A 43,238-nucleotide genomic window follows, 5' to 3' on the forward strand; every position below is an offset into this window, starting at 1 on the left:
ATCCTCTACCGTGAGGCCCTGGGCTAGCTGCGGTTGCCAGGCTCCCTGGTGTCGCTGAAGTCGGAGCAGCTCGCCGCGACCATCCTGAGCCACCAGGGAGAGCGTGTCGGTCGCTTGGCAAAACGACAGCGAGTGGTGTTGGCCTTTGAACTCCCAGGTTTCAGAATCAGTTTGCTTGAACAGGTCATCCCACTCGACTAGCGTCAGAATACCGCTCACCTCCTGCACCAGGCGTTCAGCCCACATCATCTGCTCGGCGTTGGCCCGCTCCCGTTGCTCCCGCTGCTGGCGTCGTCGTTCAAGGCAGCAATCTCGATGAGCAAGGCGAGCGATCGCTCCTGCCCATCGAGATTGCTGCTCACCCGCTGATTTAACGCGTTCAACTGTGTCACCAAGGCTGATAAGAGTGCCTGCAATTGTCTGGAGCTGTCGCTGCTGCTGCCAGGCTCTAGCCCCTTGAGCAATGCGTTCAAGGTCTGCTGGAGATGGCTGTGTTCGGTGGTCATCTGCCTCAGCACCGGCTCCGATTGGGCCTGGTGGCGCACCAAGGCCTCGATCTGAGAGCGCAGCTGGGCGTTGTCCTGCTGGAGCCCCGCGATCTGCTGCTGGAGTGGTAGCAAAGCCTGCTGCAACGCGCTCACCAGCGCCTCGGCCAAGATCCCTGGCGGCATCTCGATTGCCCACTGCTGAGGGGGCGGTGGCGGGGGTACTTTCCGAGGTCTGGCCATGGGTGTTCACCAAATTAAAGAGCGGGACATAGTCGCTGACGTTCTCCTTGGCTGAGGATCGCTGCGCCTGGCGCAGCAGCTCATCTGGGTCGGCGGTGTAAAGCGAAAGCTGGTACTTGGCCCGCGACACGGCCACATAGAATGACTCCTGGCTGGTGGTGGCATCCATCAGCACCATCACCCGGTCGGCGGTTTTGCCCTGGGCGCTGTAGGTGGTGCTCACCAGGCTGTAATCGACATACTGCAAGCCGTTTAGATCCACCGAGTCATGGCGGCCATCGGGATAGTAGATCTCGGCCTGCCCTTGGGCATCGATGGCGGACAGGGTAAAGGCCTGCCCGTTACGGATATTTTGCGCTCGGTCGTTGCGTGTCCAGCGCAGGCGATCGCCCACGGCAACGGGGATCGCCTGGCGGGTATAGACCGTCTTGCTGGGGCAGGCCGTTGGGTCAATTTCAACGGTTTGACCGGCTTCATCGGCCAGGGTGAGTCGGTTGCGGCGGGAATCGACCTGGATGACTTGGTACGGCTGTTGCTTCACCAGGCCCTGGCGTTTGTAGGACTGGTTCAGGATGACAATGTCGCCGCTGGCGTAGTGGGCGGCGTAGCCTGCCTGGGCCTGGGTCATGTCTTTGCGCCGCAAGGAGGCCAGGGTAAAGCCGTCGGAGCCTAACTGGTCTTGGGCCTGGAGCCCTGTGCGAATCAGGGCGGTGAGGGCCAGGCGTTCTTGGTTGGTTCCGGCGAGCAGCAGGGTTTGGTCGCGCTCTGTCTCGCCCTGGGCCAGATAGTCGGTGGCCACCTGCTGGAGGCGGGCCTCCGGCGATTGGATCGTTTGAATCGCGCCCGCTTCGACCAGGGTTTGAAAGGCGGCTTCTGTCTGGTCAGTGGCTAGCAGGTTAACGGCCTGTTTCAGGGCCGCTGTCTTTTGTCGTCGGGACTCATCGAGAAAGGCAGTTTGAATGCCTCCGGCCTGCAAGCTCTTAAACGGGTTGCCTGCCTCCACTGCCGAGAGCTGGCGGGTATCGCCCACTAGAATGACGCGAGCCTGCTGCTGTACAGCTAGGCTCAGAAGCCCGTAGGCATCTTTGGCGGAGAGTAGCCCAGCCTCGTCAATCACCCAGATTGCTCGTTGTTCAGGTGCTGAATCGGGAGCGTACAGCAGGCTGGCCACGGTGTCGGTTGGTATCCCGGCTTCTTTGCCCAGCACGTTGGCCGCTTCGGCGCTGGGGGCAAACCCTCGCACTGAAAAGCCCTGGGCTTCTGCGCTCTGCTTAAAGGCCTGCAACACAAAGGTCTTGCCGCTGCCCGGCATGCCCTGCCAGGCCAACATCTGATCGCTGCTGGTCAGGGCCAGGGTGAGCGCTCGCTGCTGACCGATGCTCAAGGTTGGCCACTGCGGCAACTGCTCCTGAAGTTCGGCTTCGCTCAGAATTGGTGCCCACTGGTGCTGCCCCTGGTGCATCAGCTCAATGGTGTCTCGCTCTCGGTGCAGCGCTGCGGTGGTGGTGTATTTGTCTTTCACCCCGTCCACTGACAGCAGTTCGCCCTGGGTTGAGATCGCCTGGTGCAAGAGCGCAAAGGGCATTTCACCCAGGGCATGTTCTAGGGCGAAGCGTTCTACTTTTCCTCGACGGAAGACTGACTCTCGCTCCGAGGCATGGGCGGTACCTGCGCGAGCCATCTGGTCTGCCTGATAGCGGGCGGCAGTGGAAAGATCTCGCTCCTGATAGGGCACCTCGGGCAGGGTCAGGTTTTGGTCGCCAATCTGCTGCTGCCAGGCTGCCATCAGCACCTCGCGGGGCACGGCCTGTTTGCGTTTTCGGGTGCGCAGGGTCGCCTGTTTTTTCTGGCTGGCATGGAGCGGACTGCCCTGCGTTTCGTCCAGGTTTTGCTGCCACTGCTGGAGATAATCTTTAATTTGGCGGGTGCGAGTTGAGAAGGTGCCGAGCAACGTTTGGCTGTAGTCATGCAGCTCAAATTGCCCTTTGCCCTGGGGGGCAATCTCGTAGCCCAGCTGCCGCAATTGGTAGGCTAACTCGTTCTGATAAATTTCTCCTAGCAGGATCTGATTGGCCACAATTTCTTCATTACTGAGGCTGCGCCAGGCTCCATCGTCTGGCAGCTGGGTAGTGTTCATCACCACGCAATGACTGTGCAGCTGCGGGTCGAGTTCACGGCTACTGTCGTGTTGAAACACCGCCGCGACGATGTTGCCGGTCACCACTCGCTGCCGTCCTTCGGGGGTGCTGATGCGGGTCTGGGCAAAGCGCTTTTGCAAGACCTCTAGGGCGGTATCGACGGCCTGGTTATGGGCGGCGATCACTCGCGTATCCCCTTGCACCAATCCGGCTATGGAAACACTCTTGGGGGCTGAAAAAGTGTAGTCGGTGGCGGCCCGGTGACGGGTAGGATCGATGGCGCGGGCATGAAGGCTTTCACCGTTGGGGGCGGTGCCGTGGAGCAGGGCTTTGAAGTCTTCTGGCTCAACTTTGCCTTGGAGTCCAAGGGTGTTTGCACCCTGGCCATACCACCGAGCGGTTGAGTGGCCCGCGTCGGTGCCTGCGGTGTAGTAGTCGTCTTTTTCGTAGTAGGTTTCACCCTGGGCGGCGGAGACCGAGCACATCGATAACATGGAGCGTCTAATCGCTAAACCAATGGGTTGGATAGTAGCCCTCGAATATCTCCCCCATATTGCAAATCGATTGTTTGGGGTAAAGAATTGTGAGGCAGTCCCTGAACCAAAGCATGGGGGCTGAAATCGCTAAACCGATTGCCCTGTGGGGTTTAGGAGGGTTTTGCCCCGCCAGGGATGGCGTAGTGTCTGAACGGTTCGGATGCGTAGCCCTCCCAGGGCGTAGCCACCCTCGCGGCTGGGGCTACTGCGCCATCTAACGCTCGGTGTCGCCCCATAACGCCCAGGGAGGCAGAGGCAGGGAGTCCTGGCGGGGAAAAGCGGTCAATGGCGGTAAGTGGCGTCACCGAGCTAGTTACAACCCCCAATTTCACGTACCAATTCACTCTCAATTCACTTTTCTAGTTCACCCTCGATTCACCAATCTAGTTCACTTTCGATTCACTCTGAGTTCACCTTCCCGATTAACTCTCAGTAAACCTTCCCGATTCACTCTGAGTTCACCCTCCCGATTAACTCTCAGTAAACCTTCCCGATTCACTCCCAGTAAACCTTCCCGATTCACTCTGAGTTCACCTTCCTGATTAACTCCCAGTAAACCTTCCCGATTCACTCTGAGTTCACCTTCCCGATTAACTCTCAGTAAACCTTCCTGATTAACTCCCAGTAAACCTTCCTGATCAACTCTCAGTAAACTTTCCTGATCAACCTGCGTAGACTTTTTCAATCAACTCTCAGTAGACTTTTTCGATCAACTCTCAGTAGACTTTCCTAATCAACTCTCAGTAGACTTTCCTGATCAACTGCCAGTAAACCTTCCTGATCAACTGCCAGTAAACCTTCCTGATCAACTGCCAGTAGACTTTTTCGATCAACCTGAGTAGACTTTCCCAGATTTCCTGGCTACCCCTGACCCTAGCGATCGCCTCAACGTAGCTACACCCACCACAGTCGTGGCGGCTACGAGAGAATTCCCAAGTCAGCCAGAGACGAAAATTCAGCCCCTTAACATTCTCAAGAAGGGCATCAGATTCTCAATACGGGTGCCTGGTTTTGCCTAGATTCTCTGAAACCCTTGCTATCCCGACAAACTAGACTTGCTGAAATTAAAAAAAGAGCAAGTCAAAATACCTGGGTTAAATTGGATTCAAAGTAGGGGGTATCAAGATGCCGAAGCGCGATCGCACATTGAATATCCCCGCCGTCGGCGATGCCTATCTGACCTTCTCATTACGCGGCGGCTGTAGCTCGCATTCTGTCCAAGACTGTTAATAGGGAATCTATCTGGCCAGGGTTAAAGATACCGTCGGGGCCTTGGGAGTTGATATCGATGAAGGGGGATTCATAGAGATCACCGACCTCAATACTGCCTTGCTGGGTCAGCCGGTCAATGATCAAGTTGATGAACTCAATTTGGTTAGCTGAAGCGGTAGTACCAGCAAGAAACTCGCCAAAGGCTTGCTTAGCGGCTTCTTGGTCGAGGCCGACGAGGGAACGAATAAATAAGCCTAGCCCCTGGCTTTCTGCTTTAGCGCGTTCCAGGTGCTCTGGCGTGGCCACACCGGACTCTAGCAGCATACGCTCTAGCTCACTGAGGTCGGTGGGGGTGAGCGGCTCGTTGAAGCGCAGTCTGTGGATGGTGATGTGATTTTTATGATCGCGCAGGAAGTATCTAGCTTTTTCGCGGAAGCGCTCAAAGTCGTCGCCAGCGTTGCTAAAGACTTCCATCTCAATGATGGTTTCGTCACCGAGCTCGTCGGTGAAGTCGGTGTAGATTGGTTGCCGCTCTACTTTCTCAATCAGCCGAACCAGCGATCGCAGCTTTCGCCGTACCCGCTCCAGCATGGGGATGGTGACATCCTGCCACCACAGATCAGTCTGAACCTCCTCAATCAGCTCCATCTGCTCGCCTACCATGGGGACGTTATCGTATTTGGCCAGGGCGGCGGCGATCGCACGTACCTTCAAGCTCAGCGCTACGAATTTTGGATCGGCCTTCAATCGAGCCAGTTGTAAGCCCAGCAGCAGCAGGTCAAACCGCTTGGCTTCTTCGTTTTCGGTGGGCAGTTCGGACGGGAGTCCGGCGATGTCGTTGGCGAGTTCTTGGATCTGTTCGGGTTGTAGAGTGTCCCACGCTTTGGGATCGGCGTAGGTTTCTACCCGTTGGCGCTGGGGGCGAACGATGAAGTTATCCAGGTTCATGGCAGCAACTTCACTGTGGAGCTGGGAGGCGATCGCCCGTCTCATCTCCCCTTCAGTAGTTGGGTCGAGCCGGGTATCGCCGTAGCTGCCGGGTTGCTCCCCCACACCTGCACCAGATGGGATGCGCTGATCGAGTTCGCTGAGCAGTTCTAGGCGTTTGGTAAAGAGGCTTTTGCGAAGGGATTTGCTGGGAGCACCGTCGGTGGGTTCTGGGTTTTGGCGAAAGAATTCCAGGTTTTGGCAGTAGTCGAATAAGTAGAAAAATTCTTTGTCTTGGCCGGGGCCAAATAGCTCAGGCTTGAGGCGAGTACCGCGCCCCAGCATTTGCCAGAATTTGGTTTTGGAGCGCACCAGCTTGAACAGGACCAGGTTGACGACTTCCGGCACGTCGATGCCGGTGTCGAGCATATCGACGGAAATGGCGATGTGGGGAGATTGGTCTTTTTGGGAGAACTTGTTGATCAGATCTTGAGCGTACTCGGTTTTATAGGTGACGATGCGGGCAAATTCGCCGTTGTAGTGAGGGTAGTTGGCGTTAAAGCGCTCGTAGATAAACTTGGCGTGGTCATTGTTTTTGGCAAAGATGATGGTCTTGCCTAGGCGATCGCCCCCTTCGACCTTAAGGCCACGGGTCATCAGGTGGGCTAGCACTTTGTCTACGGTGTCGGTGTTAAACAGCCACTCGTTAACGGCCCTGGGGTCAACGCTGTCGGGAATATCGCCGTCTTCATTCCATTCCAGCTCGTCCCAGCGTTCTTTTTCTTCCTCTGACAGCTCATCGTAGTGGATGCCCTGGCGCTGGAACTTGAGGGGCACAGAGACCGCTTTTGGTGGCACCAGGAAGCGATCGCGCACGGCATCTTCTAGGGTGTACACGTCGGTGGGCACGCGGGTTTCAAGATCAAACAGCTTGTAGGTGTTGAAGTCGATTTCTTCTCTGGGGGTGGCGGTGAGCCCGACCAAGAAGGAATCGAAGTAGTCAAAAATGGCGCGGTACTTTTGGTAGACCGATCGGTGGGCTTCGTCGATGATCACCAGGTCAAAGTGGCCGACGCCAAACTTACGCTGGCCATCGCCCACGTTGTTGATTAGCCCCATCATGGTGGGGTAGGTGGAGACGTAGACACGGCCTTCGGCGTTCTTTTCAGTGACCAAGTTGACGGGGCTAGAGGCGGGCAGAAATTCCTTAAATGCGTTGGCGGCTTGGTTCACCAGCGCCACACGATCGGCTAGAAACAGCACGCGCTTGGCCCAGTTGCAGCGCATGAGTAGCTCGCAGAGGGCGACCACGGTGCGCGTTTTACCGGCCCCGGTGGCCATGACCAGCAGGGCTTTACGCTCGTTGTGCTGCTCAAAGGATTCGCAAATGCGACGGATAGCTCGGGTCTGGTAGTAGCGACCGGCAATGTTGTGGTCAATTTCGGCGGTGAGGAGCGATCGCTTGGTGCTGCGCCGCTGGACAATCAGCTCCAGTTCGGTCTTTTTGAGAAAGCCCTGCACTTGGCGGGGGGAGTAACTGGTGTCGTCCCACATCCAGTGCTCATAGCCGTTGGTGTAGAAGATGACGGGGCGTTGCCCAAATTGCTGCTCTAGGCAATCGGCGTAGAGTTGAGCCTGCTGTTGCCCCACTTGGGGGTCTCGTTTGGTTCGTTTGGCTTCTATCAGGCCTAGGGGTTTGCCGTCGTTGCCCCAGAGCACGTAATCAACAAAGCCGTTGCCAGTAGTGTTGGGCATGCCGCAAACCGGATATTCCCGATCGCGCCCTTGATCCAGCGGCCAGCCAGATTCTTTGAGCAGCAGGTCAATAAAGTAGTCGCGGGTTTCGGCTTCGGTGTAGTCGTGGGTATCAGGTTGTGTAGCGTTTTCAGCTTTGGCCTGGGCAACCGCAGCTTGAAGCGCTTCGATTTCGGCTTGGAGGGTGGTGTTGGCGGTGTTGGCTTTGGCGAGTTGCTCATCTTTGGCGGCGAGCTGATCGGCTAGTTGTTGCAGCTGGGCCACGGTTTGGGGTGGCACTGGGGAGGTTTTGGGCAGCTGGTTAGGGTTAAAGGTAGCCTTGGGCGCGGGTTTATCGCTGGGTTTAAGGCCGTAGTTGCGCCCGAGCCAGTAGCAAAAGTGGAAGAGTTCTCTGAGGGATGCGATCGCATCTTCGACGCGAATGGCGCGGTTGCTGTGGACGGCGTGGTTGCCGTTGCGGCGAATGATGTCGAGCTTGGTGATGAGGGTCGGGCCGACGAGGCTTTTGAAGCTGGGCTCAAACAGGTAGGCGCTGAGGTCGGTTTTGTAGGGTTCGCGCAGGCTGCGATCGCACTCAAACAGCCAGGTGACGGCGAGCTCTAGGGCACGGCGGCTGTAGAAGCACGCGGCACGGGGGTCGGGGTAGACAAAGCCCTCGGCCTTAGCGGCGGCTTCGTAGAGTTGAGGCCACTCGGTTTGGAGAAATTGGAAGTGAATGCTCATGGGTGATCTTTGGCCTCAATATCTGCCGCTAGGCAGAGCGTTCCCTAAACGTAGCAAGGCTTTTCAAGATTGGGCAGACGGGGCTTGAGCTACCCTTACTCTCTTCACGAAAGATCCCTGTTCTCCCCAGTAAATTGGCACAGAACGTTGGGTGAACCTAGGGATTTTGGCGGTAGCTCTGAAGATCGCTGTCGAGGGACCAGATAAACACTTCGCTCATGGGAAAGCGGGCACAGGCTTTTTCAAATTCCTGAATGATGGTGAGATCGCCGAAGCTGGTGCCTTCGGGTTTGTCGGGGGCTTTGTTGCGTCCGGCGTAGTCGGGAAATGTGTCAATCCACGACAGAATTTCATCGGTCACTGGAAACACCACGGGTCGCCAGGGGGCGGCTCCTGAGAATGCGCCCTTAATCGCCAGGACAAACCGCTGAGCCGTTTCACGCCGAAGGTTACCATCGCCATTTTGGGCAATGTGGTTGCCGGTTTCTAAGATGGTGGCCATGGGCAGCAAAAAGCTACATCCAGCCTCCGCGAACGTCACAAAATCCTTGGTGATCTCTGGTCTGGATTCGTTGCAGTAGGGGACATCCAGCAGATTCAGGAAGATGCTGGTATCGATCAAACAAACGCTGCTCATGCGGGTTGGCTCTGGAGGCTAGCCAGCCAATCCATGGCCCGTTGCTTGCGCTCTTGGGGAGTGATGGGCGACTTGATGAACCGATCGACCACCCCAGTGGTGACTAACTGCCCCAGCGGCCCTTGGGATACTAGCCCAGGGAAGTCATCTATCTCGCCCAGTTTGACCAGACAGCTACTGCCGTCCTGGGGGTCGCGATAGCAAAAGACGACATCGCCAAGGGCGGCATCGGGGAGGGCATCCATGAGGGCTGGGTTGTGGGTCGAGAGCAGCACCCGCAGGTTGCGCCGCTCAGCGATCGCCCGAATGCTGGTCAAGAGATGCTCGGCCCGGCTGGGGTGCACACCGTTATCAATCTCTTCTATCACCACCAAACTGCCTTCGGTGGCTGAGAGCATGGCTGCCGCAATAGCTAGCACCCGCAGCGTTCCATCGGAGAGAAGTGCCGCCTCACAGTAGCGCTCTGTTGCCCCGAAGGATTCTTGCAACTGCACCATGACTTCGCCCCGAGGCCCGGTTAAAAAGTCGATGCCGGTGATGGCCTGCTCTGGCAGGCTTTGAATGAAATCTAAAATGGCTTGCTGGTTAGCTTTTGCTTCGTTCCAAAGCCGATAGAGCACGCTGGAGAGGTTAGTACCATCGCCCTGCAACCGTTTTTCGGTGGTGAAGCTGTATTCCCGCATTCTGGCAGGGACTGGGTCAAGAAACAGCACGTTCTCTAGCACCCTCTGGTAGTCGCGCACGGTGGCTGGAATTACCTGTTGCGACTGCTGGTGTTTAGCGTTGAAGGTGGCAGGGCTATCAAGCTGTACGAAGATCGCCATTTGATCGCTGCAAGTAATGTGGGGCCTTCGCCCTTGAGCAAATTTGTAGTAGGACACACTGACATCAGTGCCTACTCCTTGGGATGGAAGTTCTAGTTGGTAGAGCTTGGCTTGACTGGTCGTGTTGGTGATGGACTCGCTACTAATGTGTAGGTCGCCATCTCGGAGGGTAAGCGCCATGGAGAGATAATTCCATTCGCTGGCTTGCAGGGAGCAGCCGACGGAAAAGCTGGATTCGCCCCGGTGGCAGAGGTCTTCGACTCGCCCCCGCACAATGCGATCGGCGTCGTTGACGGTGTGTTGAATGCTGGTGAGTTTTTGGCCCTGGGCTAGCCAGGAGAGAAACCGCAGCCCTTCTAGGGCGTTGCTTTTGCCGGAGGCGTTTGCGCCAATGAGCACGGTGAGGGGGCCGAGGGGAAGCCGCCCGGTGCGATAGCTCTTAAAGTTTTCGAGGGTAAATTCGGACAGGATGGCACTCATAGTCTTATCTTCCTCGAAGGGAGGTAACGCTACAGAGCTCCTCTAGCACAGAGCACAATTGGATGAGAGGCTTTACTGTCATACATCCTCTGCATTAATTCCAATTATATCTGTTAGATTTTGCTCGGTTAAAAAATAGCTTGATGCTGCAAAGAGCAGAATAGGCACAATTATAGAGTCCCTCAAGTCAAGAGGTCTCAGCTTGGAAGAGGGATCGCCGCCATGACGAATTCCAGGGTAATCACAGCAAAAATGATAAATGTTAATTACGGCCTCTTGAAGTTTTTCATGGGGCCAACAACTAATCTTATTACAAAGAGCTCCTAATGTAGATGCTTTTTCTCGCTCTGGATGTGAGATTCCCAACCCCTCAACTAGGTTACATGCCTTACCTATGCAGGTTTTCATGTCAACTTCTCGTTGCGATCTACTCAACGCATTAAATGAATGTTCAAAATCTTTTACTAGCTCTAATAGGTGAATATCGTTTTCTGAAGCTCTTAAAAGTTCTGAGAACAGTGCTGAAAACACTCCAGGTAGATGAGGCTGAAGCCTAAAAGGTGAGAGTTGCAGCTTGTACCGTAGGTTGTGACAGGCGATAAACTCATCAAGGCGCTGACTGTAATCACTGCATAGTTCTTCACTATACTCAGCAAATATATCACTCGCATTTTGGAAAAACACCACCAGCGCTGGGTCGCCTGCAAGCTTCTGCGGGCATAGCTCTTGGATAAACGTTCTGGCTAATAAAGGATCATTAGCAGTATTTAGAAAAACTCTCTCCCGAAAAGCCTTTCTGGAAAAGACTCTGAGTCCTTCTCTGGCCAATTCCTCGTTATCATGATCTTGGATATAGGCGTTCCTGAGATCAGAATTCCTTAGCAGGGGTTCATATATATCATCACTTTCTAAAAGGGATTTCAGAGCTCGTTCATCTATATTTTCAGCAAATATTGCGGATATTTCTTTGTAGTGTAGTCGTTCTAAAAGAGCTTTTTCTAGCTCTTCAAATAGGGACGTATAAACGTCATCAGAGAAGATCTCTAGTTGTTCAAGAGGTTCCCAAAGCTCAAACCATGTATACTTCCACGCATCAATAAGACGACCGCGCATTCTTATAGCTCTCCTCGAAAGGCGCGGTGCTGGAGGGAGGCAAAGAGAGCATCGAGTTGGTCAAGAGATTCGCGGTGAGTGATTTTGAGCTGTTCGATTACCTCAACCCGCTTGGCAAATTCTTGTTGCAGAGGCAAAGGAGGCATTGGAAATGGAAATTCCTTCATCTTTCCTAGCTGAAGATCTTTCACGGCATTCCCTTTAGCAGCACTCTGCGCAAGAGATTGAATTCGGCCTTCTCTAAAGTAATAAAGCGCATACTTCTTATCTACGAGATTCTGTCTAAAACTGATTCTGGCTGCATTTTGCGTTACGGCAAAAGAACGCTTTTCACTTACCAGTGCGCAGTGCCCGATTGAACCTGTTTTTGAAAACAAAATGTCGCCCTCAACAGGCTTAGCTTTATCAGAAAGATTGTTGAAATCGTGCAAAGAAATTTTTGCTGCTGTTTCAAAATCTATAGTCCCACTTCTGATCTCTTTCGCAGAAATCAGTGGAATACCATCTTGTACGTACTTGGGGCGTACTGTTAGACCATAAGTTATTAAATCCAGGACATCACCAAGAGTCTTAAAGATCCATTGCTTTGGATTATTTACTGGATCTCCGAACATTTCGATGAAGATAGATTGCACGATCGCATCCAATTCCCACAATGCCTGTCGCCGCAACTCCCGCAGTTCATCAGCCTTATCCAAAATTGCCGCAATACGCTTTTGTTCTGCGATCGATGGCAAATAAATTTCTAAGGATTCTAAAAATACTTTTGGAACTCGGCGCTGGCCTGCACTGCCTGTCATCCTGCGCTCACCTTGACGGCGAATATAGTTTTGCCGAAGGAAATGAAGAAGATATCGCCCGTCAATTTGATCGGCTTTGGGACGAACAACATGGAATTCTGTTGATCCAAAGCCATGCCGAAATTCGATACGAGCTTGTGCAATTTTCCCGTTTTCAAAGCAGGGAGTTATCTTAGCTACTAAGATGTCCCCATCTTGAAAGTAACTAAAGCCACTCTTTACCGATGAAAGAGTGCGAGACTCTGCCACTTGCACCTGTGGTGGATCTGCTAGCACTGATGCCATTGGTACAAAAGCTACTTGTTGATTCTCATCAGCCAACTTATCTAGTGTTGGGTTGATAAGGGTTATCTCAGCTAATTTGACCTTGGTCATTTTCCCTCCAGCATCTCCTTCAATTCCAGCATCCCCTTCTGAATCTTCGTTTCAATTTCAGCCAGAGTTACCAAAATCTCCTTCGGCGGTACATGCTCCACTTCCTCATGCACCACTTCCTTATAGCGGTTTAGGCTCAAGTCATAACCCGCCTCAGAAATCTCCGCCTTCGGCACACAAAAACTCTGCGCCGTCCGAGGCCGCTCCCGCTCATGGCCATCCCGCTCCTGCCAACGGGCCAAAATATCCGGCAAATTATTCTTAGCGTGTTCCTCATCTACCAGAGGCATTTTCGGAGCTACACCTAGCTTTTCCTCCGACAGCAGCGGCTGCCGCTTGTCGTCCAGGCTCCAGCCATCCGCCTCAACCTCATAAAACCAAACCTGATCTGTCCCACCCGACTCAGTTTTGGTAAACAGCAAAATTGCCGTCGAAACCCCCGCATAGGGCTTAAACACCCCACCCGGCAGCTTAATCACCGCATCCAGCTTTTGGTTTTCAACTAAGATTTTCCGCAGCTCTTTGTGCGCTTTTGATGAGCCAAACATCACCCCATCCGGCACAATCACCGCCGCCCGTCCCCCCGTCTTCAGCAGCCGCAAAAACAGCGCCAAAAACAGCAGCTCCGTCTTTTTTGTCTTAACGATCTGCTGTAGGTCTTTGGCCGTATTCTCGTAATCTAACGACCCCGCAAACGGCGGATTCGCCAGCACCAGGGTGTACTTTCCTTCCTCCCCCGAATGGTCTTGAGCCAGCGAGTCGCGGTACACCACATTTGGGTTTTCAACCCCGTGCAGCAGCATATTCATACTGCCAATCCGCAGCATCGTGCCGTCAAAATCAAACCCGTGGAACATGCCGTGGTGGAAGTGTTCCTTCAGCTTGGGGTCTTGAAAGATTTCTCGGTGGTGCTCCCGCAGATACTCCCCCGCCGCCACCAAAAAGCCACAGGTGCCACTCGCCGGGTCACAAATCACATCCTTCGGCGTGGGCTGGGTCAGCTCCACCATCAGCTGAATGATGTGGCGCGGCGTGCGAAACTGCCCATTCTGCCCCGCACTGGCAATCTTCCCCAGCATGTACTCATAGAGATCACCCTTGGTATCGCGGTCGTCCATCGGCACATGGTCGAGCAAGTCCACCACCTTCGCCAGCAACGCCGGAGTCGGTATCGTAAAGCGAGCATCCCGCATGTGCTGGGCGTAGGTAGAGCCATCCCCATAGCTGCTCAAAAACTCCGTCCGCAAAAACGGAAACACATGCTCACCCACCACCTCATACATCTCCCGCGCTTCCATATGCTTAAAGCGCGACCACCGCAACTCGTCGTAAGGCCGTCCCTTCGCGTCATTCCCCGCCGGGAAAACCTGCCGCTCCATCGGCTGCTTCGTCCGGTTTGCCTTGTTTTCCTCCAGGGTGTGCAGCTCATCGAGCCGCCGCAAAAACAGCAGGTAGGTAATCTGCTCAATCACCTCCAGCGGGTTCGAGATGCCCCCCGACCAAAAGGCATCCCAGATGGTGTTAATTTGCGATCGAATCTCGCCGGTGAGCATAGGTGTTTCCTTACAGTGGCCTGACTAGGCTAGCGTCCTGAGGTGTTGTCGGCATGGCCGCCGCCTTAATTCAGCGCCATTCCGTTATGTCTATCGGTTCTACATCGGTCAGTTATCTCATCGCCCCTCAAACCCAGCTAATCTGCTCAAACCGGGCCGGGTTGAGCCGGGTATAGCGCACCGTGTGCTCAATGCTCCGATGCCCCAGCCACTCCTGAATCAGCCGAGTATCGAGCCCCTGGTTAGCCAAGTGGTAGCCGCAGGCATGACGCAGCATGTGGGCATGGGCCGGTAGCGGCAACTCCGCCAATTCACCGCACCGCTCCACAATCCGTGCGATCGCCGCCCGAGTAATCGGGCCACCGCGCTCATTGGGGAACAGGTAAGGGCTATCGGGGTAGGCTGCCCGCAGAGCCACCAGCGCCGCCACCTCATCCGCCTGCAACGGATGGTTACCCGGCTCACTGCCCTTGAGCCGGTGAATCACCACCCGCCGCTCCGCCAGCATAACTGCATCCCAGCGCATTTTGGCCGCCTCAGTGGCCCGCAGACCATGGCGAAACATAATCAGCAGCAGCGCCGAGTCGCGAACGCGATGCCGCCCCCGCCCCTGGGCCACCTCGATCAACCGAGTCACCTCATCGAGGGTCAAATACTCGCGACTGCGATAGTCACTGTTCAGCCCCCGGCGCACCGGCAAATTTTCGTTCTCAGGCCGACGCTGGTACCGCTTCATCAGGGTTCTGCACTAACTGTTCGCATAATACCCCAATTGCGAACAGTCACTGCACCCCAAACCCGCATTCTGCCGTTAACCGAGGCTAGCCACTCAAAAGATGCAGTGCTATTGAGAATGATGCCGCCTTATTGCTAGTGCCTAAGGCGGAGTGATCCGAGGCGATCGCACTGTGGGGACGTAGTCATAAATGCGAAAGCGATCGCGGAGGCGCGATCGCTTCTACATAGCTCACTAGCAGAACAGGCCAGCGCTGGGTTAGGTGCATCGCAAAAAGGTGTTTACCTCTAAGTTCTACATGCTGTGATAGATCGTTCGGAGATGAGAGATAGCTCTTTCCTTCCGCTTGCGTAAGGCAGTGATCGAGAGAGTGCCGTACCCTCTTTCTACCCAAATCTTTTGAATTTCGTCCCAGGAGAGGTCCTGAACCGTTTTAAATGAGAGCAGTAATTGCTCCTCGGAGGAGAGCTCTTGAAAAGCTTTGCGAATTTTGAGCATCTCATCTGTCAAAAACTCCTCATTAATTTCCTCTGTAGGTGCTAGCAGCTCCAAAAGAGATTCATCAGCGCTGGTGTTTCGGCTATGCTTTCTGCTCAGCTCTCGTATGTACCTCAAAGATACAGATCGAATCCAAGCATAGTGGTTGGTAATTTCCCGACCCTGGAGAATCTTATCAACCGTCCTAGTGTATACCTCCTGCAATATGGCAACCTCGTCATATAGTTGATGGAGCCTGTATTGATACAGCCTCCCACGGATAAAAGGGAAAATCGAACGTGCTGACGAACTTTCCTTGCTGACAATCTCCTCAAATGTCTCGTTGAATTTGGCGAACTGACGTGCAATATGCTCATCAGTGAACTTCCTCGATAGTTCAGCAGCTTCAGCATCCATAACAATGGGGGCCTCCATGGGATTACTGCCAGGCTCTATGTTAGAAGGACAGATCTCAGCGTTGGTATCTAAGCTCTGATCTTGAGAAGATATGTCTTGCCCTTCCATGAACTCTTGCTCGGAGTTTATCTTTACCTCGTGATTATGTGGTTGATTGTGTTGGGTCATGGTAGTGCGTAGGACATAAAGGTGCTTGGGTGAGAGACAGTGTGGACTTGCGCGCTCGTTGAAAATCAATGATTGGGCTTAGTATTTGTGACATAGCCTAAGTACGAACCCGAACGGTGGCTCTTGGAATATCTCTGCAACCTAAAAGGCCCTAAAACCAAATCTTTTAGAGGAAAGTAGTTTAAATCACATAATTTTGGGATACACAGATCTAGTTTACTTGAACTACTTTTTGCGGTAAATCTAGGAAAGCTCTGATTTATTCAGGGAAGTTTTGGAAAAACCTGTCACATATCCGGTTCTGCAACATTGTCTATTGAGTGTGACGCAAGTAGTCTTCCGAGAGCTACCCTTGCTAACCTCCTACTGCTGTGATTAACTACCTACCAAGGAATATGAGGATGCCTAGTAATCTTCTGGAATCCATACTAGATGCCACAACTGAAGCGGTCAGCCAGATGGCAATAGACTATGGGCAGCTTATTTCATTGCCAGAACTCACAGAAGCTCAAGAAGATCGACTTCAAGAAATATTGGATCATGCTTGTAATGATGGAGCACTCAGCTTTTGGATCAGTGAGATAGATCATGTCATAGGGCATCAGATGGGATTACTTAATCCTGACTGCCGGAAGGACTATGAAAACAAAAAAGCTCTCCTGAAAGAATACTTCACGGAATTGATGGAGAGTAGTTCTTCTGGAAAAAGTCCTGAAGAAATAAGATCTTTTCTTATGCGCTATTCGAAAAGCAGGAGTAACCCTGACTTCCCTGATTTACTATCATCTCAAGAAAGGCCTAATAAATTTGACCACAGCGATCAACCTCGATCAAGTCGAAGCGTTTATTGAATGCGCCCAAACCATCGAGTAATTCAGTCGGTTTAATTGTCCTAAATAGGATCTGACTGCATTTTCCCTCTGACTGCTAGCTGTGAATTGGTTAGCAGGGCATTGTAGTCCAATTTCTGCTGGGATAGCGGGAGGTGAAAGAATAACTAAAGGTCTTCTGGACGAGTAACTTAGAGTGTATCGTTGTGGGTTGAATAAAGAGAAGGAAGACTATAAGAAAAATCACTAGACTTCCTTCTCTTTTTATCCACGAAACGAGATATTTGCTTAAATCATAATGATCAAGGCAAGAAGCGTCAGCACGAAACTCAGAAACATAGAGTAAATAGTCACAAGAGCAATATCTTCATTCTCTTGTTGGCCAATTTTCTCTAGACTAATGAGCAGACTTTGGAAAAGTTTGATCATAGTTACGTCCAATTAAAGTAAATGATAGCCGGTTGAGATTTGCAAAATCTTGATCGGCTTCATTTGTCTATGAAAAATTATTCAAAAAGGTGACATAAGTAATCTGATGTGGTAAGTCACATCAAATGCAACAGAATCATTGTTATGTAGAGCGGTCAATAAGAGGGGGTTTTGAAATGGTTAGTAATTTAGATAAAGGATATTTAGGTAATGAGTTATATCCTTTTAATCGGCTAAGTCTAGCAAAAGTCGATGTGTCTATAGAACCTATCGGTGGAGGTAGAGTTTGCTATCAAGGGTCTGTGTGGCCTGCTCAATCCACTCGTAACCTGACAATCGAGAAAGACAAATTTGTCCTAGTTACTGGGACTTCTGGAATCACATTATTGGTTGAGCCTTATAGCTAAAGGGAATTACCTATGCCAAGAGCACCGCCGTGCTAGTTAGCCTTCTTATTTTGGAATTCTGACTTATGCCAAGAGCACCACCGTCTTGCTCAAATTTTAAATAAAACAAAACCTGTGGCATCTCTATGGATCCACAGGTTTTGTTTTACTAAAAAGTGTATTAAAAAACACTGTTGGCTGACATGGGCATTAAGAAAAATTACTTTTTTGACGTCAAAACGCCATGCTTTACCTCATGTAGATATGGATTTGTCTTACAATTTTATACAGGTGCATCTCCGAGATGACACTCCATAGGTCATATGATCAGTACTGAATAGGTAGCTGCTAGGGCATGCGTATTCAAGGGGTGTCAGTCAACGATCACGCAGTAGTCCAAGTGGGCCGTACTCTACCGTACTGCTCACTTTTTTTGCTCTGTTGGCAAACCCCAGCAGTTGCTACATTGTTGTCTAGTACGCCTCCATTTTCAAGTGGTTACAGCATGTTTATTAAATAAACACTGACACTTGAAGAGTGAATTATGAGCCATCTCTATACTAACGATAGTATGAGGGATATGGTATTACCCTCTAGGGTCAGAAAGTAAAATAATCAATCACCTTTCAAGCGGGCGAAATCTGTTCTAGAAGCGATTGAATTCTCTCGGTAAATTCAGATAGGCGATCGCCCCAGCCCGCGATCGCACTACCGCCCCACCCTCAGCTAGAACAATTATTCCAGCGAAAATCTCAGGGCATGCCAGCCTAGAGGGCGCTACCTGTCTCAGGGCAGCTGCGGAGGAATTGGGTATAGACCACGGCGTAGCCCTCCTGAACCATCTGGAGGTTAACGTTCTGGCCATTGGCGTAGACCTCGACGATCGTGCGCCCATAGCGATCGCGGTCGGCCTCTCTAAACTAAATCGTTGAGTTTCTGGGAGAGTTAATCCTTATCGTGTCGCCATCGCCCACAGAAACGACTGTGACAGAGGGAAAACTGACGTTAGCTATTGTGGTGGCAACTGCGCCGGTGCCGGTGGCCTGGGGCACCTCGACGGCGGTGGAGCAGGCCGCTAAGGTAGCCAGGGCCAGAGGTGAGAGCAGTTGCCAGCGTCTAGACAGATGGTGCTACCTACTTGGTCTATTTCCTTAAGAGTGCCTTAATTGACCCGGTAAGTTGCGATCGCAAAAGACTGACCTCGGGCGATCGCATCCCTCCCCCAGAAAGAGACGCCTGATCTAAATAAAGAATGCTTGAGTAAGTGAGTAATCACTTGAGTAAGTACTTACTCAAGTGATTGAGTAAGTGTTGCAGTAGTTGAGCGGGTAGCCTATCCTTGCGGTACTCACGGGTAGAAAGCCATGATTATTAGCCTCACCCAGTACAAGGGCGGTGTGGGCAAGACGACCAGTGCTATCTGTCTGGCCACCCTGCTCAGCAACGATGCTAAGACCCTATTGATTGATTCAGATCCCAACCGCAGCGCCACTCTCTGGGCGCGTAAGGGGTTGTTGCCCTTTGATGTTTGTAGCGACTCAGAAGCCCCCAAGCGGTTGATGAGTGGTCAGTATAAGCACACCGTCATTGATACCCCGGCCCGGCCCGCTGCCGACGACGTCAAGGCGATCGCGCAAGGGGCCGATATTCTCATCCTGCCGACGACCCCTGACCCCCTGAGCCTATCGGCCCTGGTGCAGATTGCCACAGAGCTGCCGAAGGGAACTAACTATCGCTGTCTGGTTACGCTGTCGCCACCGGCCCCCCAGACGGATGGAGCTGATGCGATCGCAGCATTGCAGCGCCATGGGCTACCTGTCTTTGATCGCCCTATCCGTCGCTATAAGGCATATATCAAGGCGGCTGATGCTGGGGTGGTGGTGAAGCAAGCGCCTGGTGGTGGGGTGGCCTGGCGCGACTGGGAAGAAGTCTGGAAGGAGTTGGGTAATGGCTGAAAAGTGGGATGACATTTTTAGTGCTGCCAAGAAGCAACCGGCTGAGGAAGAGCCTACGGTAGCGGCTCCTCCACCGAAGGCTAAAGCGCCAACCCCTCAGCCTCAGACCTCAGCCTCGCCCTGGGCTGATCTGGAGCCAGCGGCCAAGGAACCGACTGTTCGGCTGAATGTGGACATCCCGATCAGCCTCAATGATTTGCTGGCCGCAAAGGCCCGCAAGCTGCGAAAGCCCAAGACTGAGCTGGTTCGGAGCTTACTTGAGTGGGCACTTGAGGATTCAGTTGAGTAGGAACTTGAGTGATTGAGTGAGTTGTTGAGTAAGTAATTGAGTGAATGGTGAAGCCCTGGGCTATGGGGAAATGCTTGGGGCAGGAGTGGTGGAACTGGACTAGAGCAGCTCACTATCCAGGGCCGATTGGGACAATCCAGTTCAAGGAATCGCCCCAACAGGTAAATCATCTTCTTTTGTGAGAATAAACTCCTGGCCTGCCTCGACAATCACCACGTAGGCACCAAATTCATTCCAACCCTGAATGCAGTGCAGCAGGGTAGCCCCACTGTGCCGATCTGGGTCAACAATGTGCCCATACTTGTCGTGGGGAATCGTCAAAACCTTGAATGAGATGGCCCCCTTCAGGGCAGCATCAGTTGACTCAATCAGTGGCAAGCCATGCCCATCAACGGAGTGGACATCAAGGGTGACGATCGCGCTCCCAAGTATTTCTATTGCGCTCTTTTCCTGACTCTTTGGCTTAACTGAGATTCTAATCACTGGGTTCCTCTCTCAATTTTTTGGTTTTGTCCCGAAACCTTTGCACCGTTACTATCGCCCCCCTTCATGACTCATGCCATGGGAAAATGCTTGGCAAATTTAGCCTGTGTAGCCTGAATAGCGATGTCATGGTCCTGCTGGATATCATCGAGGTCAAGTAGTCCCACCATTTTCTCGCAGTAGGCGATCGCCTCCAGGCCCACCAACTCCGGCACATAGTTTCGAGCAATTTTGTTTAGTAGCCATAGCGGCCCCGTAAGTCTTCTCTGATTCATAGCACAGGGGGATAATTTGACCGACACGATAGTCAGTCAGAGTAACCCAGTTTCTGGCTACACCCATCCCCCAGCGATCGCACAGACCCACCGCTCAAGCTGCTATCACTGGAGATCAGGCGGCTATGGCCAGTGCAGCCTGCCAAAGGTCGGCGTAAACCGGCTTAATTGCCTGCCGCAGCTGGTGGAAAGCAGTAGCCCCTGCTTGCCTGGCCGCTGTAATTAGGTCAGCGAGGTCAAGAATATCCGGAGAAACTCCCAATTGGTCTGGGGGGGCGGTTACAGATTTGTTAAATTGTTCCTCTAACAAATCTGTAACGCGGCTAGATGCCTTGGTCTGCAAAGCGTCCAGCGCTGTGGCCCTGGCCTCGACCAGCGCTTGCCACAGCGGCGGAGCAGTGACGGTGTAGGACCATTGCCGCTTGCGACCCACCTTGCGATAGGTTGAGCGGGTCAAGGTCAGGCCAAACTTGCGCAGAATTTTATGGGCAACCGCCTGGTCGCTGTGGTCGTCGGTAGCGACGATCCGTAGGTAGCGGTAGAGGTCGTCACCGACGGCCCGCGCCATCGCCCCGAGCCGTCGGATGAGAGGACATCCTGGTGAGGTGTGACCGCTGGCTAGGATCTGCTCACACAGGGGCCGCATCGGGGCCAGAATCGCCAGCTTGGCTCCGTAGTCGGGGAGTAGGCTAATTGAGCGCAGGCGCTGGGCTAGGATAACCGCCACCTCATCGGCTGCTTTGCCCTGGAGGATGTCAGCAGCACCACACTCTGCCCAGAGAGCAGCGCCGGGGCCGATGGGGCCGTGGGTCTGTTCGCCGTTTTCGTAATGCCGGGGGGCAAACCAGGCCTGATACCAGATTTCTGAGTTATCCCAGTCGATGCCGGGGAATTTCTCCAGGGTGCTGAGTTTGCGCAGGATGCCGCGATCGCGGTAGGTCGCCTCGGCATCGTCGCGCTTGGCCTTGGCCCACTCGGGGGTGTGTAGTGTGGGATCAATGGCCAGGCCCGCATGGAACTGAGCCCGCTGCTGGGCCAGGGTTTCCCGGTAGGTGGCGCGGATGGCTTGGGTGACCTCATCGGGGGCTAATTCCCACGGGATAACGGTATGACCGGCCCGCTCTAGCATGAGAGTCAAGGCCTGGCCGGGGATGACTTTTTGAGCCCAGGCCCGTTCCCACCGCGCCGCTAGATAGTCGTCGATCGCGGCTTGCTCTGGGCAAGTGGAAGCTGGTGCAAACCCGTGAGCCGCCCATTGACTCAGCTCATGGTTAATCTCAGCCAGAGCGCTGGCCTTTTGGGGCTTTTCCCACCGGCTGGGGGTGATAAAGGCAGGCACCCACACATAGCGAGGGCAGGGTCGCCGGTAGCGGCCCAGCATTTGATAAATCACCTCTACCGGGAAACCGGGGGCGTAACCGTAGATGGCATCGAACCAGTAGCGCTCAATGGATAGACCGGTTTGAGCGGATTGGGTGGTGATGAGCAGCTGCACCTGTTGCCGTTCTAGCTCGGAGTCGGGGTCACTGAAAAAGGGATCAAAGGCCCCCGCCTCGTTAGTCTCTCCGGTGATCAGCATTCCCTCAATGCCGTTGTCTTTGGCCCAGAGTGCCCAGGCCGTTGCCTCGTCGAGGGAGGTGGAAACCAACCACACCCGCTCACCCCGTCTAAGCTGGGCCATCATCTGGCCAAACATCTGGTCGGGGCTACCGCCGGTGGCCAAGTGCACATCCCAGGGGGCGATCGCCCCCTGGTGGCGAATGACGGCCAGGCGCTTACCGGATACCCGCTCAACAAAATCTAGAGTGGGTTGGTCTAAGCCAGATTCTGCAATGTGCAGCTCCTTAGAGCCCCGCATCTGGTTAATGAGTTGCCCCATAGTGTCGGCGTAGCGCCCCTTGAGGGTACCCCCGGTGCAGGCCTCGGTTAGGGTGGCCATGACCTCATCGACGACAACAACAGTGCTCTGGGGGATGTGCTGGCCCGCCCGTGGGAGGGAGTTGGGGCACAGCACCAGGCCGCCCTTATCTCGGGCCATTGCGCCGAGGGCCTGGTTACTGTCTTTGTCGGTGGCAAATTCATGAATGTGGACCAGCTCGTGCTTTTCAGCCGCTTGCTGCCCTAGGGAGTTACGGGGCTCTAGCTCAATGGTGAAGCCGCCCGCTGCCCGAGTCGGTGCCACGATGTCGTGCCCGATGGCGGTGGTTTTGCCCGCTCCTAGGCCGGCGTCGATGGCGTACCCGTCGATGCCGGGGGGCAGCGGGGGTAGCTCGGGCAGGAAGCCGCCGGAGGTTTCGCGGTGGGCCTGGGGCAGGGGCTGGTTGAGAATGGCGATCGCCCGCGCAACGGTCTGTTGCCGCCGCAAGACTTTGATGTCTTTGGCGCGTTGCCGCTTGATCTTAGCGGGGGTGGCCAGGGCTTGAAATTCGTCCCAGGGGAACAGTATCGCCGCCTGGTACTGTGCTGGGGTGATTTCGTCTACGTCGCCGTGCGCTTTCTCCCACTGTCCCCACCAGCGCACCGATAGGGGAATGCTCCAGGACTCCAGCAGCGCCGCCAGGCGGCTGTAGGCTCCCATCACATGGGGGTTAGCGATCGCCCCGCTGTCGGCATTGAGCACCACTTGCTGGCAACCCAGGGCATCGAGCGCCGCCCTGAGTTGCTGGGGGCTTGATGCCCAATGGCCACCCGCTGCCCCAATCCAGACCCCGCCGTGGCGGGCTGCTGATAGTGCAGGCTTAAAAAACCCCTCGCCCAGGTTGACCACGCCCGCCGCTGGTGAACCGTAGACACCGAGGGGCAGCTCACCATTGGGTAGTTGTACCGGGGACTGGTCGGCATGGCTGGCCCAGAAATAGCCGCCCTGGGGATTTTTGATCTGAGCCCCAATGATCTCACCGCTGGCGTTGGGAATGGCGATCGCCCAACCTTGTACCCGAGGCCAGAGCTGCCCCGCCACGATGCCGGGTAACCCTGCCGCATTTTCTGGTGCTGTGGCCCCGCCTTGCCAGCTAAACAGCAGGGAAGCAATGTTTGCTATCTCTGCCTCGGTGATGTGGGGTCGTTGGGCCAGGGCTGCCCGGTGTTCGGGCTGTAGCCCGGCCCAGTCTATTAGCGCCCGGTAGCCCTTGTTGCGGGCCGCTGGATCCAGGGTGGCGATCGGGGCTTTGGGGGGGATGACGGTGACTCGCAGGGGGCGATCGGCTGATTCACCCTCCCCCCAGGCCCACACCCCAAACCCGTGGGCATCGTCCTTGAGGTAGCGCCACTGGCCGCCGGGGTTGGCCTCGGTGTGGCGACAGAAAACAAAGCCGGTGGACAGGGATTCGCGGCAATCTCGCCGAGCCCCTTCACAGATGGGGCAGCTGCCCCTGAGTGACTTGAAGCTCACAGGGCCACCTCCTCTGCTTGGGTGGCTAGCGGCTGAGCGGCGATGCGCGATCGCCGCCTGACTAGGGCAGCGACCTGGGACGACGCTGGGCCAGAGTAATGAGAGATAGAACTGGAAGGGGTTCGATTTTTAAAGCTTTGGTTTATACCGAAAAGGTTGCTCATGGTTAGACTTGCGGGTCTTAGTCCGCGCCAGCCCGAGCGGTCGCTCACCTGTTCCTCTCTGTTGCCCGCCAGCGCAGGGAGGATGAAAACCAAGCCTCGGTTCCCGGAATGTTCGGGGGTAGGGGCTTAGCTTAGGGATATTGGAGGTAAGCCGCTGCTTGAAGTGGCGCGGGTTTACATTGGTTTGGGAAAAAAATGCTGGGGCTTTCTGCCTCTGGAGGCCAGACCAACCCAACCTAGCCCTGCGGACAGGGTGGTTCTTTGGGCTAAGGGTATTAAGACTGGCGATCGCAAGCAAAAGCATGGAAAACCCCAGGAATTCAGCTTGTTCAGTTCTCCGGGCGCAAGAAAACGGACGCACTATTGCGTCGCTGATCTGTATCAGCTATCCTGTAGGGGAATTTGATTTAGACAAACGAATCCCGTCACGTCCCCATGGCGTGTTCTGGACTGGAGCAAGGCGATAGCAACTTCTTGGCGGGAGAGCTATCGTTTTTGCTTTTTAAAGGGTTCGCTCAGACGGACTCACATAAAAATCACCTCCTGGATTGAGCTAGTTTACAGGATCAATCCAGAGGATGGATCGTTCGGTAATGCCCACGGTTCAGCGCCTAGATCCCGCAATTGCTGCTCTAGTCGGGCCTCTCGCTCCGTTCTGAGGTCTGGCTCCGCCAGGGCATCAACGGCGGCGGCCAGGTCTGCCTGTAAACGTTGGGTTAGCAGAGCATTGCGATCGCTCTCGCTACGCTCCACACCAAAGGCTGCATCAAATCGGCGTTCTAGGGACTCAAGGCCCAGTGCAGCCAGTAGGTTATACGCCTGCTTATTGCCCCGGCTGCACTGATACAGCCAGAAGGCCCAAACTACGTCCAGGGGAACCGCATTGATCCGGGTACCTCCGGTGGCCTGCTGCGAAGATTCGACCTCATTGTCTCAAAACTTTGATCCGTGCTTTCCCCACCCCGCAAGGCTTTGAATGCCTTTGAACGCAAAAAGTTTGATGCGTTCTGAGGGGTGGTGCCGATGCACTCCGCCACCTGGGCTTGGCTCATACAGTAGCTGCCATCAGGCATCTGAAAAGCATCGACCTGCGAGGAGCCGATCGCAACCGTGGCGCGTTTGGCTTTGTCGCCGGTGGTCATGTGTTGCTCCCGTCAAAGCCCGGGCGCTTGCGGGCCTCAAGCGTCACGATCGCCGCTGCCAGGTTTGCAACGGTGCGCACCTCTTGGTCTGCCCACTTCTCAAGAATGGCGTAGACGTCATCTTCTACCGATATTGTTAGCCGCTTAGTCATGCTGGGTGGTTCATTTTGCATGAATTGTAGATCCTCATTTCGGCTTTGACTCATTTATGCTAATGCCTTAAGCGCTTTCTTATGTTAATAGCATAAAATTATGCTATTACTGTAACAGGCGAGTGGAACGTATTGAAACGCAACCGTTCCACCCATCCGCCCAAAGTATTGATTTCAAGCCCTTTAGAACTGACACCTGGAGGTGTAACCAAGTGGAACGTCAGCCGTTATCGATTCGCAAGTTTGCTGAGGTCTGTGGGGTATCCCACACCGAAATCGGTCGCAAGATGACCGCCCTGGGTATTTCAGGCACGCCCCAGGGCAAGGGATTACCCACGCTGCTCAGTCCAGTCGAGCAAGACAAAATTGCCGCTGTGCTGTTTATCCCTGCCGAACCACCTGCTGCGCCTGCGCAGCATGTCGATGTATTAGGCAGCGGCCTCTCGGTCTACACGCCACCGCCGTTGGCTACCCGAGGCGTCAACAGCGAACTCAGCCGCCATCTACAACAGCAGCAGCTCACCCAGGCGCTGGGGGTGTTTAAGGGCAACCAGGCCAGTTTCAGAAACGCTCTGCTAGGGATGGCGGCTGAGTCGGGTCGCCAGTTGGGCCACGAGATGGCCGTTACCGAGATGAACACCGCCCTGGCCACCCACGCGCAACTGCAACAAACCGTGGGAAAGGAGCTGGGCGTCGTTGCGGATACGCCCGATACCGCTGCTGCTGGTTAGGGGTTTTAGCCCTGATAACCGCCGTTTTCATCCTGTTAACGCCGTAACTCTGGTCATAACGCCATGGAAGCCAAATTCACTCCCCCTGCCGTCCCCCTCGAATACCGTCGCGAGGTCGTTGGCGGTGCATCGCCTATCCAAAACATCTACCTAACTCCCGTTCCCTGGTGGCAAAACCGCCGTTACTGGGCTGCTGGTGGCATTGCGGTTGCCGCCCTCTCCGGCATTGCCTTCGCCTTTGCGCAGTCTGGTCGTACCGGGGACGAGGGCACCTATCAAAGCGAACTGCCCGCCCCTAACTATGAGAACGTACTGGCTGCGGCCCAAGACCGGCTCTCGGGCAACTACGAAGACAGCCGTTTGGTGTTGGCCGACGTCGGTCGGTCGGTGCTCAACAATGAGGCTTATCGCTACCGCCAGCAGGCGGAGCAGGACGTTCTAAAGCCCACTGACCCCTGCTACCAGCAGCAGCTCATCTGCCCCCTCAACCGCTACCAGCGCGATGCCCAGGTGATGTTGGACGCCGCCAAGGGCGATCGCGATTGGCGACAGGCGAATGCGGCGCTCTTCAGAGTCGAGGCCGTGGAGGTGGCCCGCTCGATGGCGGCGCTGCCTCAAGACCCACCGACCAACTTGGCTGTGGTGGCGATCGAAAACCTAGTGCAGTACCACGACCGACAACACTCTTTGTCTGAAGAGGTGCAGGCCCATGAAGTTAGAGACTAACCATCTGCTCTATGGCTCCATTGGAGCCGCTGCTCTGGGGCTGTTCTGTGGCCTGCAACGGCCTGCCAGCAACCTTACTCCTGCTGACCTGGAGGCCTTCGCCAATGGGGCTCAGATTCGCTACGAGAAAACCTATCCCTATCTGCCTGCGGCGATTGCCTTTGGAGCTGTGGCCGTCGGTTGTGGGGTGGCCTGGGCGCTGGGTGGGGAGCAGCCTAAGGTAGCGATCGCAGGCCCCCAGTTCGCACCAGAACCCCAGAGCTGGAACGGGCAGGTACCTTTCGCTGGAGCGACCGAGTCCTTTCGGGTGGGCAACCCTGCCGCTATTCTCGCCGCTCGTATGCGGCCTACCTTAATCTCGGCTAACCCTCGGGTCGGCAAAGGGCTCACGGTGGCCCACGCCTACCGCCAAGCCCAGGTGAAGCAGGGCGCGGTGGTGTGGGTGATTCAGCCCAAGTACCACCCCAAGGAGCATGGCTACTGGAAGCAGGCTGACAACGTGCTGGGCTTCATGGCTGATTCTCTGGAATCTAAGGAAGACATCGACGACATCTGCGAGCAGATGCAGAAATTCATCTTTGCCTGGCGGCAGCTGCCCCAGCGGCCCAAGGTGCTGATCATCGACGAGCTGGCGATGATGAAAACGGCGTTCAAGACCTGGTACGACGGGTTCCTCAAGTCGCAGCTCACGATGGAGCTGTCGTCAGGGGAGACGGACGACCGGGCGCTGTGGGCCATTACTCAGTCGTCACTGGTGGGCGATATCGGGGTCAGCGGTGGGATGCGGGCAACGTTTGATTTACTCACCATCCAGACCCCCAGCAGCCAGAGCCATCTGGAGAGCCTGCGGAAGTCCGACACCAGCATTCCGCCGATCGAGGATGAGGTGATTTTTGAGCAATCGTTCTCGCCCAAGCAGGCTGTTTTTTACCACTCAGAGATCAAGGAATGGCTGCCAATGGTGGCCTATGAGGTGCCCGAACTAAGTTCGGCCTCGATAACCGGTAGCATAACTCGCGGTAACCACGGCACAGCAACGGATACAGCCGAATCGGTTATTAGCCGAACCGAGTTTCAAAAGGCCTCCCAGGGGCCAGATCTGCCCCTGATCATCGCGGTAACCAACGCCTTGGCCCAGGGGATGTCCCGCTCCAAGGTGATCAAGGAGGTGTTGGGCTACCAGGGGCACAAGTACCAGGAGGGCTCTGACTTGTTTGACCGTATCAAATCCATCATTGAGGAAAATTCCTAATGGCTAGCTCTAAGAACAATCAACTCGCTAACAGCAACAATGGCCCTGAGATCATCGACGGGCAAATCATCGACATCACGCCTCAGCTCAGCTCACCGGGGCGGGGCAGCGGTGTCCAGCTCGCGCCACGCAACGCCATGCGCTCTAACGTGCAGGATGGCGGCTGGTTTGATGCCACCAGCGGTAAGCGCAAGCCGATCTTTGTCATCACCCCTAGCACGGATCCCTGGAGCATTTTTCCGGTGATTCGCAGCGGCCTAAGCTGTTTGCGGAACCACCCGTTACAGACGATGGGTGGAGCTTTTATCAGCGTGTGGGGCGGGCTGTTTGTACTCTCGGCGGGGCTGAATGTGTTGCAAGGTTCAGCCGTCAAAGCTGGGGGCGACATCTGGAATCCGGTCGTGGCGGGGACTAACTTTGGGGCGATGTTGGTGGTGCCGACGCAGAGCATCACGGGCAGCGCCCACAAGGTTTTGACCGGGGAAGAGCGGGTGGGGCAGCCGATTGAAACACGTCCCTACACCCGCGCGGTGAAGGTTGGGGAGTAGCGATGCTGTTCTGGCGAATCAGAACCCGGTACCTGCTGGCCCTGGCGGTGTTGTTCGTCGGGGCCGCGTTTTTAGACCTCAAGCAGCCGGGGCGGGGGCAGTTCTACAACCCGGTCTATGGGGTGAGGTCGTGGTTCAACGCCCATCAGCCTGCGGCGTGGCAGTTGGTGACTAGGGTGCAGGGCAACGATGCTCGTCTACAAGCCTGTGTGGCGGTGGCCCCTGACCCAGTTGCCCTCGATGCCACCAAGGCGGAGCTGCGCAGGGCGTTGGTGGGGGAGTCAGAGGCGATCGCCCTGGAGTGGTTGGGGCAGCCTGCCTGCGCTTTGGGCAACGGGGTCTACCGCTGGGCCTTAGACAACGGCCTGGCCCTCGATATGACGGTGACGGAGGGGGAGGTGACCCACAGTGAGCTCAACCGTTAAGGACTACAAGCCCCACTGGTCGGAGCTGCCCCCCACCTGGCGCTACGTGATTGGCACGGCGATGCAGGCGGGCGAGCTGGTGCTCAAGCTGGGCTGCGTGGGGGCGATCGCTATCTCGACCTGGGTGATGGTCGATCAGGAGACGAATGAATCCTGGGGGGCAAGGTTCAGGAAGGTCAGCGCTGTGGCCGAGGCGGTGGCTGGGTTCTACGACGATGACTTTAAGGCCCTGATCAGCAAGGGTGATGTGATCGCGGGCTACACCGTCAACTCAGGCTTTGGCCTGCGGATGCACCCCATCCACAATGAGATGCGGATGCACTCGGGTATTGACCTGCCGACGCCGGAGGGGGTGTCGGTTCATGCCATTGGCTATGCGGGGGATCGGGTGTCGGTGCGCTGCTGGAGCGACCCCAAGGGCTATGGCACGGTGGCGGATATGACCAGTTCGGCGTTCCCTGAGATCACCTTCAGGGCGGCTCACCTGTCCCACTGCAAGGGGGGTGAGCACCGAGCCGGGGCAGTGGTGGCGAAGACGGGTAACACCGGAGGCAGCACGGGCGCTCACTTGCATTGGGAGCAGATCCAAGGGGGCGTAGCTCAGGCTCCGCAGAAGGGTTACTTGGTCTGGGCATTGAATGGTCGCAAGCCCAATGAGCGACTGGGGGATACGATTGCGCTCTACCAGGCGATCGTTGCTAAGGAGTCGGGCGGTGACCACACCGCCGTCAACCCTGACACCGGGGCGTTGGGCCTGGGGCAGGTGATGCCGCAGAATCTCAATTGCTCCTGGGACGGCAAGCCCAAGAGCAACTGCGGCTGGGATTACGATGTGCTGGGCCGCGATGTGTCGCCCCAAGAGTTTTTGCAGAACCCTGAGATTCAGCAGCAGATCGTGGGGGCCAAGCTGGAGAGTGCTCTCCAGCGGCAGATTCAGGCGGGACACGATATGAATACGGCGGTGAAGCGGGTGGCGGCGGAGTGGTACTCGGGCAATCCTGAGCTGGCCCACGATACGCGACCCCAGGCGGGCTATGAGTCTATCAAGAACTATGCCGACACTGCGGCGGAGAAGTTTCACCGGCTAAGGCAGCAGAACTTGGAAAAGTAGGCCCTTGGCAGTGGGGACGATAGCAGGGGTAAGCTGTCTAGCGTAAATAGAATTTCACCTCTGCCCCTGGCGATTGCTGGGGGCATTTTGTTGGCTATTGCCGCCGCCACCCATCCCTCACAACCCATCAAAGGAGCCTTGGCCCGTGGGGCAGTGGCAGAGGGGCTATTGCGATAGCCTGTCTCCGAAAATCGCTAAAACGCTTGGTGGGCAGAGTTTAGGCGCAAGCCAGAACGACTAATTGCTGTATTGGCAACCCTTCAACGGAATAATGGAGGTTTCAGCCTCTTAAAACAACGAAAACAGGCCATCTACTACTCAGTTTTCAATGAAAGTCAGTCCCTTGTGAGTCCAGGGGTGTACTACCTAGATCCCTTGTCATATCAGGGAGTAAGCGGTAATTGGTCCGAAATAGCAGCTTCGCTAGTTTAAGGCCATTCACCAGCGCCGCGCGATCAACTTGAAATTCACGAACAGACACCGCTGCGCGGAGTCCGGTGCAATCGTTAGTTAGCCCGCTGTTTTCGGGGGATCCGGCGACTGACCTCGACCAACTTGAAGTTTAAGAAGCGAAAGTGCTCGGTTCGGAGCACCGGCTATCGGGGCTGGCACCTCGCCGACACGAATCGCACCCATTCGCTTTTCGTTGGCTTTTCGTTGCCTGAAGCCTTTGTGCAACAAGCATTACAGAAAGTGTCCTACTTTAACAAGCCACTAAGTAGCCAAGCTGACTGCCTGACAGAAGTGGGTGAAAGGCTTGAAATCTGGTCACGCGAGGGAAAAGGGTGAGGTGACATGAGACGCTGAAATTTGCGTCATTCAGGGTCTGTACCATGTCAGCCACCACCTGTCTCTATGATCAAGTGTTGCCACTACTGCGTCAATATAGCCATCGCCGTGATCTGCGACACCTCAAAGCCTTGGCCTGGATGGTAACCGCACTGGTGTGCAGCGGTAAGTTGAGCCTGCCGGAATGGGAATCGTATGTGCCCAGTCGCGCCCGCCAGGCGCAAAGCACCGAGCGACGGTGGCAGCGTTTTATCAGGAATCGACGAGTACGCGTGAAAAGCGTGTACGTACCCTTGGTGCTGGCCGCCATCCATCAGTGGAAAGGGCGGCGACTCTACTTGGCGCTCGATACCACCGTCTTGTGGAATCGTTACTGCATGATTCACCTATCGGTAACCTGTTGCGGACGCGCGGTGCCGCTACTATGGCGGGTTTTGGAGCATTCAAGTGCCACCGTCAGCACGGACCGATATCTCCCGCTGCTACGCTTAGCCCATCGGCTGTTACAGTCCTATCCCGATGTGATGTTGCTAGCCGACCGAGGGTTTGCCAACCATGACCTGCTGGCCTGGCTGAGCCAGAGCACCTGGCACTATTGCGTGCGGTTACCCAGTGACGTGGTGGTGCATGGCCCCCGCCGTCATCCCCTTGAGGTGGGCTATCTGTGGCCCCCCAAGGGCGAAGCCCGATTCTATGACGGGGTTGGCCTATGGACGGATGGTCGCTGGCGCTGCAACCTTGTTCTGGCCAATGTCAAAGGCGTCAAGGAGCCCTGGGCCGTCATCACCGATGAGCCGCCATCCCTCAATACCCTGTGGCAATATGCCCTGCGGTTTCGGGTCGAAGAACTCTTCCTCGATTCAAAATCCGGGGTCTTTCAGTTGGAAGCCTCCGGCATCCGCTCAGCCCAGGCCCTCGAACGCCTCTACCTCGTTGCGGCCATCGCCATCCTTTATGGCACCACCCAGGGCATGGCCGTTCAACTTGATGGCCTCCGTACTCAGGTTGACCCCCATTGGACACGGGGCATTAGCTATCTCAAAATCGGGCTTCGCTGGCTCAAAGGAGTTGTCAACAAAGAGCGTTCGTTGCTCAAACCCATCGCCCTATTTACCGTTGACCCGGAACCCTGCTTTCCCTCTAAGAAAGCTGAAGCCCGGTACTATGACCGCATCTGGTTCTCTAGAATCCAGTCCTTGCACTGTCAGCTACCACCCTGGGAGGCCGCCTAAAGATGTGTCAGGCAGTCAGGTAGCCAAGTTTAATTAATTGTAAAAAGGGAGTCTGGGGGCTGCGCCCCCAGACATGGGGTTTCATCCCCTCCACCCCCACCCTCATCTTCTATTTGATCGCTCCCACCTACTTACCCTATTTCCAGGACGCTTCAAAGTTTGAATTCAAAAGCACTTACATAAAAATCAAAACACTCTCTATATTAAACAATCTATTGAATAAGGATTTAGGCTAATTTCCTCTGGTTACAGCAACTCTTCATAGTACCTATTTGGGGAGACTATAATCCTCGTTCACATCGTTATTTACTACAAGTAAAAGTAAGCCAAGAACTAAAAAGGGTATTAAAGACAACCATGCTAGCCTTTGGTTATCTGTCGTGAATGAGATCCAGCCAAAAACGAGTGGTCCCATAGTAGCTGCAATTTTGCTTGAAAAGCTACTAAAACCAAAAAATTCACCTAGCTTGTTCATAGGAGTTATATTTGATAAAATTGCCCTACCTATAGCCTGGGTAGATCCTATAACTAAACCCAGCAAGAAAAATACAATATATAGAGATATAAGATTCTTGCTGCTTGCGATCAACAGGATAATTCCTATCCACATTAAAGTTGAGATAATGAGTGCTTTCTTCAAATTCAACTTATCGGCAAGATAACCACTCAGCCAAGTTGCGGGAAAAGCAATAAGCTGAATAGTCAAAGTGGCTATCAATATCTCTTTTGAATTAAACCCAAATGTAGTAGAAAGGTAATTAGCAGTAAAGTATATCGTGGTCATAATCGCTTCAGTGATACAGTAAAAGGCTAATATGAATCGGAATATATGTTTATATTCATGCCACGATCGAAGAGTTTTATTTAATGTTGAGAAAGAGTTTTGGGTGATCTCTTTCCAATCCATTAAATTAAAGGGGGGACTGAGCTTCACCGATGGAAGCAGCAATATGGATGGCAGGGAAAATACTAAATAAAATAGACCTGTAATTAGAAATCCAATCCTAAAACCCAGAGAATCAGCAGGTGATGGATCCTGCGAAAATAGTGAAAATGTTATTATGAGGCTTGCTATCCCTCCCAAGTACCCTAATCCCCATGCAAAACCAGAAATTCTTCCAATTGTAGAACTTTTAGCAATAATAGGTAGATAAGAATCGTATACGAAAAGAACTAAATTATAAGATAAATTTGCTAGAAAGAAGATAAGAATACTAAGAAAAGGAAATTTGTTTGGGACGATTGCCAACGAACAAGTCAACAATACAGTGGCATAGGTAAGTGTAACAAAAATTCTTTTCCTTGATAAGAAGCCATCAGAAATAACACCTAAGAATGGCGATAAAACGGCTGATAAAATGATAGATAAAGAAATAGAAATAGCCCAAGTTAGATCAGCTAAATGAAGATATTCTGCGAATAGAACTTTTTTGAAATAGAGCTGGTAACCTACACCCGTTATAAGAAGAGCGTAGCTTGAGTTAGCAAAATCATAAAATGACCAGGCTAAAACAGTGTACTTTTTATTAGTTAGAGACATTTCTCACTTCTCTCTTAAAATGGTTATTTGAATTTTAAAAGCTTGCTACTATACTTTCTGCAATTTCACTTGCGCCAGAGCTTAGTTTTTTCCAATTTGTTTCACTTTGGAAGCTAAGTTTTTCGAGGGAATTTATTAATTCACCATCAGTGAATTGGGGCATGCAACGACCTAATTGTTGTGTTTGTTCCCAACCTGATTTCCCTACACTATGTGCAATGCCTGTGTGCCTTGTGTAGATGGTCATATTAGCCTGGTCACAGTCAGTAGGAATGATTAATTGAGGTGTTTGAGATGCTGCAAAGGTTCCTACAGTTCCGATTCCACCATGTGAAATAACTGCACGAACTCGCCCTGCCAAAGAAAAGCTACTGATAAATGGCTGTACATCTACTTGATCTGGAACCTTCTCTAATTTGTTAGTTCCACAGCTAACAACCAAGCGAGGAAAAAACTGACGAGCTAAGTGAACAATTTTGGTCAAATCTGTACAGCTTCCTGACCCGAAAGTGATATGACAAGCCTCACGAAGATCCCTTTCCTCCCCTCTAAAAGGCTCCCCAAGAGAAGCATTAATAAAATTAACCAATTGAATATTATCTGCGGGCTGAATGAACAAATTTGGTTGAGGAACAAAAATACGTTCTGTTTCTAAGTATTCTTGATAAGTTGAGTACGGTAAGTTAAGGCTCTTGCTTAAATGACGACGTATAGAATCAACGCAACCGCTTACGAAAAGCTGTTGCGTTGATTCTATAATTTTCGTTTCCGACTCTGTAAACCCTTTGATAGGAATAAGAGGGCTTAAGTAAGGACCATGCATTACTGAAAGATGAGGAATTCCTATCTTAAGGGCTACCTGAGCAGTAAAAATACCAGGCATCCCAATGATTAGATTAGGACGATGGGTTTCTAGTAATTCTAATAAGTTTTTGTTAGACAATAAAATCGCCTTTAAAGTCTCTGATGTTGGATTATTGGGCTCGAAAGAATTGTGAGAAAAATTCCAGCTCAATACATGAAGATTAAAGTTTTCCTTAAGTAGAGAAATAGCTCTGTCAGATGCTGCAAATGAAACTTCAATCCCACGTTTCTCTAATTCCTTAGCAATCGAAATTCCTCGAACCAGATGTCCTAGGGTTTCGCCAATATGAGCGACGATCAAAATCTTCATTTGCTGCTCTCTTTTAAAATGATTTGATTATTAACTTCTTTAGCAAGAGTAATTAGCTGAGACTTGATATTTTTTCCACTTTCCAGCATTCTACATCTAATTTTTTCTGCTTCTATTAGATACCCCTTTGCTTCATTCTTCATGTCTTGGTTGAGATACAGTGATTCTAAGGCTTTGTTAGCTGCCAAAACATGTTCATAGTGTTTCTGTTTTTTTGCATACTCTAGGCAGGCGTTAAAATTTTCAAAAGCTTGAATATAGTTCCTTTCTTTCTGATAACATTTACCAACACAGATCAATGTTACACATTCTACATGTTTATCTCTAGCTTTTTTGGACACTTCTAATAATGAGCCAATATTAGAAATGCCAGAGTAATCTTTCGACAGCAATAAATCTAATTCAATTAGACCTACTGTGGAGAAAAGTTGGTAACGCTTATCATCATTATTCTTAGCAACTTTATAGGACTGTTCATAGGCTTCTCTAGCCTTAGTAAAATCTTCAAGCTTTGCATACTGACGGGCTTGATTGTATAAAATTATTCCTTCTTTAATAATGTCAGCATTCTCTTTGCCAAGAGGGGCTAGTGCAGCTGTATAAAAAAGAAGCGCTTCGCTAAATAACTCTAGCTGTTCACACAGTCGTCCTAAATACTGGAGAGATCTAAATTGAGTATCATTATAAAAATTTTTTCTTGAAATATTAAGGGCTTTCACAAGGTTTTTAAATGAATTCTCGTAATCTATTAAATGCTGTTCTATACAACCAATTGTAAAAATGGTCTGTGCTTCGTGTTCTTTATCTTCATGGGACTTATGAGAAAGTTTTTCTAAGTTCCAAAGCTGAAGTTGTTTGATAACAGGGTAATTAACTCCTTGGGAATAGTAGTAAATAGATATTGCTCGGTTAAGATTGAAACCCTTATTGCTAAATTTGTTTAGGTCACCAAAGTTCTTCTCAAGTTCAGTGACAATGTAATCAATTTGAGATAGCTTATTCAATCTCTCTAGTTTTGGAAGTAGGTCGGTTAAGATATCGACTGCTTCTTTCTCAGCCTGTGCTTGACATGCATAGAAAAAAGCTTTGATATAAAGCTCCAGCTCATTGGTAGCTTTCCATAATGAAATAAAGTACAAGCAAGCTTTTGAACTTTCCTCACGATATTTTTCTTCATTGACCTTTAAAGAACGTCTAGCTTCCTGTTCAATGAACGGATGTATCTCATAAAAGATTTGATCATTGACAGTATAGAAACTGATAAGGTTTTTGCTTCTAAGGGATAAGATAATTCCTTCTTTCAAATCATCCCGCATAGAATCCATCATAGTTTTCATTTGACTATGAGTGACTGGAAATATCTGAGTTGCGCGCAAAGATAGTCTTTGTAAAATAGTTTTTTCACCATCATTAATCAATCCAAAAATACTAGAAAGGCGGTTTTCAATGTCTTTTTCGGACATTTCCAAAATTGAGTCGCCAATTCCAAGATTTAGTAAATCACTTAGGAATGCCTTAATGGGCTGATGCTTATGAGCTATCACTCCTGCTAGTAAACGAATAGAAAGAGGATGACCTTTAGTAGCTGAGTACAGTAACTTTGATGCAGGCAAAAGCTCTGTATGTAGTGACTCTTTGTGTTCCTTATCTTCAGCTAGAAGAGACTCTAAAAGTGCAATTGTTTCAGATTCTCTTAAGCCTTCCTTTAAGTTAATCTCCTCAAAGAGCCCAAACGGAATATCTTTTATCTCAACTCGGCTTATTAATACAATCTTGCTGCAATGCTCTAACTCCGAGAATTTTCTAAAGAAATTTGAGTAGTTTGTATCAATGAATCTACCTAAATTCGGCTGAGACTCCTCGATCATATTTTCAACATTGTCCAGCACCAAAAATGTAGGATGCTTAATTAAGTGATCTAGAAGATAGTTTAAGGAGTTTCTGTTTATTTGCTTTATTCCTTGTGAATCAACTGCATCATTTAATAGTTCTTTAGACAAGGATTCAGTTAATAATTCACATGCATTTACACCTTCAGAGCGAGATTCTAAAATCTTCCATAGATATCCTTCAAACCTTGATTTGTCTTGCAAGGTTTTTTGTACGAAATGACTTACGTATGCTGATTTCCCTACACCAGGAATTCCAGTGACAACAATTACTTTTATATTGGATCTAAGAACAAGTTCTTCGAGCCTCTTAAGTTGTTTTTTTCGACTTCTATCTATCCATCCTTGTGTAGTAGGTATCCCCCTTCTAAAAAAACTTAATGTCTTTTCCACTACTTTCTCAGAAGGGATTACTTGTGGCTTTTCTTCAATAGTAGAATCATTTTTCAAGTAGATGTTTTTCAAATCAAGAAGTTGAGCACGTCTGTCCGTTTTTCTTTTAGTTTTGGCCTCAATACCAAATTTATTAGCAATATTACTAACTTGTCGCCTGACGTTAATCTCCGTCGTGCGCCTAATCTCAGCTATCTCTGCATCTTTCTTATCTTCCCAAAGTAATTCGAGCACCTCTTTCTCAGTTTTGGTAAGGCCCTTGCTCTTAGATATTTCTGTAAGGTTCATGATGCTCTCCTAAGCATGCTCAAAAATCACAAAACTGGCTAAAATGTGATTCACAAAACTGCCAGTAATTAGTATAGCTCACATAAATACTATATGTGAATTTCCCTGTAACCGTCCCTCAGGCAGCCTTTTAGGCTAAAGAAATAGGCTCATGGCTGACTGCCTGACCTGGTTGACTGACAAAACTAATCAGCGGCATAGCAGTACGTGTGTATTTTGAACTCGATTCGATAGGTGCGTTGGTCATGCTGTTTCCGAGACGCCATAGCGGGTTCAAGATCGCGGTTATGGATGAAACGGACCTGACGAATGAGTTGCCACCCGTGCTCTAAGGCTGCTTTCACCCAATCACACCTAATGCGAAAATAGCTATTGCCGTGAAACTAATGGGGGTCAAACCAGTGACGTTTGCCAGCCGCGACTACCTCGACCCCTTGGGCGGTGGCATACAGGGTGGCGATCGCCAAGAGGAATCAGAACCGGGAGAGGGCGCAGACAGTTGGAATCTCCGATTTCTGGAGTTTCCAACCGTTGGATTGGTCGTCGAGAAATGCCTCCTTGATATCAGACCGTAAGTCGTATTCCTCGAAGGTGTGCAGGCTGGTCGGTTCATCACTGACGATGGCCCAAAACTCAACATTGACGTCGTTGCGGCCAAAAGCCACATGCACCGGGCCATACTACTCGCCTTTATGGATCTTAACGGTGTGCCAGCAGGGCACCTCCCCCTGCTGAAGGTGAATGTCCTTCAATTGGCACCACCCGTGACCTGATCTTGACTCAAGAAAGTGGACAGGTAATTTAAGCTGCCTGACCTTACCCAGAATCAGGGCTTTCTCCAGATTGGTACCAGCCGCGATACCTCCGAGTTTGCCTGTGATTCGGTGCATCACTGGTGGACTCACCATGGGCGGCAGCAGTATCCCCGCGCCACGGCCTTATTACTGTTGTGCGATTGTGGGGCAGCAATAGTGCTCGCTACTCTATTTTTAAGCAAGACCTGCACGTTCTCGCTACGGCCTTGGGTATCGAGATTCGCCTCGCCCACTATCTGCCCTACACCTCCAAGTATAAGCCGATTGAACATCAGCCGTTTCCCCAGGTGTCATGGGGCTGCCGAGGCATCATTTTTGACGCCCTGGAGACGGTGCGAGACGTCATGGCCAAAGCAGCCACCAAAACCGGGTTAACCGTTGTCACCACCATCATTGACAAAGTCTATCAAAAGGGGCAAACCGCGACTGACGAGTTCAAGCAGGAGATGCCCATTCGCTTTAACGAGTACCTACAGCAATGGAACTACATCGCACAGCCTCAACCCACCTAATTTTGGAAGTTATTAAATTCTCATTCCCTACTCATCTGATAGCCCAAGTGCCCCTGTGGGTGACCTTGCCGCTAGCGACCTGCCAGCGACTAGTCTCAAAGCTCTGTACTGCGTGACTTGAGTTCCTTTATCACCCGTTAAGGTAGCAGGCTTGAGAAGCTTTATTTTCACAGCTACCTTTCGTCCCTCCTTACTTTTCGCCTTCAGAGCAATAATTGAGAAGCCAAGATCAGTGGCATAACTTGCCAGAAGCGCTACCGAAACAGTAGCCTTCGATACAAAATCTGTCGATAGCGCCTCTCTTTCAAAGGCTTTGACATGGCAAGAAACCGAAGACACAGCTGCATGGAGCTGTTGGACACAGAATGTCTAGGCTTATGAAATCAGCCATTTTTGTGAAAAAAAGAAGCCGGTTTGTGAATTATATGTGATTATTGACATTTTTTTTGGGTTCTTGTAAGCTTTAAAGCAATCACATGTACGAGCTTATTCTTTGATGCTCAGATAGTTTATGCACTGTTTAATCAGAAATTCTGAAGGTTTTCAGATTTTTCCATTTTCTTTATGTGAACTTTAAGGGCTGTGAATCATGAGAGCTTTTCCTTGAGGTATAAGCTATGTCCGAACTTGAGCCGGTGTCTGTGCTGCTACGTATCTATGCCATTTTGAGCAATACTTGGCGAGGCAGTGGAAATGGGGAGTTAATCATTTCTAGTGAATTAGCCAGTAATGATAGTCAACTTAGACAAATAAAAGTTACTTTGAGGGGATGGGAAGATGAGTGTTTTTTTCTAAGACCTAATGAAATTTCTCCGTTATCAGAAGAATTTTTAGTTGCTTTGTCTCCCTCTGGGGCAAAAGAAGTGATTTTGCGAATTAAAGCCTCATTACTTGCAACTTGGCGCTCACCAGGATCTGGCTATGGTAGTTTTCCGATTAAAAGTAGAAAGTCAATTAAAAGAAGTAGAAAAGGAGAGATTATAGTAGATTTAGGTATTCAGAACTGCTATCGTTTCTCTGTAAATCCAGCTTTGCTACCTGAATGGAATTAGGTTCATCAAATTTCTAGTCTCGTATTAGAGATAGAAAAATAAGATTTTAGATTGAATATTGTAGCTCTACGTTGAGGGTGGAAATCCACTTCCGGCAGGTGAGATGAAGTTAACTTCATACACCTGCCTTTGTTTTTTAAAAAGGAAATAAGATTATGTTGGCTAACAAAGATCAGGACAATAAGACACAGAAACAAGTTGAATACAGCTTTGAGGAACGTAACAAAAGCCAGGCTTTTTGTCAAAATTTACCCTTAAAACCATATGAGTCAGAGCTATACAGTTCGAATTTGATAATTGCTTTCAATGCTACGAAATTTTTTTTCCTGTTTCTTGTAGGGCTTTGTAGTTCCTGTGTTGTTGCAGCATCTCTTCAGTCTTTTCACATCATGAGCATCCTCGTTCAGTTTTCTTCAATTTGTATAGTGCCCTTGACGGTATTGACGCTATGTGTAATTACAACTGTTGCAATTTTAGAATCCTTAAAATAGGAGCAACAAGTTGTTGAGTAGCTATATATACTTTGAAAATCAAAGATTCTCTTGAAACAAAATATCACTATGCAGTTGCAATCAGACAGGTTGTTCCAGTTGGCTCGTGGTCCGCCTATAAATGTCAGAAGTTTGATGGATTGAAATGTATCAGCACACTCAAATTCATCAAACGAATTATGTTCTCAATTCAGGAAGAATGACTTTCAACACAAATCAATAATTCCTATAAGGAGACAACATGGACTTTCTGTTTCGTACCATTTCGCGTTTTGTGGCAATGGCCGGTATCGGTGGTATTGCGCAAAGCGTGGCTACTGATCTGCTAGCCCGTCTAGCAGATCAGGAACTCACAGACAAGGAGTTCAAGAGCCTGCAAAATGATGCTCAGAAGCGTGGTTATACCCTGGATCGCGTCTAGTTGATACATTGGTCAAGCTTTTGGAGTAGCAGCTCTAAGGCTTGACCTTACTTAACTTGGACAGTTTTACCCTACCTAGTCAAGCTTTTAGAGTAGCAGCTCTAAGGCTTGTTTCACTTAACTTAGAAGAAGGAATCGTTATGAAAGAGCGAATCGTTCAGAAGTATACTCAAATACGAGGGGTACAGTGGGTTGAGAATATTTACGTTCAAACGGGTTCAGCTTCGGGTATTCTCGTAGGCGGACAGATTTCTACGAATGTTATTCGTACTCCCAGCAAGCCTGGTGAATATAGTGTTTGGGGAATTCACTTGGCTACGGATGATCAGCTCACCTTTATCTCTAAAGCTGATGACTCTCCAATAGTTGTGAGAATGGTGGATTGTCGAGATGGTTCGCCTACACTTCACAATTATTTAGAGGTATCTTGCCAACCAGACTCTAGTAAGCGACTAATTATTCCACGTGGAGTAGCTCATTTGCCGACAAACCTTAATGGGCTAATCACATTGAATACTCCTCGAATCTACTGGGATTGGGCTAAACGATTGGTTCATCCAGACTTAGATGTGATCAATGTGGAGTGCAACCGCTCACTAGACAAGTTTCCCACTTATAAAATTTGTCGTTATTCTGTTCCAGATTGGATGTATCCTGCAGCACTTAAAGCTTTCAAGTCTCGCTATCGACCTGAATACGAAGCACCATTTATTTTTGATCGACATGGTCAACTTTATATCTTGCGACGACGAACTGAGGTAGCTGAATTGTAGAGTGTTCACTATCGGTGGAAGTGCAAATGGATTTGAAGCAGGATTAGTACAGATGCAAACAATCAAAATGTCCATGCCAAACGATTTTCAATTCGCACCAACAGTTTTAAGCCACGGTTGGTGTGAACTTCCACCGTTCTACTACAACGAATCTAATCGTACTCTTGAGCGATTAGAATGCTTGAATGATGGCAACGTTGTCAATCTGCTGATTCGCCAGGAACAGGCAGATAATACCTTGAAAATCACAATTTTAGGGCTTGATAAGCCATTAACTCATCAACAGCATGGCGAGGTTACGAGCATTATTTGTCGATGTTTTAATCTGGATCAAGACTTAAAAGATTTCTACAATTTTTTACAAGGAAAAGAAAGATATCGCTGGATATCAACGATAGGAGCTGGACGCCTCCTAGTTGCCCCAACGGTATGGGAAAACTTAGTGAAGACACTACTCACTACTAACACTACTTGGAATGTTACTGTCCAGATGTGTCATCGTCTAGTTAAATTAGGAACTTCTGATAATTCAGGTAAATATTGCTTTCCTACAGCTCAACAAATCGCTAGGTTCACCCTAGACGAATTAACGGAGCAAATCCGTGCCGGGTACAGAAGTGCCTATTTACATCAATTAGCTACTGCCATTCATGAAGGAACATTAGATGTTGAGACGTGGGTTGATGAAATGATGAGTGAGAACCTGTACTATAAGGTTAAGTCATTAAAGGGATTTGGTGACTATGCAGCAGGTAGTATGCTTAAGCTTCTTGGACGGTTTGAGCGAATTGGAATTGATACAGCCTGCCGAGAAGTATTTAGAGTGCAGCTTAATAATGGAATTAAAGCATCAGACCCTGAAATTCAAGCTTACTACGAGCCATTTGGGAAATGGCGTGGACTCGTTATGTGGATGGATGTGATGCAAGTAAACCTTATCAGTAAAAACTTTTGATCTAAGAGGTTTCAGAAGCTGCTGGATGAACTCGACGAACTCAGCGTTGAAGACCTCAGCACTACCCAAAAAGCCAAAACCAACCAGACCAAAACTGAGGCCGTTATGACTCTACCCAGCGACTCCAGACTATCGACGGACTCGGACCTTGGGAACTTGGATTATCTCTCGAAATTTCACCATCGGCAGTTGCTCTCCTTGGCGGTGTTGTCCCATCTCAGATTTCCTATCCCTGGCTCGCGGTCGAGCGCAGTGTATCGGGATCCACTGATGGAGTTGACATGACCTGCCGAAGTTCATGCGATTTAGGTGCCGAAGTTCATACGATTTTGTAATAATAGGCATTGGTAAATGATAAAGATGATTTTACATATCTACTGCACAGAAACCCTTATGGGCGTTAGCTTCTGCCTCGATGGGCAATGACATTCATCTTTCGACTTACCAACGCCCAATAATACCCTCTAGGTCTCTTGCGCACCAGGCATATTTGCAGTCACTAGATAAGACTCTGGAACTTGAGAGTAACCCCCAATCCGCCTCATAGTGACTTAGGCTAGTTGCCCGCGCCGCAACCCCTCCATTGCCGAGACTAAGGCTCAACCTCTTGCCTAGTCTTGATTTCAGCCCCTTAGCTAGAGTTCAAGGTAGAGAGAAGACTGAACGAAGCTATCAGGACTTTGGGGAACTGGCACAAGCCAACATAGGCCACATTTAGGCCACTTAAGCTGGCCACTGTCACAGAGCATATTTGCTTAAGATGCATAAGCTCCGATTCCAGCCTGGCCTTTGACCGTGAATCCATTTAAGCCGCTAATCCCGCCTGATTTGGATCACCCGATTGGAACCACGTTTTAAGGGAAAGAAGGGGCCAGACAGACAGGCAGGAATCGGTAACGCCGTTTCCGTTTTGAACCTTGGCGGGGACAAGCTTCGCATCAGAGTTCCATCTCGGCCTGATGAGAGCGCTGGGGGGGCTGCATCGCCTGATGCAGCAGCCGATGGGCTTCTTGGATCTGGCCAACA

General features: G+C 51.3%; 34 protein-coding genes and 3 pseudogenes. 17 read left to right on the top strand and 20 right to left on the bottom strand.

The annotated features are described in order from the left end of the window. Positions 1 to 834 precede the first annotated feature (834 nt). The 9 genes and pseudogenes from mobF to RRF56_RS02270 all read right to left on the bottom strand — a co-directional run. A pseudogene (mobF, locus tag RRF56_RS02230) lies at positions 835 to 3,360 on the bottom strand (MobF family relaxase); the annotation flags it as partial. A 1,230-nt stretch (positions 3,361 to 4,590) separates the two neighbouring features. After that, positions 4,591 to 8,019 (bottom strand): DEAD/DEAH box helicase family protein, encoded by a 3,429-nt coding sequence (locus tag RRF56_RS02235; RefSeq protein WP_317033795.1) that lies wholly within the window; start codon positions 8,017 to 8,019, stop codon positions 4,591 to 4,593. A 157-nt stretch (positions 8,020 to 8,176) separates the two neighbouring features. Next, the gene (locus RRF56_RS02240; protein WP_317033796.1) at positions 8,177 to 8,521 is read right to left on the bottom strand and encodes a hypothetical protein; all 345 of its coding nucleotides are present in this window, start codon (positions 8,519 to 8,521) and stop codon (positions 8,177 to 8,179) included. 131 nt (positions 8,522 to 8,652) lie between these two features. Then, the gene (locus RRF56_RS02245) at positions 8,653 to 9,960 is read right to left on the bottom strand and encodes an ATP-binding protein (protein ID WP_317033797.1); all 1,308 of its coding nucleotides are present in this window, start codon (positions 9,958 to 9,960) and stop codon (positions 8,653 to 8,655) included. Between the two features lie 78 nt (positions 9,961 to 10,038). Then, complete coding sequence (locus RRF56_RS02250; protein ID WP_317033798.1) at positions 10,039 to 11,073, bottom strand: hypothetical protein; 1,035 nt, start codon at positions 11,071 to 11,073, stop codon at positions 10,039 to 10,041. 2 nt (positions 11,074 to 11,075) lie between these two features. Continuing rightward, positions 11,076 to 12,248, bottom strand: a complete 1,173-nt coding sequence (locus tag RRF56_RS02255; protein ID WP_317033799.1) for a restriction endonuclease subunit S — start codon at positions 12,246 to 12,248, stop codon at positions 11,076 to 11,078. Then, positions 12,245 to 13,801: a class I SAM-dependent DNA methyltransferase gene (locus tag RRF56_RS02260; protein ID WP_317033800.1), complete on the bottom strand. Its 1,557-nt coding sequence runs from the start codon at positions 13,799 to 13,801 to the stop codon at positions 12,245 to 12,247. The genes RRF56_RS02255 and RRF56_RS02260 overlap by 4 nt, the downstream gene beginning before the upstream one ends. Positions 13,802 to 13,928: 127 nt before the next feature. Next, entirely contained in the window at positions 13,929 to 14,537 is a 609-nt protein-coding gene (locus RRF56_RS02265) for a tyrosine-type recombinase/integrase (RefSeq protein WP_317033801.1), read from the bottom strand. 294 nt (positions 14,538 to 14,831) lie between these two features. Next, a complete protein-coding gene (locus tag RRF56_RS02270; protein WP_317033802.1) occupies positions 14,832 to 15,599 on the bottom strand; it encodes a sigma-70 family RNA polymerase sigma factor in 768 nt (255 codons plus the stop codon). A 401-nt stretch (positions 15,600 to 16,000) separates the two neighbouring features. Here RRF56_RS02270 and RRF56_RS02275 point away from each other — a divergent pair, with 401 nt between their 5' ends. Further along, a complete protein-coding gene (locus tag RRF56_RS02275) occupies positions 16,001 to 16,450 on the top strand; it encodes a hypothetical protein (protein WP_317033803.1) in 450 nt (149 codons plus the stop codon). 584 nt (positions 16,451 to 17,034) lie between these two features. After that, positions 17,035 to 17,265 (top strand): NfeD family protein, encoded by a 231-nt coding sequence (locus RRF56_RS26285; RefSeq protein ID WP_410510486.1) that lies wholly within the window; start codon positions 17,035 to 17,037, stop codon positions 17,263 to 17,265. Between the two features lie 746 nt (positions 17,266 to 18,011). Here the strand turns inward: RRF56_RS26285 and RRF56_RS02280 are convergent. Next, positions 18,012 to 18,146 (bottom strand): annotated as a pseudogene (locus RRF56_RS02280) (thermonuclease family protein); the annotation flags it as partial. A 462-nt stretch (positions 18,147 to 18,608) separates the two neighbouring features. On the opposite strand from RRF56_RS02280, the gene RRF56_RS02285 reads away from it, so the two are divergent. Beyond that, the gene (locus RRF56_RS02285) at positions 18,609 to 19,199 is read left to right on the top strand and encodes a ParA family protein (RefSeq protein WP_317033804.1); all 591 of its coding nucleotides are present in this window, start codon (positions 18,609 to 18,611) and stop codon (positions 19,197 to 19,199) included. Then, positions 19,192 to 19,488: a hypothetical protein gene (locus tag RRF56_RS02290; protein ID WP_317033805.1), complete on the top strand. Its 297-nt coding sequence runs from the start codon at positions 19,192 to 19,194 to the stop codon at positions 19,486 to 19,488. Before RRF56_RS02285 ends, RRF56_RS02290 begins: the two co-directional genes overlap by 8 nt. Before the next feature lie 141 nt (positions 19,489 to 19,629). On the opposite strand, the gene RRF56_RS02295 is transcribed toward RRF56_RS02290, so the two are convergent. The 7 genes from RRF56_RS02295 to RRF56_RS02325 all read right to left on the bottom strand — a co-directional run bounded on the left by RRF56_RS02295 (position 19,630) and on the right by RRF56_RS02325 (position 25,116). Further along, entirely contained in the window at positions 19,630 to 19,809 is a 180-nt protein-coding gene (locus RRF56_RS02295) for a hypothetical protein (protein WP_317033806.1), read from the bottom strand. A gap of 233 nt (positions 19,810 to 20,042) precedes the next feature. After that, positions 20,043 to 20,246 carry a hypothetical protein gene (locus RRF56_RS02300; protein WP_317033807.1) on the bottom strand — a complete coding sequence of 68 codons (204 nt, stop codon included), beginning with the start codon at positions 20,244 to 20,246 and terminating at the stop codon, positions 20,043 to 20,045. 115 nt (positions 20,247 to 20,361) lie between these two features. Continuing rightward, positions 20,362 to 23,637, bottom strand: a complete 3,276-nt coding sequence (locus tag RRF56_RS02305; protein WP_317033808.1) for a hypothetical protein — start codon at positions 23,635 to 23,637, stop codon at positions 20,362 to 20,364. Beyond that, on the bottom strand, positions 23,634 to 23,801 hold the full coding sequence (locus RRF56_RS02310; protein WP_317033776.1) for a hypothetical protein: 168 nt from the start codon (positions 23,799 to 23,801) through the stop codon (positions 23,634 to 23,636). Before RRF56_RS02310 ends, RRF56_RS02305 begins: the two co-directional genes overlap by 4 nt. 558 nt (positions 23,802 to 24,359) lie before the next feature. Further along, complete coding sequence (locus RRF56_RS02315; protein ID WP_317033777.1) at positions 24,360 to 24,554, bottom strand: hypothetical protein; 195 nt, start codon at positions 24,552 to 24,554, stop codon at positions 24,360 to 24,362. 110 nt (positions 24,555 to 24,664) lie between these two features. Beyond that, positions 24,665 to 24,943 carry a hypothetical protein gene (locus tag RRF56_RS02320; RefSeq protein ID WP_317033778.1) on the bottom strand — a complete coding sequence of 93 codons (279 nt, stop codon included), beginning with the start codon at positions 24,941 to 24,943 and terminating at the stop codon, positions 24,665 to 24,667. Continuing rightward, positions 24,940 to 25,116: a ribbon-helix-helix domain-containing protein gene (locus RRF56_RS02325; protein WP_317033779.1), complete on the bottom strand. Its 177-nt coding sequence runs from the start codon at positions 25,114 to 25,116 to the stop codon at positions 24,940 to 24,942. Before RRF56_RS02325 ends, RRF56_RS02320 begins: the two co-directional genes overlap by 4 nt. A gap of 191 nt (positions 25,117 to 25,307) precedes the next feature. Here RRF56_RS02325 and RRF56_RS02330 point away from each other — a divergent pair, with 191 nt between their 5' ends. The 7 genes from RRF56_RS02330 (at position 25,308) to RRF56_RS02360 (ending at position 31,909) form a co-directional block, all read left to right on the top strand. After that, entirely contained in the window at positions 25,308 to 25,826 is a 519-nt protein-coding gene (locus RRF56_RS02330) for a hypothetical protein (RefSeq protein WP_317033780.1), read from the top strand. A gap of 63 nt (positions 25,827 to 25,889) precedes the next feature. Further along, positions 25,890 to 26,552 carry a hypothetical protein gene (locus tag RRF56_RS02335; protein ID WP_073611166.1) on the top strand — a complete coding sequence of 221 codons (663 nt, stop codon included), beginning with the start codon at positions 25,890 to 25,892 and terminating at the stop codon, positions 26,550 to 26,552. Next, on the top strand, positions 26,536 to 27,804 hold the full coding sequence (locus tag RRF56_RS02340) for a hypothetical protein (RefSeq protein ID WP_317033781.1): 1,269 nt from the start codon (positions 26,536 to 26,538) through the stop codon (positions 27,802 to 27,804). The genes RRF56_RS02335 and RRF56_RS02340 overlap by 17 nt, the downstream gene beginning before the upstream one ends. Further along, the gene (locus tag RRF56_RS02345) at positions 27,804 to 28,352 is read left to right on the top strand and encodes a hypothetical protein (protein WP_317033782.1); all 549 of its coding nucleotides are present in this window, start codon (positions 27,804 to 27,806) and stop codon (positions 28,350 to 28,352) included. The genes RRF56_RS02340 and RRF56_RS02345 overlap by 1 nt, the downstream gene beginning before the upstream one ends. Positions 28,353 to 28,354: 2 nt before the next feature. After that, positions 28,355 to 28,777, top strand: a complete 423-nt coding sequence (locus tag RRF56_RS02350; protein WP_317033783.1) for a hypothetical protein — start codon at positions 28,355 to 28,357, stop codon at positions 28,775 to 28,777. Continuing rightward, positions 28,761 to 29,888 (top strand): peptidoglycan DD-metalloendopeptidase family protein, encoded by a 1,128-nt coding sequence (locus tag RRF56_RS02355; protein ID WP_317033784.1) that lies wholly within the window; start codon positions 28,761 to 28,763, stop codon positions 29,886 to 29,888. Before RRF56_RS02350 ends, RRF56_RS02355 begins: the two co-directional genes overlap by 17 nt. Before the next feature lie 833 nt (positions 29,889 to 30,721). Then, on the top strand, positions 30,722 to 31,909 hold the full coding sequence (locus RRF56_RS02360; RefSeq protein ID WP_317033785.1) for a transposase: 1,188 nt from the start codon (positions 30,722 to 30,724) through the stop codon (positions 31,907 to 31,909). 268 nt (positions 31,910 to 32,177) lie between these two features. Here the strand turns inward: RRF56_RS02360 and RRF56_RS02365 are convergent, their stop codons facing one another. From RRF56_RS02365 to RRF56_RS02375, 3 genes are read right to left on the bottom strand one after another with little or no spacing between them, the layout of a single operon-like run. Next, a complete protein-coding gene (locus RRF56_RS02365) occupies positions 32,178 to 33,449 on the bottom strand; it encodes an MFS transporter (protein WP_317033786.1) in 1,272 nt (423 codons plus the stop codon). 34 nt (positions 33,450 to 33,483) lie between these two features. Beyond that, positions 33,484 to 34,623: a hypothetical protein gene (locus RRF56_RS02370; protein WP_317033787.1), complete on the bottom strand. Its 1,140-nt coding sequence runs from the start codon at positions 34,621 to 34,623 to the stop codon at positions 33,484 to 33,486. Next, positions 34,620 to 37,193 carry an NB-ARC domain-containing protein gene (locus RRF56_RS02375; RefSeq protein ID WP_317033788.1) on the bottom strand — a complete coding sequence of 858 codons (2,574 nt, stop codon included), beginning with the start codon at positions 37,191 to 37,193 and terminating at the stop codon, positions 34,620 to 34,622. The genes RRF56_RS02370 and RRF56_RS02375 overlap by 4 nt, the downstream gene beginning before the upstream one ends. A gap of 386 nt (positions 37,194 to 37,579) precedes the next feature. Between RRF56_RS02375 and RRF56_RS02380 the strand changes: the two genes are divergently transcribed. The 6 genes and pseudogenes from RRF56_RS02380 to RRF56_RS02405 all read left to right on the top strand — a co-directional run bounded on the left by RRF56_RS02380 (position 37,580) and on the right by RRF56_RS02405 (position 42,212). Continuing rightward, on the top strand, positions 37,580 to 37,768 hold the full coding sequence (locus tag RRF56_RS02380) for a hypothetical protein (protein WP_317033789.1): 189 nt from the start codon (positions 37,580 to 37,582) through the stop codon (positions 37,766 to 37,768). 267 nt (positions 37,769 to 38,035) lie between these two features. Beyond that, positions 38,036 to 38,520: pseudogene (locus tag RRF56_RS02385) on the top strand (ISAzo13-like element transposase-related protein). A 617-nt stretch (positions 38,521 to 39,137) separates the two neighbouring features. After that, positions 39,138 to 39,572: a hypothetical protein gene (locus tag RRF56_RS02390; protein WP_317033791.1), complete on the top strand. Its 435-nt coding sequence runs from the start codon at positions 39,138 to 39,140 to the stop codon at positions 39,570 to 39,572. 732 nt (positions 39,573 to 40,304) lie between these two features. Then, positions 40,305 to 40,484: a hypothetical protein gene (locus tag RRF56_RS02395; RefSeq protein WP_317033792.1), complete on the top strand. Its 180-nt coding sequence runs from the start codon at positions 40,305 to 40,307 to the stop codon at positions 40,482 to 40,484. Positions 40,485 to 40,525: 41 nt separating this feature from the next. Next, positions 40,526 to 41,257, top strand: coding sequence for a hypothetical protein (locus RRF56_RS02400; RefSeq protein ID WP_317033793.1), 732 nt, complete (start codon positions 40,526 to 40,528; stop codon positions 41,255 to 41,257). 1 nt (position 41,258) lies between these two features. Continuing rightward, positions 41,259 to 42,212: a hypothetical protein gene (locus RRF56_RS02405; RefSeq protein WP_317033794.1), complete on the top strand. Its 954-nt coding sequence runs from the start codon at positions 41,259 to 41,261 to the stop codon at positions 42,210 to 42,212. Positions 42,213 to 43,238 lie beyond the last annotated feature (1,026 nt).

Origin of the sequence: Nodosilinea sp. E11, from assembly GCF_032813545.1 — a bacterium.
Classification (GTDB): domain Bacteria; phylum Cyanobacteriota; class Cyanobacteriia; order Phormidesmidales; family Phormidesmidaceae; genus Nodosilinea.

What these genes read in the sequence shown, in the direction of transcription:
- RRF56_RS02340 (WP_317033781.1), top strand. Translation starts at nt 26,536, where the DNA reads ATGAAGTTAGAGACTAACCATCTGCTCTATGGCTCCATTGGAGCCGCT.
- RRF56_RS02260 (WP_317033800.1), bottom strand. Translation starts at nt 13,801, where the DNA reads ATGCTCACCGGCGAGATTCGATCGCAAATTAACACCATCTGGGATGCC.
- RRF56_RS02365 (WP_317033786.1), bottom strand. Translation starts at nt 33,449, where the DNA reads ATGTCTCTAACTAATAAAAAGTACACTGTTTTAGCCTGGTCATTTTAT.
- RRF56_RS02345 (WP_317033782.1), top strand. Translation starts at nt 27,804, where the DNA reads ATGGCTAGCTCTAAGAACAATCAACTCGCTAACAGCAACAATGGCCCT.
- RRF56_RS02255 (WP_317033799.1), bottom strand. Translation starts at nt 12,248, where the DNA reads ATGACCAAGGTCAAATTAGCTGAGATAACCCTTATCAACCCAACACTA.
- RRF56_RS02335 (WP_073611166.1), top strand. Translation starts at nt 25,890, where the DNA reads ATGGAAGCCAAATTCACTCCCCCTGCCGTCCCCCTCGAATACCGTCGC.
- RRF56_RS02310 (WP_317033776.1), bottom strand. Translation starts at nt 23,801, where the DNA reads ATGAGCAACCTTTTCGGTATAAACCAAAGCTTTAAAAATCGAACCCCT.
- RRF56_RS02265 (WP_317033801.1), bottom strand. Translation starts at nt 14,537, where the DNA reads ATGAAGCGGTACCAGCGTCGGCCTGAGAACGAAAATTTGCCGGTGCGC.
- RRF56_RS02380 (WP_317033789.1), top strand. Translation starts at nt 37,580, where the DNA reads ATGGGGGTCAAACCAGTGACGTTTGCCAGCCGCGACTACCTCGACCCC.
- RRF56_RS02275 (WP_317033803.1), top strand. Translation starts at nt 16,001, where the DNA reads ATGCCTAGTAATCTTCTGGAATCCATACTAGATGCCACAACTGAAGCG.
- RRF56_RS02390 (WP_317033791.1), top strand. Translation starts at nt 39,138, where the DNA reads ATGTCCGAACTTGAGCCGGTGTCTGTGCTGCTACGTATCTATGCCATT.
- RRF56_RS02370 (WP_317033787.1), bottom strand. Translation starts at nt 34,623, where the DNA reads ATGAAGATTTTGATCGTCGCTCATATTGGCGAAACCCTAGGACATCTG.
- RRF56_RS02250 (WP_317033798.1), bottom strand. Translation starts at nt 11,073, where the DNA reads ATGCGCGGTCGTCTTATTGATGCGTGGAAGTATACATGGTTTGAGCTT.
- RRF56_RS02245 (WP_317033797.1), bottom strand. Translation starts at nt 9,960, where the DNA reads ATGAGTGCCATCCTGTCCGAATTTACCCTCGAAAACTTTAAGAGCTAT.
- RRF56_RS02235 (WP_317033795.1), bottom strand. Translation starts at nt 8,019, where the DNA reads ATGAGCATTCACTTCCAATTTCTCCAAACCGAGTGGCCTCAACTCTAC.
- RRF56_RS02290 (WP_317033805.1), top strand. Translation starts at nt 19,192, where the DNA reads ATGGCTGAAAAGTGGGATGACATTTTTAGTGCTGCCAAGAAGCAACCG.
- RRF56_RS02360 (WP_317033785.1), top strand. Translation starts at nt 30,722, where the DNA reads ATGTCAGCCACCACCTGTCTCTATGATCAAGTGTTGCCACTACTGCGT.
- RRF56_RS02270 (WP_317033802.1), bottom strand. Translation starts at nt 15,599, where the DNA reads ATGACCCAACACAATCAACCACATAATCACGAGGTAAAGATAAACTCC.
- RRF56_RS02375 (WP_317033788.1), bottom strand. Translation starts at nt 37,193, where the DNA reads ATGAACCTTACAGAAATATCTAAGAGCAAGGGCCTTACCAAAACTGAG.
- RRF56_RS02350 (WP_317033783.1), top strand. Translation starts at nt 28,355, where the DNA reads ATGCTGTTCTGGCGAATCAGAACCCGGTACCTGCTGGCCCTGGCGGTG.
- RRF56_RS02240 (WP_317033796.1), bottom strand. Translation starts at nt 8,521, where the DNA reads ATGGCCACCATCTTAGAAACCGGCAACCACATTGCCCAAAATGGCGAT.
- RRF56_RS02300 (WP_317033807.1), bottom strand. Translation starts at nt 20,246, where the DNA reads ATGAATCAGAGAAGACTTACGGGGCCGCTATGGCTACTAAACAAAATT.
- RRF56_RS02320 (WP_317033778.1), bottom strand. Translation starts at nt 24,943, where the DNA reads ATGACCACCGGCGACAAAGCCAAACGCGCCACGGTTGCGATCGGCTCC.
- RRF56_RS02395 (WP_317033792.1), top strand. Translation starts at nt 40,305, where the DNA reads ATGGACTTTCTGTTTCGTACCATTTCGCGTTTTGTGGCAATGGCCGGT.
- RRF56_RS02325 (WP_317033779.1), bottom strand. Translation starts at nt 25,116, where the DNA reads ATGCAAAATGAACCACCCAGCATGACTAAGCGGCTAACAATATCGGTA.
- RRF56_RS02285 (WP_317033804.1), top strand. Translation starts at nt 18,609, where the DNA reads ATGATTATTAGCCTCACCCAGTACAAGGGCGGTGTGGGCAAGACGACC.
- RRF56_RS26285 (WP_410510486.1), top strand. Translation starts at nt 17,035, where the DNA reads ATGGTTAGTAATTTAGATAAAGGATATTTAGGTAATGAGTTATATCCT.